46 protein-coding genes (1 of these 46 only partly in view) are annotated in these 57,671 nt (G+C 61.3%); 31 read left to right on the top strand and 15 right to left on the bottom strand.

Annotated features, from left to right (window positions below; genetic code table 11):
* Positions 1-359: 359 nt before the first annotated feature.
* The 4 genes from FJ964_RS24860 to FJ964_RS31090 all read right to left on the bottom strand — a co-directional run bounded on the left by FJ964_RS24860 (position 360) and on the right by FJ964_RS31090 (position 3,880).
* Positions 360-1,253: an alpha/beta hydrolase gene (locus tag FJ964_RS24860; protein ID WP_181172612.1), complete on the bottom strand. Its 894-nt coding sequence runs from the start codon at positions 1,251-1,253 to the stop codon at positions 360-362.
* Between the two features lie 10 nt (positions 1,254-1,263).
* Positions 1,264-1,944 (bottom strand): GntR family transcriptional regulator, encoded by a 681-nt coding sequence (locus tag FJ964_RS24855; protein WP_140552843.1) that lies wholly within the window; start codon positions 1,942-1,944, stop codon positions 1,264-1,266.
* 80 nt (positions 1,945-2,024) lie between these two features.
* Entirely contained in the window at positions 2,025-3,005 is a 981-nt protein-coding gene (locus FJ964_RS24850) for an aldo/keto reductase (protein WP_140552842.1), read from the bottom strand.
* Positions 3,002-3,880 (bottom strand): GntR family transcriptional regulator, encoded by an 879-nt coding sequence (locus tag FJ964_RS31090; protein WP_181172611.1) that lies wholly within the window; start codon positions 3,878-3,880, stop codon positions 3,002-3,004. The genes FJ964_RS24850 and FJ964_RS31090 overlap by 4 nt, the downstream gene beginning before the upstream one ends.
* Here FJ964_RS31090 and FJ964_RS24840 point away from each other — a divergent pair.
* The 15 genes from FJ964_RS24840 (at position 3,864) to FJ964_RS24770 (ending at position 21,161) form a co-directional block, all read left to right on the top strand.
* Positions 3,864-4,652 carry an alpha/beta fold hydrolase gene (locus FJ964_RS24840; protein WP_181172610.1) on the top strand — a complete coding sequence of 263 codons (789 nt, stop codon included), beginning with the start codon at positions 3,864-3,866 and terminating at the stop codon, positions 4,650-4,652. The genes FJ964_RS31090 and FJ964_RS24840 overlap by 17 nt on opposite strands.
* 16 nt (positions 4,653-4,668) lie before the next feature.
* Positions 4,669-5,061 carry a carboxymuconolactone decarboxylase family protein gene (locus tag FJ964_RS24835; protein ID WP_140552840.1) on the top strand — a complete coding sequence of 131 codons (393 nt, stop codon included), beginning with the start codon at positions 4,669-4,671 and terminating at the stop codon, positions 5,059-5,061.
* On the top strand, positions 5,058-5,681 hold the full coding sequence (locus FJ964_RS24830) for an amino acid synthesis family protein (RefSeq protein ID WP_140552839.1): 624 nt from the start codon (positions 5,058-5,060) through the stop codon (positions 5,679-5,681). Before FJ964_RS24835 ends, FJ964_RS24830 begins: the two co-directional genes overlap by 4 nt.
* Before the next feature lie 100 nt (positions 5,682-5,781).
* Positions 5,782-7,293: an ABC transporter substrate-binding protein gene (locus tag FJ964_RS24825; RefSeq protein WP_181172609.1), complete on the top strand. Its 1,512-nt coding sequence runs from the start codon at positions 5,782-5,784 to the stop codon at positions 7,291-7,293.
* A 191-nt stretch (positions 7,294-7,484) separates the two neighbouring features.
* Entirely contained in the window at positions 7,485-8,426 is a 942-nt protein-coding gene (locus FJ964_RS24820) for an ABC transporter permease (RefSeq protein ID WP_140513435.1), read from the top strand.
* Positions 8,427-8,432: 6 nt separating this feature from the next.
* Complete coding sequence (locus FJ964_RS24815; protein ID WP_140552837.1) at positions 8,433-9,239, top strand: ABC transporter permease; 807 nt, start codon at positions 8,433-8,435, stop codon at positions 9,237-9,239.
* A 13-nt stretch (positions 9,240-9,252) separates the two neighbouring features.
* Positions 9,253-11,010, top strand: coding sequence for a hypothetical protein (locus FJ964_RS24810; protein ID WP_140552836.1), 1,758 nt, complete (start codon positions 9,253-9,255; stop codon positions 11,008-11,010).
* A gap of 8 nt (positions 11,011-11,018) precedes the next feature.
* Positions 11,019-11,777, top strand: coding sequence for a hypothetical protein (locus FJ964_RS24805; RefSeq protein ID WP_140552835.1), 759 nt, complete (start codon positions 11,019-11,021; stop codon positions 11,775-11,777).
* Positions 11,774-13,522: an ABC transporter ATP-binding protein gene (locus FJ964_RS24800; protein ID WP_140552834.1), complete on the top strand. Its 1,749-nt coding sequence runs from the start codon at positions 11,774-11,776 to the stop codon at positions 13,520-13,522. The genes FJ964_RS24805 and FJ964_RS24800 overlap by 4 nt, the downstream gene beginning before the upstream one ends.
* Positions 13,523-13,603: 81 nt before the next feature.
* The gene (locus tag FJ964_RS24795; protein ID WP_140552833.1) at positions 13,604-15,103 is read left to right on the top strand and encodes an aldehyde dehydrogenase family protein; all 1,500 of its coding nucleotides are present in this window, start codon (positions 13,604-13,606) and stop codon (positions 15,101-15,103) included.
* An 85-nt stretch (positions 15,104-15,188) separates the two neighbouring features.
* Positions 15,189-17,063, top strand: coding sequence for a helix-turn-helix domain-containing protein (locus tag FJ964_RS24790; protein ID WP_140552832.1), 1,875 nt, complete (start codon positions 15,189-15,191; stop codon positions 17,061-17,063).
* A gap of 112 nt (positions 17,064-17,175) precedes the next feature.
* Positions 17,176-18,189 carry a flavin reductase gene (locus FJ964_RS24785; RefSeq protein ID WP_140552831.1) on the top strand — a complete coding sequence of 338 codons (1,014 nt, stop codon included), beginning with the start codon at positions 17,176-17,178 and terminating at the stop codon, positions 18,187-18,189.
* Positions 18,190-18,193: 4 nt separating this feature from the next.
* On the top strand, positions 18,194-19,705 hold the full coding sequence (locus tag FJ964_RS24780) for an aldehyde dehydrogenase (protein ID WP_140552830.1): 1,512 nt from the start codon (positions 18,194-18,196) through the stop codon (positions 19,703-19,705).
* A 42-nt stretch (positions 19,706-19,747) separates the two neighbouring features.
* The gene (locus FJ964_RS24775; RefSeq protein ID WP_140552829.1) at positions 19,748-20,830 is read left to right on the top strand and encodes an LLM class flavin-dependent oxidoreductase; all 1,083 of its coding nucleotides are present in this window, start codon (positions 19,748-19,750) and stop codon (positions 20,828-20,830) included.
* A gap of 16 nt (positions 20,831-20,846) precedes the next feature.
* Positions 20,847-21,161, top strand: a complete 315-nt coding sequence (locus tag FJ964_RS24770; RefSeq protein WP_140552828.1) for an NIPSNAP family protein — start codon at positions 20,847-20,849, stop codon at positions 21,159-21,161.
* Here the strand turns inward: FJ964_RS24770 and FJ964_RS24765 are convergent.
* On the bottom strand, positions 21,147-21,809 hold the full coding sequence (locus FJ964_RS24765) for a cysteine hydrolase (protein WP_140552827.1): 663 nt from the start codon (positions 21,807-21,809) through the stop codon (positions 21,147-21,149). The genes FJ964_RS24770 and FJ964_RS24765 overlap by 15 nt on opposite strands.
* 221 nt (positions 21,810-22,030) lie before the next feature.
* Here FJ964_RS24765 and FJ964_RS24760 point away from each other — a divergent pair, with 221 nt between their 5' ends.
* From FJ964_RS24760 to proX, 3 genes are read left to right on the top strand one after another with little or no spacing between them, the layout of a single operon-like run.
* Positions 22,031-23,224 carry a glycine betaine/L-proline ABC transporter ATP-binding protein gene (locus FJ964_RS24760; protein WP_140552826.1) on the top strand — a complete coding sequence of 398 codons (1,194 nt, stop codon included), beginning with the start codon at positions 22,031-22,033 and terminating at the stop codon, positions 23,222-23,224.
* 2 nt (positions 23,225-23,226) lie between these two features.
* Complete coding sequence (locus tag FJ964_RS24755; protein ID WP_140498487.1) at positions 23,227-24,165, top strand: proline/glycine betaine ABC transporter permease; 939 nt, start codon at positions 23,227-23,229, stop codon at positions 24,163-24,165.
* Positions 24,166-24,221: 56 nt separating this feature from the next.
* A complete protein-coding gene (proX, locus tag FJ964_RS24750; RefSeq protein ID WP_140552825.1) occupies positions 24,222-25,274 on the top strand; it encodes a glycine betaine/L-proline ABC transporter substrate-binding protein ProX in 1,053 nt (350 codons plus the stop codon).
* 288 nt (positions 25,275-25,562) lie between these two features.
* On the opposite strand, the gene FJ964_RS24745 is transcribed toward proX, so the two are convergent.
* Both FJ964_RS24745 and FJ964_RS24740 read right to left on the bottom strand, forming a co-directional pair.
* Positions 25,563-27,272: an alkaline phosphatase D family protein gene (locus FJ964_RS24745; protein ID WP_140552824.1), complete on the bottom strand. Its 1,710-nt coding sequence runs from the start codon at positions 27,270-27,272 to the stop codon at positions 25,563-25,565.
* Positions 27,269-31,396: a GMC oxidoreductase gene (locus FJ964_RS24740; RefSeq protein WP_224713194.1), complete on the bottom strand. Its 4,128-nt coding sequence runs from the start codon at positions 31,394-31,396 to the stop codon at positions 27,269-27,271. Before FJ964_RS24740 ends, FJ964_RS24745 begins: the two co-directional genes overlap by 4 nt.
* A gap of 422 nt (positions 31,397-31,818) precedes the next feature.
* On the opposite strand from FJ964_RS24740, the gene FJ964_RS24735 reads away from it, so the two are divergent.
* Together FJ964_RS24735 and FJ964_RS24730 are read left to right on the top strand one after the other, a co-directional pair.
* Positions 31,819-35,571 carry an adenylate/guanylate cyclase domain-containing protein gene (locus tag FJ964_RS24735; protein ID WP_181172608.1) on the top strand — a complete coding sequence of 1,251 codons (3,753 nt, stop codon included), beginning with the start codon at positions 31,819-31,821 and terminating at the stop codon, positions 35,569-35,571.
* Positions 35,572-35,617: 46 nt separating this feature from the next.
* A complete protein-coding gene (locus tag FJ964_RS24730; protein ID WP_140552821.1) occupies positions 35,618-36,304 on the top strand; it encodes a Crp/Fnr family transcriptional regulator in 687 nt (228 codons plus the stop codon).
* A 266-nt stretch (positions 36,305-36,570) separates the two neighbouring features.
* On the opposite strand, the gene FJ964_RS24725 is transcribed toward FJ964_RS24730, so the two are convergent.
* Together FJ964_RS24725 and FJ964_RS24720 are read right to left on the bottom strand one after the other, a co-directional pair.
* A complete protein-coding gene (locus FJ964_RS24725) occupies positions 36,571-36,843 on the bottom strand; it encodes a hypothetical protein (protein WP_140552820.1) in 273 nt (90 codons plus the stop codon).
* A 226-nt stretch (positions 36,844-37,069) separates the two neighbouring features.
* On the bottom strand, positions 37,070-37,807 hold the full coding sequence (locus tag FJ964_RS24720; protein ID WP_140552819.1) for a Crp/Fnr family transcriptional regulator: 738 nt from the start codon (positions 37,805-37,807) through the stop codon (positions 37,070-37,072).
* Positions 37,808-38,030: 223 nt separating this feature from the next.
* On the opposite strand from FJ964_RS24720, the gene FJ964_RS24715 reads away from it, so the two are divergent.
* The 5 genes from FJ964_RS24715 to FJ964_RS24690 all read left to right on the top strand — a co-directional run bounded on the left by FJ964_RS24715 (position 38,031) and on the right by FJ964_RS24690 (position 43,889).
* Complete coding sequence (locus FJ964_RS24715; protein ID WP_140552818.1) at positions 38,031-39,383, top strand: substrate-binding protein; 1,353 nt, start codon at positions 38,031-38,033, stop codon at positions 39,381-39,383.
* Positions 39,384-39,568: 185 nt separating this feature from the next.
* Complete coding sequence (locus FJ964_RS24710; RefSeq protein WP_140498479.1) at positions 39,569-40,444, top strand: branched-chain amino acid ABC transporter permease; 876 nt, start codon at positions 39,569-39,571, stop codon at positions 40,442-40,444.
* Positions 40,445-40,456: 12 nt separating this feature from the next.
* Positions 40,457-42,292, top strand: a complete 1,836-nt coding sequence (locus tag FJ964_RS24705) for a branched-chain amino acid ABC transporter ATP-binding protein/permease (RefSeq protein ID WP_140552817.1) — start codon at positions 40,457-40,459, stop codon at positions 42,290-42,292.
* Positions 42,289-42,987 carry an ABC transporter ATP-binding protein gene (locus FJ964_RS24700; protein WP_140552816.1) on the top strand — a complete coding sequence of 233 codons (699 nt, stop codon included), beginning with the start codon at positions 42,289-42,291 and terminating at the stop codon, positions 42,985-42,987. The genes FJ964_RS24705 and FJ964_RS24700 overlap by 4 nt, the downstream gene beginning before the upstream one ends.
* 449 nt (positions 42,988-43,436) lie before the next feature.
* Positions 43,437-43,889, top strand: a complete 453-nt coding sequence (locus FJ964_RS24690) for a VOC family protein (protein WP_140552815.1) — start codon at positions 43,437-43,439, stop codon at positions 43,887-43,889.
* Positions 43,890-44,072: 183 nt separating this feature from the next.
* On the opposite strand, the gene FJ964_RS24685 is transcribed toward FJ964_RS24690, so the two are convergent.
* Entirely contained in the window at positions 44,073-45,329 is a 1,257-nt protein-coding gene (locus FJ964_RS24685) for an ROK family transcriptional regulator (RefSeq protein ID WP_181172607.1), read from the bottom strand.
* Positions 45,330-45,439: 110 nt separating this feature from the next.
* Here FJ964_RS24685 and FJ964_RS24680 point away from each other — a divergent pair, with 110 nt between their 5' ends.
* The 5 genes from FJ964_RS24680 (at position 45,440) to FJ964_RS24660 (ending at position 51,130) form a co-directional block, all read left to right on the top strand.
* Entirely contained in the window at positions 45,440-46,492 is a 1,053-nt protein-coding gene (locus tag FJ964_RS24680) for an N-acetylglucosamine-6-phosphate deacetylase (protein ID WP_140552813.1), read from the top strand.
* Entirely contained in the window at positions 46,489-47,682 is a 1,194-nt protein-coding gene (locus tag FJ964_RS24675) for an extracellular solute-binding protein (protein WP_140552812.1), read from the top strand. The genes FJ964_RS24680 and FJ964_RS24675 overlap by 4 nt, the downstream gene beginning before the upstream one ends.
* A 220-nt stretch (positions 47,683-47,902) precedes the next feature.
* Positions 47,903-49,087, top strand: a complete 1,185-nt coding sequence (locus FJ964_RS24670; RefSeq protein WP_140552811.1) for an extracellular solute-binding protein — start codon at positions 47,903-47,905, stop codon at positions 49,085-49,087.
* 7 nt (positions 49,088-49,094) lie between these two features.
* Positions 49,095-50,117, top strand: coding sequence for a Gfo/Idh/MocA family oxidoreductase (locus tag FJ964_RS24665; RefSeq protein WP_140552810.1), 1,023 nt, complete (start codon positions 49,095-49,097; stop codon positions 50,115-50,117).
* Positions 50,114-51,130 carry a Gfo/Idh/MocA family oxidoreductase gene (locus FJ964_RS24660; protein WP_140552809.1) on the top strand — a complete coding sequence of 339 codons (1,017 nt, stop codon included), beginning with the start codon at positions 50,114-50,116 and terminating at the stop codon, positions 51,128-51,130. The genes FJ964_RS24665 and FJ964_RS24660 overlap by 4 nt, the downstream gene beginning before the upstream one ends.
* Before the next feature lie 88 nt (positions 51,131-51,218).
* On the opposite strand, the gene FJ964_RS24655 is transcribed toward FJ964_RS24660, so the two are convergent.
* From FJ964_RS24655 to uxaC, 5 genes are all read right to left on the bottom strand, one after another.
* Entirely contained in the window at positions 51,219-52,064 is an 846-nt protein-coding gene (locus tag FJ964_RS24655; RefSeq protein WP_140552808.1) for an ABC transporter permease subunit, read from the bottom strand.
* Between the two features lies 1 nt (position 52,065).
* Complete coding sequence (locus FJ964_RS24650) at positions 52,066-52,962, bottom strand: sugar ABC transporter permease (RefSeq protein ID WP_140552807.1); 897 nt, start codon at positions 52,960-52,962, stop codon at positions 52,066-52,068.
* Positions 52,963-52,970: 8 nt separating this feature from the next.
* The gene (locus FJ964_RS24645) at positions 52,971-54,038 is read right to left on the bottom strand and encodes an ABC transporter ATP-binding protein (protein WP_140552806.1); all 1,068 of its coding nucleotides are present in this window, start codon (positions 54,036-54,038) and stop codon (positions 52,971-52,973) included.
* Positions 54,039-54,115: 77 nt separating this feature from the next.
* Positions 54,116-55,294: an extracellular solute-binding protein gene (locus tag FJ964_RS24640; RefSeq protein WP_140552805.1), complete on the bottom strand. Its 1,179-nt coding sequence runs from the start codon at positions 55,292-55,294 to the stop codon at positions 54,116-54,118.
* A 338-nt stretch (positions 55,295-55,632) separates the two neighbouring features.
* The gene (gene uxaC, locus FJ964_RS24635; protein WP_140552804.1) at positions 55,633-57,033 is read right to left on the bottom strand and encodes a glucuronate isomerase; all 1,401 of its coding nucleotides are present in this window, start codon (positions 57,031-57,033) and stop codon (positions 55,633-55,635) included.
* Positions 57,034-57,261: 228 nt separating this feature from the next.
* Between uxaC and FJ964_RS24630 the strand changes: the two genes are divergently transcribed.
* Positions 57,262-57,671, top strand: partial view of a GntR family transcriptional regulator gene (locus FJ964_RS24630; protein WP_140552869.1) — the 5' portion only. 265 nt of this gene lie beyond the right edge of the window; 410 of the gene's 675 nt are visible here — the first part of the coding sequence; it begins with the start codon at positions 57,262-57,264; its stop codon lies off the right edge, out of view.

Raw genomic sequence — 57,671 nt, 5'->3', positions numbered from 1 at the left:
AGAAGACGCGCCTGGGCTTGTCAGCTGGCTTGCTGAACCGAGCATCAAAGCATCGGCCGGCCGCCGGTGACCTCATAGACTGCGCCGGTCGTGTGGCTGGAATCATCCGAGGCCAGAAGCACATAGGTTGCCGCGAGTTCGGCGGGCTGGCCGCCCTGCCAGGACAGGCCAAGCCTGGGCAGATGTGTCTATTTTCTCGGTCCGTGGGGCATATAGCTCGACCTGGTGCCCTACCCCGGGCAAGGCTTTGAGCGCGAGCCGTCGCTCTGGCATCCGGCGTTGCCTGCAGGCGGGGACGGCATGGCGGCCCTCTTGGGACGACTTGCTGTGGGTCATAAGCCGGATGGTTTGGACCGGCGCTAGCTGCCAAGCCAGTCCCGGACAACTCCATTGAATTCGCGTGGGCGATCGATCATGACCATGTGAGCGGCGTTGGCGAAAATGTGCATGTCGGCTTGCGGCGCGCGTTCCAGCAGCTTGATGCCGCGCGCCACCGGCACGGTTTCGTCGCAGCCCGACCAGGCTATGAACAGCTTGGCCTGCATGGTGGGCAAATGCGGAAGGAGATGGTCCTCCTGGATCTGGGTATATTCGGTGTCGTCCTTTTTCCGGGCAGCCTGCCTGAAGCGCTCCAACTGACCGGACTTGCAGGCCAGGCGGTAGTTCTTTTTCAGCAGCTCCACGAACTCCGGCGGATTCTTCGTGCTTAGCCTCGCATTGGTGCGCAGAAAGTCTTCCTCGGTATCGCATCCCTCGAGCACATTGTACGCTGCTGCCGCTGCTGCCTGCCAAGCGTGGTCCTCATTTCCGCCGAGGCGCGGCGAGGTCGCACCGCTGCTCACGACGACCACCTTATCGACCAGACCCGGGTTTTCAACGGCGAGCATTGCCGCGATGAAACCGCCTTCGGAATGACCGACCAGCGCGCAGCGGGTAATGCCGAGCGCTTCGATGAAGGCTGAAACGTGATGCCGCCTTTCGAGGCGGGGAACGTGTTTCCCGTCTACCGGCGCATCCGAGAGACCGAAGCCGACCAGATCGGGCGCCAGCACCCGGAAGTCATGCGCGAGTGCCGGGATGGTGTTGTGCCAGGTGGACCAGGCATCGATTGCCAGTGAGGAGCCGTGCAGAAGGATCACGACCGGTCCGCTGCCAGCTTCGAAATAGCGCGTGCGGATGCCGCCCGCCACGACATAATTCTCCTTCACCGTCGCCGCGGGTGGCGGCGGACGGGCGGCGTCTCGCGCTTTCAAGCGCTGCCGATCAACTGACGGATTGGTTTTCAAGCTGTTCGATCATCCCGAGCGCGAATTGGGCGGCTTTGCGTACATGCTTTTTCGCAAGCCGCTCGGCGTCCGATGCCCTGCGGCTCACCAGGGCGTCGAGCAGGGCTGCCAGTTCCTCCTGGGATGCCTTTCGCCGCTCTGCATCGGAAAGAGAAATCATGCGCAACTGTGAGGCCCGCATATGGATGCTGCGAAGCATCCGTTCCGCCTCGGAATTGTTCGCGCCCGCTATCAAGACGTCGTAGAATCGGGTTTTTGCGGCAATCATTTCGCGCGGCACACCGACGCGATAAGCATCCATCAGCTCGTCATACACGCCCCTGCAATGCGTGATATGATCGTCAGTCGCATTCTCGCAAAACAACCTGCATACAAGTGCCTCCAGCGCCTCGCGAAGATCAAAAATGTCCTTCGCGATCTTGGGGTCGACGACAGAGACGATAAGCCCCCGGTTGGGCAGGTTCGTGACAAGGCCCTCGTTCTCGAGTTCGCGCATCGCTTCCCTGAGCGACGTCCGCGAAACGCCCATGCGCTCGCAAAGCGTGCGCTCCACCAGCCGCTCTCCCGGCGCCAGTTCTCCGACGACGATGGCGTTGCGGATGGTATCGGCCACCTGCGTGTACAGGCGCGGCGGAGCATGGACTCGCAGATCATACACGGCGGATTTGCTCCTTCGAAAAGTGCGCGAACGAGTGCAATTTCACAAGCATATCAGCTTACCGCAAGCATGTGCTTCATTCAGTGGCCTGAGGCGTTCAGCGGCCGTGGCTCGTAGGCCCGGTCGATGCGGTCGATATCGTCGGGGCTAAGCATTATGTCCAATGCCGCGACTGCCTCGTCGACATGGTCTGTCGAGGTCGCTCCGAAGATGGGCGCGGTAATGCCGGGGCGCGCCAATGTCCAGGCGAGAGCCACCTGGGCCGGTGTCTTTCCGATGTGGGCGGCAACGGCAACGACGGCTTCGCGCACGGCGTGGTCGCCGTCGCGGTGGTAATATTTCTGCGTATAGTCGTCGCTTTTCGTGCGCGCCGTCTGCTGGGCGGGATTGCGGCGGTCCGCGGCAAGGAAGCCGCGCGCGATGGGGCTGAACGGTATCAGGGCAACATCATCGTGGCGGCAGTAGGCAAGCAGTTCCCGCTCGCACTCCCGGTGAGCGGGATTGTATTCGCATTGCATCGAGATGAATGCCGGAAGGTCGCGTGCGCTGGCAGCCGCACGGCATTTTGCGAGTGTCCAGCCGGGCATGGTCGTGACGCCGACATAGAGCGCCTTTCCGGCGTGCACGATGTCCGCCATGGCATCGACCAGTTCGTCGAGGTCGGTATCCTTGTCCCAAATATGCGTCTGGAAGAGGTCAACGTGATCGGTTCCAAGGCGGGCCAATGAATCGTCGATTGCCTTGAACAGGTGCTTTCTGGAGTAGCCGCGGCCGTTGCAATGCGCAGCCATCGGGTTTCCCGCCTTGGTGGCGATGACGAAGCTGTCGCGCGGCTGCTGGCGAACGAGTATCTGGCCGAGAATGCGTTCGCTCTCGCCAGCCGAATAGAAGTCGCAGGTATCGAAGAAGTTGATGCCGTGGTCGAGGGCGCGCGCAACGATCGGCGCCGAGGCCTTCTCATCGAGCACCCAGGCCCGCCATCCCGCGGATCCGAATCCCATCGCGCCGAGGCATAGCCGGGATACTTTCAGATTGCTCTTGCCGAGCCTGACATAGTTCATGTGTCGATCCGTTGCTTGCGTGATGAGGATTTGGCGTTCTGCCCAGAGTCCCGCAGCAGCGACAGCGCGAAAGCCGCGGATCTTTCGACATACCCGCGCGTGAGCTTTTCGGCGAGGTCGGCATCGCGCGCGCGCAGCGCGTCGAAAATGCCGTGGAGCAAGGCCATCGTATTCCTGCGCCGTTCAGCCGAGGCGACGCGGGTGGTGACGGTGCGCAGATAGGTGACGCGGCCATGCAGGAGAAAGGTCATTTGCCTTGTGATGTCGTTGCCTGCGCCTTGCATGATGATGTCCCACACCGCGTCGAGCTTCTCGGCATGCTGCCTGGCAAGCTCGGACGTGTCGGTTTCGCCTGCTTCCGAAATACGCCGCGCCAATTCGTCCATTTGTTCCTGGCTGGCCCGTTCGACAAACAGGCGCGCCATGGCCGATTCCAGGATTGCGCGGGCCTCGTAGATCTGCCGGACCTCCCGTTCCGACAAGCGGGTCACGAACATGCCCTTGCCGGCTACCCGAGTGACAAGCCCTTCGGACTCAAGCTGGCTCAGCGCTTCCCGGATGCTTGTGCGGCTTACGCCAGTCTGCTCGGCGAGCTTCCGTTCCACCAGCTTGTCACCCGGCTTGAACACTTCGTTGAACAACGCCTCGCGCAGCGTGACAACGGTCTGCTCGCGCAATGTCGGCGAATCCGCAATCGACCAGTCAGTCCATTCATGCATTGCGGCGTCCTCTCCCGTCATTCCTTTCATGACAGCTACGCGTTCGACTCTTTCATCACAAGTAGCCGATTTAAATACGGTTGACCATATGCCTGTCTGTCGGTATACCAAAAAAATCGAGTTTGAACGAGGACCTGGAATGGCGCCGATGCGCACAAAAGACGATCTCATCGCCTATGAGAGAAGCGGTAAGGGGCATCCTCTCGTGCTGGTGCACGGTGTCGGCGCCAATCTGCAAAGCTGGGACGACGTCAGCAGCGAACTGGAGGGCAGTTTCGACATCATTCGTTCCGACCTGCGCGGGCATGGTCGGTCCGCGCACATAGACTCGGAATATTCCGTCGAGAAGTTTGCCGCCGATATCGTTCGGGTGATGGACGACGCCGGCGTGCGCAAAGCCCATCTGGTCGGCTTTTCATTGGGGGGCTTGATTGCGCAAGAGCTGGCCTGCTCCTATCCGGACCGGTTTGAGCGCGTCGTGCTTCTTTCCGCAGTTGCGGGGCGCACCCCCGCCGAACGTGAGAAGGTTGTGGCGCGCCTGCAGATGATCCGCGACGGCGGTATGGACGCAGTCGTTGGTGCTGCGCACGACCGCTGGTTCACCAAGGAATTCGCCGAGCGCCATCCCGATGTGATCCAGCGGCGAATTGCCGAACTCAAGGCGGTCCACGTGCCGTCTTACCTGGAGGCGTATCGGGTGTTCGGCCTTACCGAACTGGTGGATCGGCTTCCCGAGATCAGGCAGCCAACTCTGGTGATGACGGGCGAATTCGATCAGGGGTCGAATGTCCGGATGGCCGAGACGATGCACCGGCTGATCCCCGATTCGGAATTACGCATTCTGGCCGGCCTGAAGCACAGCGTCCTGGTCGAGGCATCCAAGCTGGTGTCCGACCATGTCCGCGAGTTCCTTTTGCGTCCACGCTGAAATGAAGGGAAGACGAATGAACGAGACGCTATTTGAGCGTGGGCTGGAGCGGCGCAAGGCGACGCTCGGCAGCGAATATGTTGAAAATTCGCTGAGCAATGCAACCGAGTTTTCCAAGGGTTTTCAGTCATTTATCACAGAATATTGCTGGGGAACCGCCTGGGGCGACGACAGGCTGGACGCCAGGACCCGCAGCATGCTGAACATCGTCATGATTGCCGCGCTCAACCGCATGCATGAGTGGGAACTGCATTTTCGCGGCGCCCTTCGCAACGGGGTCACCCGTGACGAGCTGGACGCGTTGATAACCCATCTCACGATCTATTGCGGCGTTCCTGTCGGCGTCGAATGCCATCGCATCGCCAACCGCGTGCTTGCCGAACTCGCAGCCGGCGGAGTGGAAAAATGACTGGCGTCCTGATCCGCAAGATCGTCGATTTCGTCGAGGACACGCTTGTCGAAGGGGGTCGTGTCGCGCCGGTTCCGCTTCGCATGGCCGCCTGCGCGGCGGTAATCCGCAATCCCTGGGCAGGATCGGCATTCGTCGAGGACTTGCAGCCGCACATCATGGAGCACGCCAAGGCTCTCACGGATGCCCTCGTGCCTCGCCTGGTGGCGATCATGGGCGGTCCGGACCGGATAGAGGCGTTTGGAAAGTGCGCTGTGACCGGGACGGACGGCGAAGTCGAACACGCGGCCGGCCTGATCCACACGCTGCATTTCGGCAATGTCTTCCGCATCGCCGCCGGCGGCGATTCCTTTCTCCCGTTCACGAACAAGCGTGCCGGCGCCGGCACTGCGCTCACCGTTCCCTTGACCCACAAGGACGCCGAGAGGAAGGGGAGCCGCGCTCATTTTCTGACCGTGGAATTCACCATTCCCGACGCGCCTGCCCATGACGAGATCGTCATCGCCTTGGGCGCCGCGAGCGGCGGGCGTCCGCACCATCGCATCGGCGATCGGTTCAACGACATGCGGATCATGGGAGTCGATCAGGCCGGCCGGCCGCTGCCAGCCGAGAGCAAATAACGCGCAAGCCTCCGGGTCCTGCCCGGAGGCCAATAACGGCAATGCCGATAATATCGGGAACTGAACCAACGGAGGATTTGTCATGGATAGAAGACAATTTATGGCCGCCATCAGCGGCTTCGCAATCGTGGCCTCTTTGCCGGCGGCAGCGCTGGCTCAAGATACCCAGCCGGTCACCGGCGGCACGCTCAACGTCGGCTTCATCAGCGACGTCCGCACGCTCGACCCGCTTCAGTCGTCGCAATGGACCGAGCGGCAGATCCTTTTCCTGATATTCGATACGCTTCTCGAGACCGAGGCGGACTTCTCCCTGAAGCCTGCCCTGGCGAAAAGCTGGGAGTTTTCGGACGACGGCAAGCGCGTGGTCCTGAAGCTGCAGGAAGGCGTGAAGTTCCATGACGGCACGCCGTTCAACGCCGAGGCCGTGAAATGGAACCTTGATGCGCGTCTCGATCCGAAAGGCAACTCATCGCAGCTCAAGTTGCTGGAAGGCGTCAAGAATGTCGAAGTGCTGGACGAATTCACCGTCGCCATCGACATGAAGGAACCTTATCCGCCCCTGCTGGCGCTGTTTGCCGACCGCGCAGGGCTGATGGCTTCGCCAGCGGCGGCCAAGAAATACGGCAGCGACGTCGGTTCCAATCCTGTCGGGACCGGTCCGTTCGTTTTCGGCGAATGGGTGCGCGGGTCACGCATCGCGCTCAGCAAGAACGACAGCTATTGGCAGAAGGGAATGCCATATCTCGACGGCATCACGTTCCATGACATTCCGACGAACGTCGTCGGCATTCAGCGCATGGCCATCGGTGAACTGGATTTCATAAGCCAGCTTGATCCGCTGGATACGCGCCTTTCCAAGGCCAGCCCGGACATCGAGCTTGTGCCGTCGAAGGGTGGCGTCTGGTATTCCTACCAGTGGCGGTGGGACGCCGAGCCATATAACAAGCCGGAACTGCGCCAGGCCATCGCGCATGGCCTCAACCGCGACCGCATCAACCAGATCATATGGGCCGGGCAAGGCAAGATTTCCGACAGCTTCACGCCAGACGGGCTGTGGTGGACCCCAACCGATCTGGTGCACTACGAATACGATCCGGAAAAGGCGCGCAAGATCGTGGCTGATTCCGGCCTGAAGGGCACCACCATCAAGCTTGCGGCGCCAAGCGGCGATACGCTGCGACGCTTTGCCGAACTTGCCAAGGAAGACCTCGACGCGATCGGCCTCAACATCGAGCTCGAGCCGGTCCCGCAAAGCGACTACTACGCCAAGGCGGTCTCCGGCGAGATACGCTTCACGCCGATGCGCTGGACGCAACGGGCGGATCCCGACGGCCTTATCCACTACCTCTTCTCCAGCAAAGGCACCGCGAACTCCACGGGCTACAAGAATGACCAAGTGGACAAATGGATCGATGAAGCGCGGGTAATTTCCGATCAGGCGCGCCGCAAGGAATTGTACGAAAAGATCCAGCGTCAGATTTCTGCCGATCTGCCTTACATGCCCGTCGGGTTCAGCGTCGAATTCAACGCCATGCGCAACACCGTAAAAGGGTTCGCTCCGATGCCGGATGAAATCCCCAGGTTCCGTTACGTCTGGAAGACGCAGGCCTGATCTTCATGCTTTGCCGCGGCGCGCCGCGCCGCGGCTTCTGGCGCGGGTGGGACCTGGTCCCGCCTGCAACCGGTAGAGGAACTTGATCGCCACTATGACCGCCGCCCATCGGATGTGCACCAACCGCCCGCTTTGCGAGACGGGCGCCCCGGAGACGTTTCTTCAATCCTTCGCGATGAACTGAGGCCGGCATGCTTGCGCTTGTACTTTCCCGCATAGCGATCATGGTTCCGAACGTTATCGTTCTGACGTTTCTGCTGTTCACGTCGGTGACGTCCTTTCTGGGGACGCCGGCGGCGATCATGCTGGGCGAGAACGCATCCCCCCAATCGATCGCCGAACTCAACGCGAAGCTAGGCTTCGACCAGCCCATCCTGTCGCGTTACTGGAACTGGATCAGCGCCGCATTGTCGGGCGACCTGGGCCGGTCTTATTCCACCCAACAGCCTGTCGCGCAAATGATCGCGGATGCCCTTCCTCTAACGCTCGAGCTGGCATCCTGGGCGATCCTCATCGCTTTCCTGGGCGCCACGCTGATCAATTCGGCGACGTTCATGAAAAAGCTGGTGGACCGGCTCACCGCCGCCGTCAGCATCGTCGGCATCACCGTACCGAATTTCTTTCTCGGGCTGCTGCTGATCTACCTGTTTTCGGTTCAGCTCCGCTGGCTGCCGACGACCGGATGGTCGCCGTGGTCACGGGGCGCCGGGCAGCATCTCATCCACATGATCCTGCCTGTCATCACGCTTACGACCTTCTATTTCAGCTCCTTCACGCTCGTCTACAAAGCCGAATACCAGTCGGTGAAAGGCAGCCTCTACATCCAGGCCGCGCGTTCGAAGGGGCTGTCCGAGGCGCGCATTTCCTACCGGCACATTCTGCCCAACAGCATATTGCCCTTGATCACCTATGCCGGTCTTTCGCTTGGACAACTGGTTGGCGGCGCGGTCGTCACCGAAACCGTCTTTTCGATGCCGGGCATGGGCCGGCTTCTGGTGGAAGCGATCTCGTCCCGGGATTTTCCCGTCATGCTGTCGGTTGGAATGGTGATCATCGTCGGCGTGATGATCCTCAACCTTGTGGCGGACGTGACCTACAGCCTCGTCAATCCGCTCGTGCGAACATCGGCTTAGCATCCAATGAGAAAACTTCCATTCCGATTGGTCCTTGGCCTGACGCTTCTGGTGATCATCACTTTGATCGCGGTGTTCGCGCCCTTGATCGCGCCCCTGCACCCGACCGCCACGACGGTGAACGTCCTCGGCCCGCCTTCGGCTGAAAACATCCTTGGCACGGATCAACTTGGCCGGGACGTGCTGTCGCGCGTCATCTACGGAACGAGGGTTTCACTGCAGGTAGGTGCTTCGGCGGCGATCGTGGCTGTGCTGATCGGCGCGCCCATTGGCCTGATCGCCGGATTTTTCCGTGGCTGGATCGATTTCTTCCTCGTCCAGATCATCGACATTTTCATCGCCTTGCCGGGGCTCGTTCTCGCATTGATCATCACCGCGATGCTTGGGCCATCGGTGGTCAACCTGGCGGTGACGCTGGGTGTCGTCACCGCGCCGACGGTCGCCCGGTTGGTTCGCGGTCAGGTCTTCGTCGTCCGGGAAATGGTCTTCGTGGAAGCTGCGCGCGCCACGGGCGCAAGCTCTTTCTGGATCATTCGCCATCATATCATGCCAAACACGATGCGCGTGGTGTGGGCGCAGTTCGCAATCAATGTGGCCTTCGCGATCTTCACCTCCGCAAGCCTCAGCTTCCTGGGGCTGGGCGTTCCTCCGCCGGCTCCGGATTGGGGCGGCATGGTACGCGACGGTTCGATGTTCCTGCCGATCCTGCCGCTGCTCAGCCTGGGGCCGGGCGCTGCCGTCGCCCTTACAGTTTTCACATTTTATCTTGTCGGGTCGAGCATGAACGAGGCCGCGTCCCGCAATGATCGCTGATTGGAACAGGGAAATGACGTCTAACCAGGTCGAGCCGCCGCTGCCGGCATTCATAGAACAACGCCTGCAGGAGTTTGCGGGCCGGGAAGGTGTCCTGAAGGCGCGGCGATGGATGCGGCCGGCGGATGTTCTGATGCGTGTGGAGAACCTTCGCTGCTTCAAGGCTTCGCGCGTCAGTTTTGCCGACATGTTGTTGCGCAGGATCGTTCGCGAACGCTGGCAGATAAGGATGATCTCGGCGGAATGCGGCGATGACGGCGCGGCGAGATTCGTCTACCGGATCGACGCGGAAGGCCATTCCTTCTCCTATATTGCCCGAGCATATCCATGGGACGGAATCGAAAAAGTCGGACGCCGCTCCGATGGCGCGGACCGTGACATGTTCGGCGCGCTCTTCGTCAATCTTGCCAGCCAACAGCGTATCGAGCAGGAATTCGAAACGTTCGACATCAAGGCTGAAGGCCAGATGCGTACGGATTCGGATGTGGTCGGCTGGACCCCGGCCAATCGCAGCAGCCGGCATTTCGACGCCGCTGTCGAAGCCCTGTCCCGCGGCGAACAGCCCGCCCCCGAGCTTGGCATCGCCTATCTCATGCGAAACGGTGGCTTTCAAAGCAGTGGCCGCAACGGCACGGTTTCCTATCCGGGCATTCCCGACGGGCATCCGCTGGCGCACCCGTTCTTTGCGGATATCTTCGCCATCTACCTGGTGCGGCTCGTCTCCATCGATCTCGTCAATGCCGTGGCGCGGCGGCGCAATCCGGACGCAGCGCAGCTCGACATTTCGATCGCGCGCGGGCTTGGAATAGGCAATTCTTCAGGCCAGGGCATGTGCGTTGCCCTCCAGCGCTGGCCGCATTGGGTCGCCACCTGGGTGACTGTGCGCGAGGCGGCGCTTGGCTACGCAAAAAGCCTGCCGGTCGATACGGGAAGCATTTCGGTTGTCCGCGGCTCGATAGAGAGCACCATCCGCATCTACGCGCAGACCGACCCACAGACGCAGGACTATGTGATGGCCAACGAAACCATCATCGAGAACCTGACACGCGTATCGGCAAGCCTGCGCGAAGGACGGTTCCAGTGCTGGGGCGACGTTGCTGCGCACGTCGCAGAAGTCATGGATGGCGAGACCAGTGAGCAGTTCCATAGCGTACTTCTCGACGTGGTACCGGACTTCTGTGACGCCATCGCGCCCTATTTCCAGATCGGCGCAGCCCGCAAACGGCAATTGCAGCCAGCAATGACAGTCGCTGAACTGCGCGAGATCCTGCGCAGAAACTACGTCTGGGCTCTCACCGCCGACCGCACGCTTGCCGAAACCCATCAGCACTTCTGGTACCATTCGATCGATAATGGCGAACAAAGGCGCGGCGAGCGGATCATCGACCCGCACGAGCGTTTCGAATCCTTCATCGATCATATCGGACTGATCCAGAGGCTGGCGGCGGTGCTGGTCAGCCGTGGCGACAAGGAGCGCGCCGGCGACGTCGTTCTCGACCATCCGGACCTGCATTACGCCATTTCGCGCTTGCAATATCTGGATGGCCTGCCCTATGCGGAAATACGCGATCCGCTCGCGCATCGCGATTTCGTCCCCGCCGATCTCATACGGTTTTTCCTTGCGTCGCTGGGCATTCGCGGCTCGACGCCGCTCAGCATCCGCTATGTGCGGGGGACTTTCTTCCAAGACCAGCCGCTGCCTTCGGAATTCCTCGAGCCTGACAGGCCGGGTTCCCGGGTTCGTAAGCATGAGAATGAGGTCGCCCTGTGAGCACGACCATGTTTGTTGCCTATTCCGAACTGACCCGCGTCCTGCCGTGGTCGCTTAGGGCGCTGGGCTACGCGTTCGGAACCGCTGACCGGGGCGCTCATCTCGTTGCAACAGGTGCGGCGCTCGATCCGGCTATTCTGGATGAAATTCGCCAGGCGGGACCGCGGCCCTCCCATGGCTTCCGCTATCGGAAATCGGACGAGCTCACGATGCTGGACGCCGCCGGCGTTTCATTTCTGGAAGCGGGACCTGCCGCGATCGATGCTCTGGCCGCGCATGCAGGCGGCGCCAAATGGGAAATGTGCCGGATATCGGCGGCGACCGAGCTGTTGCTTGTTCCGGCCACGCTGGTCGGTGCGATGGACTACAATCTCTCCTCTATCGGCATCATCGCCAGGGATGGACCCTTCGATTGGCTGTTGGCTGAACCGGACGCACGGGGTGTGCTTTATTCGGGCCGGGGCCGGGATGCCCTCGCGGCGCTCCTCGGTGAGGACACGGCGGTTCTGCAATCGATCGACGCCGCCGTGCTGACGCCGGGCTGCGCGCTTCTCATGGTCAGCACCCGCAGGCCTGAGCTGAAGGCGTCCGGGCACGTTGGCGTTCGGCCTCGGGAAAAGATCGCCGTGGCGCACCAGAAGGGCATTCCCCTGTCGCGGGAGACGCTGGATGCGCTGTACGCGCTCGAAATGCTCACCTGGGCTCCGACTTCGGAGCGCTCTCGCTCGCAGGCGGGCTTCACTGTTGCACCGGCGCCAAGCTCATGACTGAACGGAAATCCGATCCAGTGGTCGAGGTAAAAGGCCTCAACGTCGCTTTCGGCAAGCATCAGGTGGTGCATGATGTCGATCTGGCCATCCATGCTGGCGAGACGCTGGCGCTTGTCGGCGAGTCGGGGTCCGGCAAGAGCGTCACCTCCATGACGATCATGGGACTGCTTTCCGGCAATACCCAAGTGACCGGTTCGGTCATCGTGGATGGCCAGCAAGTGGTGGGGGCGTCGACATCGACATTGCGGCGGGTGCGTGGCGGCATTGCCAGCATGATCTTCCAAGAACCGATGATGAGCCTGAACCCGGTTCTGCAGGTCAGCACCCAGATCAAGGAAATGCTGCGCCAGCATCGACCCTTGAGCGATGCCGAGGCGCGGGAGGAGGGCATCCGGCTTTTCGACCGCGTTCGCATTCCTGACGCGCGGCGGCGGTTCAATGACTATCCTCACATGTTCTCCGGGGGGATGCGGCAGCGGATCATGATCGCCATCGCATTGGCGTGCTCGCCGAAGCTGCTCATCGCCGATGAGCCGACAACAGCGCTCGACGTGACGATCCAGGCGCAAATACTCGATCTCCTGAACGAGGTCCAGCGCGACACCGGCACCGCGATCCTGTTCATCACGCACGACATGGGCGTAGTGGCCAACATCGCCGACCGCGTCATGGTCATGCACAAGGGACGCGTGGTGGAGACGGGAGCAGTAAAGGACGTCTTCGAGCGTCCGCGCGAGGACTATACGAGGATGCTGATCGACGCGGTCCCCCGCCTGGGGCAAGGCGTGGCCCGCTCCTACCGCTCGCCTGCCAATGATGCCGTGCCGAAGCCGGTTTTGAGCGTGCGCAAGCTGGTGACCCGGTTCGACGTGCGTGGCGGAGCAATGCGTCGCAAGGTGGGGCGTCTCCATGCCGTCGAAGGTCTAAGCTTCGACATCATGCCTGGAGAAACGCTGTCGCTGGTTGGCGAGTCCGGCTGCGGCAAGTCGACGACCGGACGCAGCATCCTGTTTCTCAATCCTCCGGATTCCGGCGAGGTGGTCTACGACGGACGGACGGTGCGGCGCGACAACAGGTCCGATCTTTCGGATCTCCGGCGCAATGTGCAGATGATCTTCCAGGATCCTTTCAGTTCCCTGGACCCGAAGCAAAACGTCGGTGCGATCCTGGCGGAGCCCCTGCTATGCCATGGGTTGGCGACCAGGGCCAAGGCCCTGGACAAGGCGAAACATCTTCTGGAGCGTGTCGGCCTCGAACCGTCGATGATCACCCGTCTTCCGCACGAGTTTTCCGGCGGACAGCGTCAGCGAATCTGCATTGCGCGAACCCTGATGCTCGACCCGAAGGTCATCATAGCCGACGAGGCCGTCTCGGCCCTCGACGTTTCGGTAAAGGCGCAGGTGATCGACCTGCTGCTTGAGTTGCAGGAGGACCTGCGGTTGTCCTACCTCTTCATCAGTCACGACATGGCCATTGTCGAACGTGTCAGCCACCGCGTGGCGGTCATGTATCTTGGCGAGATCGTGGAGATCGGGCCCAGCCGCGAGGTGATAGGGAACCCGAAACATCCCTATACCCAGAAGCTGATGGCAGCGGTGCCGAACCCAGAGCCGGCCGCGGACAGGCACCGTTTGATCGGCAAGCCAGTGACGGAATTGCCGTCTCCCGTGCGGCCGCTCGATTTCATTCCGCCGAAGCGGCAGCCTCGCGCGGTCGGACCCGACCACTTGGTGATCGAGTGACAAGCATTAACGAGGGCGCTTCAGATGGACGCCCTTGAACGAATCCGGGCAAGGCGCTTCCCGATACCTATGGAGAATTCGATGAACACACATGCTGAGCAGTTCCGAATTGGAGAGAAGGCGGCGTCCTTTTTGCGCCAGGAGAAAAAGCTCCTTATCGATGGAAAATGGGTGCCGGCTCAGTCCGGGAAGATTTTCGACACATATGATCCGGGCACGGGACGCATAATTGCACAGGTTCCGGAGGGCGACGCCGCCGATATCGACAATGCCGTCAAAGCTGCGCGACGGGCCTTTGAAGAAGGCCCATGGAGCCGCATCACGCCCAGCGAACGTGGACGTCTCATCTGGAAACTGGCGGACCTGCTGGAACAGAACGCCGATGAACTGGCCGAACTGGAGGTTCTCAACAATGGCAAGCCGCTTGCCAATGCTCGGAATTCCGACGTCGCGCTCAGCGTGGATATGTTCCGCTACATGGCGGGCTGGGCGACCAAGATCACAGGGGAAACCATTTCGATCTCCGCGCCGGACAAGTACCATGCCTTCACGGTGCGCGAGCCGGTCGGCGTCGTCGGGCAGATCATTCCGTGGAATGCGCCACTGCTCATGCTGGCCTGGAAAGTAGCTCCGGCGCTGGCCACCGGCTGCACGATCGTGCTCAAGCCGGCGGAGCAGACGCCGCTGACGGCGCTGCGCTTCGGTGAACTGGTCCAGGAGGCCGGCATTCCCGCCGGCGTGGTCAATATCGTAACCGGTTTTGGCCCGACGGCGGGTGCCGCGATCGCCTCGCACCCCCAGATCGACAAGGTTGCCTTTACGGGTTCCAGCGAGGTCGGCCGCATTATCGTCAAGGCTGCCGCGGGCAATTTGAAGAAAGTGTCGCTCGAACTGGGAGGGAAGTCGCCCGTCATCGTCTTTCCCGATGCTGACATGTCGGTTGCCATTCCCGGTGTCACACAGGGCATTTTTGCCAACAGCGGCCAGGTCTGCACCGCGGGATCGCGGCTGTTTGCCCATAAGAAGGTGTTCGACCAGATCGTGGATGGGATCGGCCAGCGGGCGGGGAACATCCGCGTCGGTCATGGCCTCAGCGAAGGCGTCCAGATGGGGCCGGTCATTTCCCCGGTCCAGTGCGACCGCGTGATGGGCTACATCGAGCAGGGCAGGAGCGCCGGTGCAACGGTGGCGTTTGGCGGCACGCGGATAGGCAATGAAGGCAACTTCATTGCGCCGACCGTGCTGACCGACACCCGGCCCGACATGGCTGTGGTGCAGGAAGAGATTTTCGGTCCTGTCCTGTGCGCCATGAGCTTCGATGACGACGACCTGGAACAGATCGCACGGCAGGCGAATGACAGCATTTTCGGGCTTGCCGGCAGCGTCTGGACACGGGACCTGAGCGTCGCCCACAAGATGGTACGGCGAATTCGCGCGGGCCGGATCGGGGTCAACGTACACGGCTCGGTGGACGCGGCAATACCCACCGGCGGCTTCAAGCAATCCGGCTGGGGCAGGGAACGGGGACAGGAAGGGCTGAACCTTTATACGGAGACCAAGTCGGTCATCATGTCGCTTTGAAGGCCTGCCAAACCTTTCGAGAACAGCCGGCAAGGTCGATCCTATCCATGCCGGCCATGCGGCGGCATGGCCGCCGGTAACGAATATGACTGTGGCGCGCCATCGACCAGGAAGGCTATGTAACGATCGAGTACCGGCAAGCAGCGAGGTTCTGTTGAGCGCTTTGGATCGCCCGCTGTCACGCGTCCTGCGCGACGTGACCAGCCTCATCAATTCCAGCGTCGACCTCGAGACAACGCTGCAGCACCTTGTCGATGCGGCATGTCAGCACGATGCCTGGTCGATGGCGGCGGTGATGAGCATCGATCAGGCGGATGGCAATGCTGTGGTCGTGACCCGGCATGATCCGAGCCAGTTGACGAAGTCCTATCGCAACCGCTGGACGCTGGCGACAAGTCCATCCCTCATCGCGTTGACCCGCAATGATCCGGTGATCATTCGCGATGCCCAGGAGAGCATCGAATTTCCCGGCTATCGGGAAGAGGCAATCCAGCGCGGCTATCGCACTGTCGTGGTTTTGCCGCTGGGCTGCCGGGACATGGAAGACCGCGCGATGGTCTTGTCGGTGCAGTCGCGCGACGTTGTCGATCTGTCGGCGGCCGATCTCGCATTCCTGCAGACGATCGTGCATCTGGGCGCCATAGCCGTGGACAAGGCCCACAGGCTAAGGGCGGAACATGCTGCCGCCGCGCAACTCCAAAACGCACTTGCCGCGCATTCCACCCTGATGCACCAGGTCCTGTCGGACGGTTCCGTCGCATCTGCGGCTTCCATGGTCGAAACCTTCCTGCCGAACGCAATCGTCGTGGTGGATCTGACTGCCAACCTGGTCGTTGCCGGGCGCTCGCCGAAGCCGGACCTCATCGACACCGACCGCTGGCGCGAGGAGATGGACGATTGCATGAGCCGCCAGTTTCTCCGTCTTGCTCGCGATATCTCGGACCAGGCCGGGCTTGAAATGCGCAAGCTGTACCTAAACTGCGGCGGGCATCACCTCAACCTGCCGGCGGCGGTGGAGCCGTTGGTCGTGGATGGCAAGACGGTAGGGGCGCTGATCGTGTTTTCGCTCGACGCCAATTTCGGCGACCTCGATCATCTTCTTCTTCAGAGCGCTCGGTTCGCGCTCAGCGTCCAGTTGATGCGCAGCCATTTACGCTTCCAGACGGAATCGCAGACTTCCAGCGAATTGTTCATGGAAATCGTTTCCGGCAACTGGCGCAACGTCGACGATTTGACGGCGCGGGCGCGCCGGCTCGGCATTGACGTAAACGCCACCGCCAGGCTGGTCGCGATCGGCCTCCCGGAAACTGTGCCGGAAAAGGCCAAGACCATACCCGAACTGCACCGCTCCATCATGCGGCTCGCCGGCCAATTGGCGCCGCAGGCGACCGCCGCCGCATTGGGCGAGATCATTCTGTGCCGCATTCCCGACGCACCCCGCGACGCGGACACGGTGGTCAAGACGTTTGTGCGCAAGCTGATCGAGGAAACGCAGTGGCTGATCGGCACCAAGCCGATCATCGTGGCGGGTAAGACCTGTTCGAGCATTCACGACTATCCCCAGGCATGGCTTGAATGCGAGCGCATGATCCGTCTTGCCGTCCGCTTCAACCGTACCGGTTTGCTTGCGCCCCAGGACTTCGGTCCTTTTCCGCTGCTGCTTTCGGCGGCCGACAGCAAGGAAGTGAGGTCGTTCGTGGATATCGCCATTGGCGCGGTCGTGCGTCACGACGAGGCGCATGCAACGGACTATATCAGGACCCTGACCGTCTTTCTGGAGCACGGTTGCCGCAGCCAGGCCTGCGCGGATGCGATGGAATTGCATGTTACAACGCTTCGCTACCGCCTGAACCGTATCCAGGAACTGTTTGGCATCGAGATCGATTCACCCGAACGTCGGTTCGCGCTTGAACTGGCAATACGCCTCAACGAGACCATTGCCCGGGAGCAACCTGTCTGACGCGGTCTCTGCTTCGTGTCCTAGGAGCCTGACTACCGCCTCTCCTGCGTAGAGCAGGAAGACCCTCTCTCACGTCCCTTTATCCTTCCACTCTCCTGGAGAGGCAGGACGCATGACGGACAAGAGGGAAAAAGAGCTGAGCACGATCGATCCAGTGGAACTGCGGCGAACGTTCGGCACCTTCGTCACGGGCATCACGGTGGTGACGACGCGGGACGAAGATGGTTCGCCGCGCGGCATGACTGCGAATTCCTTCACCTCAGTCTCCCTTGAGCCGCCGCTGCTGCTCGTCTGCATAGGAAAGAGCGCCAGCAGCTTTCCCGCGTTCAACACGGCCGAAGGCTTCGCCGTCAACGTTCTGCACGACCGCCAGAAGGAGGTGGCGAGCCTCTTCGCCTCGAAGTCACTCTCCAAGTTCGAGACGATAGCCCATACTACCGTGCATACGGGCTCGCCGGTGCTCACCGACAGCCTCACCTGGTTCGACTGCACGGTGCATGACCGTATCGAGGCGGGAGATCATGTGATCCTGATCGGCCGGGTGCGTGCTTTCGGCACCAGCCCTGCCGCTCCGCTAGGGTTTTGCCGGGGGCGCTATGTCTGCGTGGAAGACCCGATGCCGCCTGGCTGGACGCCTTCCCATCGCATGATCATCGGCTACCTGGTCGAGCATGACGGCCGCATCCTGCTGCGCGACGATGGCGCCGGAGGCTGGGAACTGCCGACGGCAACGCACCGTAAGCCGGGCGACATGCTCAGCTTCGAAGGCGGCGGCGTGGTTGCGCCGCTCACCAACGATGCCTTTCTCTATTCGGTCTTCGATGTGGCCGACCAGCAGCCCGGCTATGTCGTTTACCGTGGCGCGCTCGCGGGCCCACCCGGTGAAATGCCGGATTTGTCGCCGTCGCTGAGGTTCTTTGCCCATGAAGAGCTGCCTTGGGACAGCATTCCGATCAGGCAGATACGCGCAACGCTGCGCCGTTACCTGCATGAGCGCGCGGACTCTCGCTTCGGGATCTACGTCGATTCCAGCGATGGCGGCCGGGTGGCGATGATAGACGGCACCCCGCGTCCGTGGCGGTCGCTTAACGGTTTGGCCGGCGACCGAGAAGCCGCGAAGGGATGAGATGATGGACCTGACGCTGAAGGTGATCGAAGGGTCGCGCCAGGATCTTTTCATTGCCGGGGAGCGCGTCGCGCCGCGGTCCGGCCGCTACATGCCGAGCTACGATCCGACGAACGCGGCGCCCTGGTATGAGGTTGCCGACGCCGGGCCGGACGATGTCGACGCCGCCGTGCAGGCAGCCAAAAGAGCGTTTCACGATCCGGCTTGGCGCAGGCTGACGCAGACGGATCGCGGCAAGCTGCTGCGCCGGTTGGCCGATCTCATCGCGGAACATGCCGATGAACTCGCCGCCATCGAGACGCGTGACAACGGCAAGCTTCTGAAAGAGATGCGTGTGCAACTGCGCGCGGCGCCGGACAGCTATCTCTATTTCGCCGGAATGGCCGACAAGCTGCATGGCGAGACGATACCCGTCAACAAACTCGATATGCTGAACTTCACGCTGCGCGAGCCGATCGGCGTGGTGGGCATGATCTCGCCGTGGAATTCACCGCTGATGCTGTTGACCGGCACGCTCGCACCCTGCCTGGCGATTGGCAACACGGTCGTGGTCAAGCCATCAGAGCATACTTCTGCGTCCACCCTTGCCCTCGCCGAACTGATTGCAAAAGCGGGCTTCCCGGCTGGCGTTTTCAATGTCGTCACCGGCAAGGGCGCCACGGCGGGCGAAGCGCTGACCTTGCATCCCGATGTCGCCAAGATTGCCTTCACGGGCAGTACGGCAACCGGCCGCCGCATCGCCGCCAACGCTGCCAGCCGACTTGTTTCGTGTCAGATGGAACTGGGCGGCAAGTCGCCCCATGTTGTATTCGCCGATACCGACATCGAGCGTGCGGTGAACGGCGTGGTTGCCGGCGTGTTCGCCGCTGCCGGGCAGACCTGTATCGCAGGCTCGCGCTGTTTCGTCGAAAAATCCATCTATGCCGCATTCGTCGAAAAGCTGGCGGATCGTACCAGGCGCGTGCGTATCGGCCATCCGACCGATGAGGACACGGAAATCGGTCCGCTGGCGCTGGCTGCCCAACTCGACAAGGTCGAGCAGTATGTGGACTACGGCGTCGCCGATGGCGCGCGGCTGGTTGCCGGCGGCCACCGGCCGCTGCGGGACGACCTCTGCGGCGGCTGGTATTACGAGCCCACGGTTCTGGCGGATGCGCGCAACGACATGCGCTTCATGCGCGACGAAATTTTCGGCCCGGTCGTGGGCGTCGTGGCGTTCGACAATGAAAGCGAGCTGATTAGGCTTGCCAACGACACCCATTATGGGCTGGCGGCGGGTGTCTGGACCCGCGACATCGACCGGGCGCTGCGCTTTGCGCGCAACGTCGATGCCGGCACGGTCTGGGTCAATACGTACCGCTCGGCTGCTTACATGTCGCCCTCCGGCGGGTTCAAGGAGAGCGGTTACGGCAAGCGTGGGGGTTTCGAAGTCATGCGCGAGTTCTCCCGCTTGAAGAATGTCGTCATCGACTACTCCGGCGCCACGCAGGACCCGTTCGTAATCCGTTTGCGCTGATGCCTCATCTGACGATCCCCTAATATTCGAAAGGTCATTGCCATGAAATTTTCCGTTTCCCTGAACATGGAGAGGTTCAGTCCCGGCAAGGATATGCGCCAGGTGGCGGCTGAGACGCTGGAACTGGTACGTATGGCCGATGCCGGCGGCTTCGAGACCGCCTGGTCGCCCGAGCATCACACGATTGAATTCACGATCGCGCCCGGCCCGTTCCAGTTGCTGGTCTGGTGGGGAGCTCATACCGAACAGATCCGGCTTGGCACCGCCACCATCGTCGCGCCGTACTGGACCCCGATCCGTCTCGCGGGAGAGGCCGCACTTTGCGATCACCTGACGGGAGGACGGCTGGAATTCGGCATCGCCCGCGGCGCCTATCAGTATGAATTCGACCGTATGGCGGGAGGCATCCCGCAACAGGAAGGCGGCGCCTTCATGCAGGAACTGCTACCGGCAGTCCAGAAATTATGGGCAGGCGATTACGCGCACGAGGGGAAGTATTACCGCTTCCCGCTGGCGACCTCGGTGCCGAAGCCCTTGCAGCAGCCGAACCCGCCCATCTGGGTGGCTGCGCGAGACCCCGGCACATTCGATTGGGCGGTTCGCAATGGCCACAACATCCTCTCCACGCCGTTGTCGCGGCCGGTCGCGGAAGTCGGCATTCTCGGCGACAAGTTCAAGAAGGCGGTCCAGGACCATCCCGAAGTGCCGAGGCCGCGGTTCATGATGCTGCGCCGCACTTGCGTGTATGAACGTCCCGAGGACTGGGAACTGCCGGTTCGCTACAGCTATCAATATGGCCGCAGCTTCGAGAACCTGTTCCAGAACATCGGTACGGTGAAGAACGGTTTTCCTGAAGCGGTTTCTTACGACACCGTTGGCAACAGCGGCGACTACGATCCGCGGTCGATCCGCGACAATCTCCTGTTCGGCACGCCGGACGAGGTGGTCGAAAAGCTGATGGTCTATGAAGCGGCGGGCGTAGATCAGTTCTGCCTCGGCCTCGCCTTCGATCTGCCCTTTGAAGTGCAGAAGAAATCACTGACGCTGTTCATCAAGGAAGTGATGCCCGTATTTGCGATGCGCGAGAAGGAAGCGGGTAGGGAAAAGTCGCGGGTGATCGCCTGATGGGAGCTGTCGCGCCATGATTGTCGAGGAACGCATCTACAAGATAAGGGCCGGCCGTCTCGCCAGGTACATGCAGCTTATCAGCGAGGAAGGCCTTGCCATCCAGCAGCCGATCCTGGGCAACCTGATCGGCTATTTCCGCACCGAGATCGGACCTCTCAACCATGTCGTGCATCTATGGGGCTATAGCGATCTGAACGACCGCGCCGAGCGGCGTCAGCGGCTGGCCGAAGATCCCGCGTGGCGGGCGTTTACGATCAAGCTCACCGAGAATATCGAAACGATGGAAAACCGAATCCTGATCCCGACCGATTTTTCACCCCTGCGGTAGGTTCAAGACCTGGCTTCCCGGTTGCCCGACCGCGAAAGAATCCAAGAGCCGGTCCGTGGTCATGACCCAGCCGTAGTTGCGTGCGAAAGCATCGAGCATGGCCTGCCGGCTGGGCGGATGGTTGGAAGAAACAGCATCCTCCACCACAATCGTGGGATAACCGAAATGCACGGCGTGACGGCAGCTATCTTCGACGCACATCTCGGCTACCGTGCCGACGAATACCAGACCATCCACCGCAAGCCGCTTGAGCGTCTTGGCAAGATCCGTGGCATGAAAGGCGCTGAAATAGACTTTATCCAGCACGATGTCGCCATCCTGTGGCGCAAGCTCGTCGATCACCTCCGCGGCATCCCGCATCCCCTCGACATCGCCGTAGGAGCGCATGAAGCCCGGTACGCACGCATGGGTCGGCGCATCGGTCAGCTTGATCCAGGTCAGCTTGCCGGCCAGGGCCTGATACAGGGGGTCGGCAACGTATCGCGTGAATATCACCGGCTTGCCGTTGCCGCGAAACGCCGCAACGATACTGCCGATCGAAGGTATGGTTTCGCGCGCGGATGGAACCTCCATCGGCGCATGCCTGCGCACGAAATCGTTCTGCATGTCCACGACCATGAGGGCAGGGTTTTTAAGCGAAGCCAGCACGCCGTTTCTCCATACAGGCGTCCCGGATTATACTTATCCGGGTAGCGGAGAGCCTATATCATCGAACCCGCGAGCCGTATGCTTTCCTTCATAGCACTGGGCTACGCGGGTATCCTGCCGAACGGGGGAAGACGGCGGGTGCAGTTCTATCTTCACTTATCGGGATCGTGGCTCTGGAATGTGCTGACTATCGTCCGCCAGGCCAGGAGTGGAGGACAGGTGTGACGGATCGCATAACGGTCGAGGGCGTGTACAAGATTTTCGGCAGATCGCCGGAATCGGCTTTGGCCATGCTGAAGTCTGGCGAGACAAAGGAAGCTGTGCTCCAGAAGACCGGGCAGGTCGTCGGCTTGAGCGACGTGTCGCTGTCCGTTCCCGTCGGTTCGATTTACATGATCATGGGCTTGTCCGGCTCTGGTAAGTCGACGCTTGCGCGATGCATCAATCGCCTCATCGAGCCGAATGCAGGGCGCATCCTCATCGATGGCGAGGAGATCACCGGCGCCAGCGAAGCGCGGCTGCGCGAAATCCGCCGGACGCGTATCTCCATGGTGTTCCAGCACTTCGGCCTGTTGCCGAACAGAACTGTGTTGGAGAATGCCGAGTTCGGCCTGAAACTGCGAGGTGTGCCAGCCGCCGCGCGCAGGAAGAAGGTGATGGAAGTGCTGGAGGTCGTCGGGCTGGCTTCGTGGGCAAATCATCTTCCCGGTACGCTGAGCGGCGGCATGCGTCAGCGCGTCGGATTGGCCCGCGCACTCGCCACGGATGCCGATGTCCTGATCATGGACGAGGCTTTCAGCGCGCTGGACCCACTCATCCGCAGCGAAATGCAGGACGAACTGCTGCGCCTGCACAGGACTTTCCACAAGACCATCCTGTTTATCACGCATGATTTTCAGGAGGCGCTGAAGCTCGGAAGTCGGGTCGCCATCATGGCTGATGGAATGGTGATGCGCGAAGGCGTTCCGCAGGACATCGTGACCAAGCCCGGCAATGACTACGTCGCTGCCTTCACCCGCGACGTCAACCGGGCCCATCTGTTCGATGCCAGTTCCGTGATGGTGGAAAGCAGCCCGCTTCGGCTAGACGGACGTGCGTCCGGCGGCCGCGATGCCAAGGGCGAACCGGTGTTCATCGTCGACGATTCGATGCAGGTCGTGGGTGTCGTCGGACCACGCCAGTTGCCACGCCTCGCCGATGGTTCGACGATCCAATCATTGATGAGCAAGGACTATGAGACGGTATGCGGCACGGAAAAGCTGTCGGTGGTGGCCAGCCTGTGCCATCGAGACCGGCCGATAGCCGTTGTTGACGAGGGCGGCCGGTATTTGGGGCGTGTCGATCCACTCCAGATCTTATCCCGCATTGGCGCTCCGGCGGCGGCTTCCTCGCAATCCCCGGGAGCGGAGGCCTGATCATGCTGGATGTCGATAATCTCTATGTCATCCCGCTGGACCAGTGGATCCAGGTCGGCGTCCGCTGGCTGGCAATGCATTTCCGGCCGCTGTTCCAGACCATCAAGTGGCCCGTCGAGACCCTTCTGACCGCGATCGACCATGGACTCCATGCCATTCCGTTTCCGATCCTGATCGGGATATTTGCCCTCATCGCATGGCGCTCCGCATCGCGTGGCGTGGCCATATTCACGCTGCTTTCGCTGACCCTGATTGCCTTCATGGGCCTGTGGGCGGAAGCGATCACCACCCTGTCGCTCATCGCCACGGCAATCGTGGTGTGCGTCATCCTTGGCATTCCAATCGGAATCCTGTGCGCCCGCCACGACCGCGCCTGGACCATTGTGCGGCCGGTGCTCGATGTCATGCAGACGACGCCCAGCTTCGTCTATCTGGTTCCGGTGGTCATGCTGTTCGGCGTCGGAACAGTGCCTGGGGCAGTCGCGGTCATCGTGGCGGCGATATCGCCGCTGATCCGCTTCACCAATCTCGGGATTCGGCTTGTCGACAAGGAGATGGTCGAGGCGGGGCGGGCTTTCGGTGCCACCGATCGCCAACTTCTCTGGGAAGTCCAACTTCCATTAGCCTTGCCAACCATTCTGGGCGGCCTCAACCAGACGGTACTGATGGCCATGGTCATGTCGGTGATCGTATCCATGATCGGGGCCGAAGGGCTCGGACTTGTGGTCCTGCAGGGGCTGGGACGTCTCGATGTCGGCATGGCTGCCGTCGGCGGCATCGCCATCGTCCTGCTAGCCATGATCCTCGATCGCATCACACAGGGCCTGGCCAACCAGGACAAGGCCGGACCGACCCGGGGCATCCGCGCCGCGCTGGCTCAGCTGCTGCGTCCCAGAAATGAGGAAGCGGGGAGTTTCGAAACGAACCACCAGCAGGTGTGAACACCGTCTCGATCAGGCGGAACGACGCAACAAATATCACAACAAGGGGAGAATACATGTCGGTGAATTATCGATACCGCAAGGGACTGAGACTGGCCTGCGCCATGGCTGTTGCAGCAACCATGATGGGTGGGCAGAGTCTTGCGCAGGATAAGCCTGGCGAAGGCAAGACCATTCGTTTCACGTCCTCCGACAGCCTGGGCGCCAACTATATTCAGGACCAGGTCCTGATAGCGGGCCTCGAGAAACTCGGTTACGACGTAAAGTTGTCGACCATGAACATGTCGGCGATCCTGCAGGCCATTTCGCAGGACGACCTCGACATGACCGGCGACATCAACTGGCCGCAGGCCGAGCCCGCCATCGCACAGATCTCGGATACGGTCGAACTGATCAATGAAGGCACGATCGCGGGCGGCGGCATCAACGGCTACATGATCGACAAGAAGACGGCCGAAGCCAACAACATCACCAATGTCTCGCAACTGAAGGACCCGAAGATCGCGGCCTTGTTCGACACCGACGGTGACGGAAAAGCCAATCTGGTGAATTGCGATCCGGCTTGGAAGTGCGGCGACGTCGTCGATTTCCAGGTCAAGGAGTTCGGCTTGAGCGATACGGTGCGCTCCATCCGCGCCAAATACGAGCCGCTGATCGGTGAGGTCTTTGCTCGGGCCGACCGCGGAGAGCCGATCCTTCTTTACACCTGGAGTCCATCCTGGATCGTCTATCGGCTGAAGCCCGGCAAGGACGTGGTGTGGCTGCCGATCCCGTATGACGCTCTTCCCGAGGGCGTATCGAAACCGAAGACGCACGAGGTCAAGGATGTGGTCGGCTGTGCGGGGGGCCAGAACCCATGCCGCATGGCGGTTGGCCCATGGAACTGGCGCACGCTCGCCAACAAGAAGTTCCTGGCTGACAATCCGGCGGCCAAGAAATTCATCGAACAGGCGAAATGGTCGCTGGACATCTGGAGCCAGTGGGAAGGCGATCTGGGGGCCGGCAACAAGACCGACGCCGAGATCAAGAAGATCGCCAACAACTGGATTGCCGCAAATCAGTCGGAGTTCGATGGCTGGGTAAAGAATGCGGCTGCCGCCGGAAAATAATCCGGGCAGACCTCTATCGCGGCTTGTTATCACAATGGTGGCGGACCCTGTCCGCCACCATTGTCGATTGAGGAGACCGATTGCCGGCCAAGCGTTTTCGCTTCATGGGGCGACCTTCCTTGTGCGGAGCGGCTACACCAGGCCCATGCAAAGGGCAGGCGAATCGTTTCGACATGCGGCCTCAGAGACGATTATCTCGCGATAAATAACTGCCGCCGCGCCTGGTCGAGCGCGGGCCGCTTGGCATAGCGAGAAAAGCTGAGTGAAGCTGTATTTCACGCGCAGCTATTACTCCAAGTCGCGCGTGAAGGTTCCATTCTCCTTGAGCCCCCTGCTGTCGTGGAACTTGACATCTAGACGCCAATGCGACCGGCGGCGGCATGTCGTTACAAGCGCGAAACCGTCGCCAGGGGCGAAACTTGTCTGCACCTCGCAACAATACGGCCCGTTCTTAGGATCGGGATCGCGAAAGTAAAAAGTCTCATTGGCCTGGAAATTGTCGGCAGTTCCGTTCGCAAACGGATAAGGCGCGTACAGCGCCGAACTGTGGATACAATGCAGGATGCTCTGCTTGCCGGTTTTGCTGTTTGTTACACGGGCGGTGACCAGGCTGCTCACGTGCTCGTCACCTGACAGGAATACCAGTCGCTTTATTTCCTTGTCGCACACGAACCTGAGCAGCGCGTGCATGGAGAACGGGTATCCATCCCACGCGTCCGAACGCAGGGCACAGGTGGGGTGCTCGGCCACCTCCCGCCGCCGCGGCAGCACTGCCGAGGATGTGAGAACAAATTTGGGCACTTCGGCGTGTTCAGGCTTGATAAGCCATTCACGAAGCTTCGCGAATTGGGTTGGACCCATAATCCGCGCTTTGCACCAGTTCGAAACCGTCCGTCCTTCACGTTCGGTCCGCGTGTCGCAAAGGAAGAATGGCGTCCCGTTGTGAGTTAAATCGTCTCGCCAGATGTGTGCCGGCAGGCGCTTTTCCAGTACCCCGGCCTTGACACGTTCATACCTGAAGTAAGCTAGCTTCCCAGGCTTTATGACGGGATCGTCCTTGCGCATCGCCGGGTCGGGGTCTTTTGCCCAATTGTCGCGCAACTCGTGGTCATCGAGCATCATTTCAACCGCCATGTCCAAGCGCTGCATCACCGCCTTCACACCGCGGCTCTGGCCTCGGCGTTCGTAGGGTATTCGGAATCGGTCATCGGTCGCCTTGGGGTCGAAAAGCCCTGCCGTAGCGTCGACATATACTTGGTCGCCGGCCAGCAGCAGCAACGTGGGAGCGCCGGGTTTGCCCAGTAGATCGCCGAGCGCGAGCAGAGACGCATCCGCGGGCCCTCGTGTTGCATGCTGACCGTCGGGCATGTGATCGAGGAAATCACTGGGGTATTGGCAACTTGCGAGAGCGAATGAAAGGTTCGATACCGTCCGGACTGGGCTCTTATGGCGGTAGCTTCTGTGTGATCTTCCAGGCCTGCCGAGGATCAGGCCACCTCGCAAATCATCCAATGTGTCAGCCTCGAGCGCATACCGAATAGCCTCGGCGGCCCTCTCCACCGCGTACTCGGCATGCGAACCTTTGTCGGGGATTTCAGATGCTGATTCCGTCGCGTCGGGCAGTTTCGGTAACCGAGCCAAGCCGCCAATACCCTGCGCCTGAACGTACAGCAGCAAGACGAGTACCTGCTGCGCTTCAGGCCACTTGTGGAGCGGAACTTCAAATACGTAGGGAGATGCGGGTTGCTCGATATAGTACGGAAGGAGACAATCATGGAGGCTGTCGCTTCTCTGTCCTTTCTCGTCGCCAGGGCTCGTAGCCGGCGGATCGATCATGTGCAGGCGGTCGCCCTTTGCGCAAACGGGAACAATAAGGGCTGCATGAGGCACGCCCCGCCCTCCGCTATCGGCCGCTTGCACCAGGATCTTGCCCGCTTCGATCCCTACGCGCACCCCGAAGACGGGCGCCCTGGCTTCAAAGGGGAGAGAACGCGTCATGGCTTGTCCTCCAGGGAGCCCGGCATATCCGGCATTCCAAGGTATTTCGCTATAACACCGCAGATCGACGAGGCGTCTTTGCCGATCAGGCAATCCTGATGACCGTGGCCGGCAATGCACCAGGTCAGGTAGGACGGTTGGCCGAGCCCCAGGAACTGGCCGCTTTTGTCAATAAGATGCCTGATTTCTTCCTCCGATTGCACCGCCTCGACCGCATGCAGAGATGAGTTCAAGTGCGGCACGCCGGCCCCTTTGAGCATATTTCGCATCAGTGTCAGCGTTGAGGGGTCGACCAAACCGTTTTCGGCTCCATGGATCGACATCATCGGGAACTTCAGTCGATCCCTCACCCGGTCCGGCAGCACATAGCGATTTATGCCGGCGCGATCGGTCACGGTGTTGAAGCCAGCAAAATGTATGACCTGCGAGACTGTCTCGACGCTGAGCGGGCCGAAGAAATCGTCGATGTGGTCGAGTACGAGGTCAGAGAGATTGTTGAGCGAGAAGGTGCGTGCATAGAGCGCGTCCATCCGATGTCTTGTGCCGACCCAAGGCGTTGCTTTGCCTGGGGGCCAGAGGGGATTCTCGCGCCGATACTCGTCGGGCGGCAGCCGCATTGCCGAGAGCGCTCTGTCGAGCAATTGACCGGCGAGCGAGATATCGCCATGCGGACTAAACACATAGTCATCAAGCTGAAGAAAATAACGCACATATCGCATCACGTATGCGGCGAGCACATTTGCCGAACTCAACAGCATTACCGGGCCGACTTGTGAAAAAACCACGCGCCCGATCTTATTGTGCAAAGTCCTTCGATCGTGCTCGCCAAGCACTGCCATGCTGAACATTGCCGCGCCCATACAATGGCAGACGACATCGAGCCTTTCCTGCCCTGTCGCAGCCAGCACGTGTTGGATGGCGATCGGAATGTCATTCTCCGCCATCTCCTCAAAAGACCAACCGCCCGTGGCGGTAGTCAGGCCTGAACTCGATCGCATATCGAGCACCCAGACATCGCGCCCAGCATCACACAGCGATTGAGCGAGGTTGCCGGGTACGGCGGCATGAGCAAATGTGGTGCCGCTCGCACTGTAGCCATGAACAAGCAAGACCGGGCGTTTCGGGACGCCGTTCTCGATCGCCTTTGCGGACCTGCCGTCATAGCGGGCCAGGCGAATGCGGATCGGGGGACTTCGCTTGCCGTCCAAAGTCAACCAGTCGATCTGAGGCGCCGGTAAGCCCGGCACTGCCCCGGGCAGCCGTTGCGGTTCATGCGTCGATGGCGGGTCGGGGCGGCGAAAACTCAGTGCATGTATCTGAAGCACGACGCGAAAGCCGTAGAGGATGAAAGAGGCCAGATCTGCCAGTGCTGCGACACGGTCTTGCTGGTCTACTATTCGCAGCAATGGCACTCCCTGTCGCGCCAGGTATCGCTTATTCAGTTCCAGCGAGGGCAGCTTTTTGCCAACGATGGCCTTGCGCATCTGCGGGAACGCCTCGACCGACATTTCCATCAACTGCGTCCAAGGGCTGGCGCCACATGCATATGTGAGCCGCTTCACCCCTCTGATTTTCTTCTGTGCGAACAAAGAGCTATCGAACCTCACGCCCGTGCCGAGATCTTCCGGCTCGACAACCTTGTCGATGTGCAAATCGTATTCGATCAGGCGCACCCCGCCTGCACGCGAGCACAGGTGCAGAATATCGAGCAGTCTGAGATGGGACGGCTCTCCGCTAGGTGGCGTGAGACGCAACCATTCCTGGCCCTGGCGGACCAAGCGGTAAGCAAAGTCGCGCATCCCGCGGTTGAGCGCCCACGCAAGGACAGCGCGCAGCATTCGAGGCACGGGACGCGATTCTTCCAGATCGAACAGGTGGAGCGATCCCGAGATCTCAGCCTCGAGCGCAACATCGCTTTCATAGGCCTGATCTGCAATGGGGTCGAACTCCTTTCCTGCACGCAGAATGCGCAGCCGACCATGGGCAATCGGCAAACAGCGTCCACGGGGCGTTTGCAGCGCGTAGAGATCGGTGAGCGCCACCGGCTTGGTGGTCAGGGTCAGTTCGACGGTATGCGGTTTCACACCTCTGCCGCGCACCGCCAGGGGGACCTTGCCGCGCACCTGTTCGGTCAGTTCGATGCTGGTAGGCGTAGGTGTAGCATTCGTCCGCGGCGTGGAATAAATCGGCCGCGTTTCGCCACGAGAGTTCCCAGGCAAGGGCGCATTGGTCAAACGACCGCCACTGAGTTGCCATTCCCCCTTGAGCTCGGTGATCGCTCGCAATGCCAGAACGGCTATGGTCAAGGCGGGATTGATGCCCAGAGACGTGGGCACGACCGAGCCATCGAGCACGATCAACCCTGCGTGAGTGCGTCTGCGGCCGATCGCGGCGGCATCGAACACGCGGCCGCAATGATCGGTCACGCCTTGGCGAACGTCGTCACCCATGGCGCAGCCCCCGAGGGGATGAACTGTAAGCAGCGGCCCGCGTTGGCGACCGAACACGGCTTCGAGCCTGTCGGACAAAGGTCGCCACAGCAGGTTGTTCACCAGCCGTCCCCCCAATCCCGACTCTCGAAGCAATCTGCCAAGGCGCGCATGATGGTTCTCCAGCCGGGGGTCCAGTCGCAACTCCGGCCAGCGCACCGTGAGCATCCCGTCGGCGCGCATTTCGTCAGCATCGTCTTGCATCTCATCGACGCTGTTTTGCCTCGAGGCCCCTGGAGCCAGTGCTCCCTCCGCGTCGTCGCGGCCGATCATGGCCAGCACCAGGGAGTTGGTGATGGCGGCAGGATTGACGGCTGCGTCGTCTGCCCGTGAAGGATTTGGTTCATGCTTCGCCCAGTCGCCATCTGCGACGCGATTGAGCACATCGAATGTGGTGGCGCTTTCCTCAAACAGGCGGCGCAGCGGTCCCGGTACGGCAAGATCTTGGATCACCAGGTCAGTAGCCGCGTTCCCGTCGCGCAGATCGATCATTGCGGTTATCGTCGGGCCGACCGCGCGACCGCAATCCTCGCTTTTGATGTTTGGGGCCGGATCCTCGGTTTCGTCAGCGACGCCATTCACCCTTGCCGCCAAATCGTGAGCAACCACGAGCATGTCACCATTGGCGGAGAACTTGCGTCCCAGCTGATCGGAGAACTTTACCCCGCGATTTTGCGAGCGCATCAAAATTTCCGTCGAGCCGAATGTGCCTGCTGCAAGGATCACGCGCCTCGCCAGCAGCGCGAACGGCTCCCGCTGGTTATCGCGTAGATGGCCATCCGTGTGATTGACGTCCAACCGCCATCCTTCGTACGAGGGCAAAACGCGCAAGACGGTGGCGCCAGTGACGATTCGTACTCCGCTTTGTCGAGCCAGCCGCAACAAGTTCAGGTCAAGGGATTCTTTGGCATTGTAGTTGCAACCAGTGGCGCAGTCGCCGCAACGGCGACATTCGCTCATCGCGACCCCGGCGTGGTTGGTGTGGCAATCGGAAGCGACGGTTATGTGAGCGGGTCGTGCTTTGCCACCAGCCAAATTTCTAATTGCTTCGGACTTGGCCAAGAAAGGCTTGGTGGTGGTACGTATCGGCTTGGCTCCCAACCAATCGCGCAGCCGTTCAGCCGTCTCTGCGAGCTTCGTATCTCTACGGATTTTGGTGGGCCAGCGTGCTTCCCGGAAAATCTCCGGCAGCGGCATCTCCATCACGCCGGCGTTGATTAATGAGCCTCCACCCAAGCCACACGCGACGAGAGCTACCGCGTCATCGCTGCAGCGCAAGTCGTAAAGACCATCGAACACGCCGCGTTGGCGTTTCGCAAAGGGGGTGGCAAAGCGGACGTGGCCGCCCAGATCGGCCAATCGCGAAGGGAACATTCCAGCCAGGTACTCCTTGCCGCGTTCGAGCATGCAGATTTTTAAAGATTGGCCTTGCACATCCTTGCAGCTACTCAGTTCGGCGGCAGCCACCGAGCCACCATAGCCGCTGCCAACGATGACAATATCAAAGTCATATCCGCCCTTGACGCGTGTCCTTGGCGTATCAGCGATCTGCGGAAAATCGTGGACCAACGCCTCAAGTCCGCGCGAGAGCCAAGTCGTCGCACGTGGCGGCTCCGGCGCTGCCTTGATGTGCACAGGCAATGCGTCCTCCCTAATTTAGGTATCAATCATATACGAAATTTGGTGTAACGTCAGGAAGTCACGCAATCTATCGGGGACGATATTCATTCCCTTTAAGAAGTGCGCGGTCGGCGGTGCCTTTCTCTGCCTGAAACTATGGGCACGGCTGCGGGAAGGAACCCATGAGGGGTACTTGCGAGCTACTTGAGAGTTTTCTGCCGCTGGAATTACTCGGTAGAATTCACGCACTTCGAGCGGACGGCCCAGTAGCCGTCGAATTCCCGGCTGCAGTGGTGTTTGTCGATGTGTCCAGATACACGGCCTTGGTCGAGCAACTAACACGACGGGGACAAGAAGGACTTGAAAGAATCCCGAGCCTGCTTAGTCACTCCTACGCACGATGCGTAGAGCAAGTATACAATCGTGGAGGCGAGATTTTGTACCTCGCCGGCGACGAACTGCTGGCTTACTGGTCGGCGGATGTCCGCGGACTTGAAAGCGCGGTGCGAGCGGCGACAGCCTGTGCCAAGGCAATCTGCGGCGGCCGGAATGAGCGTTTGGAGAACGGAACAGCTGAAATCGCACCCGCGCTGCATGTTGGAGTAGGGGCGGGGCCCCTCTGGGCGGCGGCTTTGGGCGGTCAGCCGGTCTGGACCCTCTTTGCAGGTGGAGATGCCATCATGCAGGCCGCTCAGTCCCAATCGGCTGCGCGCCGATGGGAATATGTACTTTCCGACAAAGCCAACTTGGCCCTTGCGCAGCCGTCTCAATCGCGGCGCAGTCGGCCTACACTGGCTTCTCCGCCTCCGGGCTGGCTGGCAAGGTTCCTGCCTATGCAACTCAGGGACCTGCTGTCCGAAGCCGACTTGCGGTCAGTTGCTGCGGACAGCGCCATTGCCATCCGTTCCGAAGAAGATCGTCCAACGACCGCCCGCTTAGACGCCCTGGCGGAGATTAGACCGATCACCGCCCTTTTCGCGCGAATTGCCGGACTTGACCACCGCCAACCTCAGGCGCTTGCGCGCTATCAATTGCTATGCGCGACCCTCCAGGAGGATCTGCGTTCGCGGGATGGGCCGGCCGGCGAGTTGCTCTTTGACGACAAAGGCCTGATTTTCTTTGCGACGTTCGGAGCGCGAGGCAGTTTCCACCGCGACGACCCTTGCCGTGCCGTCGATGCTGCTCGCGCGATCCGTCTGACGGCCCAACGCTTGGGCCTCTCCGCGTCGATGGGGGTGGCTACCGGCGATGCGCTTTTTAGTGTTGTCGGAAGCGCACGTCGGCGCCAGCTCATGGTGATCGGCGCGCCCGTGAATCGGGCGGCGCGGCTTATGACGGCGGCATCGGCAAACGTTCTCTGCGATGCACCGACAGAGCGAGCCAGCCGGGCGGCGTTTTGGTTCGAAGAACACGGCACCTTGCAACTGGACGGACTTGGGGACATGGCAACGGTATTTTGTCCCATGGATCCGCGCGCTCCGGTTCAACCTCTTAGTCCGCTGATTGGCCGGCGGAGCGAACTGGAGTTCCTGAAACGTACGTTCGAGGAGACCCGCCGTGGAGGCAGGCGGTTGCTCGTTGTCTTGGGTGAATCGGGCATTGGAAAAACCGCTTTGATCAGAGCTTTCACGGATGAACTGCGCTCAACTGCAACCGAGGTTTTGACAGCGCGCGCCGAACGTGACGATCGCCGGACATCGCTCCTGCCATGGCGGCGGGTGCTTGTGTCTCTTCTCGGCCTACCGTCCGACAGCGATGGATTTGCGGTGCTTGAGGTCGTCACGCAACGGGTTCAGGGCAATTCGTCGCTCGTTGGGCGACTGCCCTTGCTAGGTGATGTTTTGAGCATCGAAATTCCCCAAAATGACGGGACGCGACATCTGGAGGGACCTCATCGCGCTGATGCCACCATGCGCCTTTTGGGTGATCTCATGGATAACTTGGCACCGCGGCCGTTGGCATTGGTCCTGGAGGACAGTCAGTGGCTGGATTCGGCATCGTGGCGCCTCGTCGAGTGGGTTCTCTCATCTCTGTCCTCGTTGCTTCTGGTCCTGTGCGTACGCTCGGACGAAGTTCCGGAGGAGTTAAAAAACCTACGAAGGCGAGCCGAGGCCCCACGAAGGAATACATCCGGAACGGAACCTGACGATCCCGCGCGCCTGTGTCGTATCCTGGATCTTGAGGAACTCAGCGAGGCGTCGATTTGCGAACTGGTCGCCCGCACGCTCGGGGATGTGCCCCCACATGGCGAACTGGCGCGACGGGTCTCGACCTTGGCCGGTGGCAATCCGTTTTTCGCCGAGGAGATAGCGCTGACATTAAAGAGCCAGGGGCTCATCGCCATACGCGATGGTTTGTGGTGTCCGATCCGCCCGCTCGAGAGCCTCCGATATTTCGAAGGTGTCGATCGGGTCATTCGGGAGCGCGTTGATCGATTGGAGACCTCAGTCCAGCACGTTCTCAGGGCTGCGGCCGTGATCGGGCGTTCATTTACCGGCGAGGCCCTGGCGACGTTGCTCGAGGGCGAGTTGGATCACGACGGTGTGGGTGCAGCTGTCGAGTCGCTCGTGGCGGCGCATCTCGTGCGTCAGGGCACTGGATCAGGCAACTACGAGTTCCGTCATGATCAAATCCGAGACGTCGTTTATGGTTCAATTCCCAGTGAAGTGCGACAGCGACTTCATGCAGCTCTGGCCGCCTGGATCGAGTCGAGCCAGTCGGCCGCCATGGGCGCGGATGTCGCGGCCCTCGTTCAGCATTTTGAGGCCGCCGGAAACAATTTCAAGGCAGTTGAATATGCCAATTTGGCAGCAATCAAGGCGCTGCAGGTCGGTGCATTTCGAGAGGTCGAGGCGTTTCTGGAAATCTGCTTGAGATACGAGTCGAAGCAACCTTGGAGTGCTGAGCAAAGACTTCAGTCGGTGCGTTGGCGCAGGCAGCTCGGCGAGGCTCATTACAGTCGCGGCGACCTCCATGCTCAGGGCATTTCGGTGAGGCGCGCCCTCACCTTGGCGGGCACGCCGGTTCCACGTTCCTCGGCAGCTCTTTTGATGCGACTGCTTGGGGGTGGAATGCTGCTCGCGTTCCAACAGGTGTTCCCTCCTTCGCTATGGTCAACTCAGGGAGGTGTGCTGGACTCCTGGGAGCGAGAAATAGCTCGCTGCCTTAACCAGGCGGCGGTCGTGGACTATTTCGAGCTTCGCTTTTCGCGAGCGTTTTCCCACACCGTCGCGGCTGTCGCCCATGCGGAGCGCACGGGGCTCACCATGGAGATGGTGGTCGCGTCCGCCCAACTGGCATGCGGGCTGGGAATTCTGGGGCGCCGGCGCGCTTGCAACTACTTCATGGCAAGGGCAGAACGGGTGGTGACTGCGCTCGCAGATCCAGCGGTCCATGCCCACCTGTGTAATCTCGATGCGCTCTGGCGTATCGGGCGTTGTGACTGGCTGATGGTAGATCGTCGTCTGGATCAGTCCCAAGAGCTATGTCTAAAGGCGGGCGATCAACTAAGTTGGTGCAACGCCCAGGCCATGCGCTTCTGGTCAATGTACTACCGGGGTGAATTGGGTGCGCTGGAGTACACCGCCCAAGCGCTGCTCTCCCGTGCGCAGAACAGCGGAAACCTCCAGCAAGAGATTTGGGCGCTCCGATGCAAGTCGTTGTGCGTGCTCCACACGGATAGCCCCCGTGAAGCGGTCGACATCCTTCGGCTGACCACGTCCGCTATGGCCGGGTCCGCCGATCTCGCCGACTTGGTCTCCGCCAAAGGGTCGCTCGCGCTCGCGCTTGCACGGGTCGGGCTCCATGCTGAGAGCCTTCGGGCTGTGGTCGAGACGCTACGCCTACTGCGCGAGATGCGTCGGCCGACTGTGCACAGCACACTGCCCGGCATTGCCGGCGTGTGCGAAGTGCTTCTGCGCGGCAGGGAGGCGGGCCTCTCGCGCGAGTACGACCAGTGGCGCCACTGGGAGCGCCAAGCGCTGCATGAGCTCAAGCGCTACCGCCGGGCGTTTCCTGTCGGCACCGCTCAGTATGGGCTGTGGGTCGGCGTGGCTCATTGGCTGGACGGGCGCGGTGACCGCGCCGTCTCTACTTGGCGGCAAGCACTCGCGGCTGCACGGCGCCTCTCGTTACGCAGGGATCAGTCGATCATTGCGGCCGAGCTGAGGCGTCGGCAAGACAAGACCTAAGATAGTCTCTGCGTTGGAGTTATCCGATCGGCAACTTGGGGGCGACATGGCTTTTGGCGGCGCGAACGAAAGAAATGATCTGCCGCGCCTTGCGCGGATCGATCCGCGCCTGTTCGATCTTCTTTTCGGCGGCTGCAAGGTTGAACGCCACGCGGCGGGCCAGATTCTCTTCGTCCAGGAAGATCCATCCGATCGTATTTACGGGGTGATGAGCGGGACGGTGGAGATCTCGATGTATTCGCCGGGAGGCCGGAAGCTGGTGGCCAATATCGAGCTTTCGCACAGCTTGGTCGGAGAGATCGGCGCGCTCGACGGGCGCCCGCGCACCGCAACCGCCACTTGTCTGACCGTTTGCGATCTGGCCTCGCTCGGTCGGACGCAGCTCTTCGATCGCATTGAAAAAAACCCACCTCTGGCACGCGCCATGATTGAGCTTTTGTGCGCACGGCTGCGTTGGGTCAGCGGCGAACTTGGCGATCAGGCTTTCTTCGGCATTGAGGCCAGGCTGGCAAAACGACTGGTCTTTTTGGCCGGCGTTATGGCGGATGGCTCAGGTTGGATACCGATCTCCCAGTCCGAGCTGGGGGAGTTCCTGGGTGCCACGCGCGAGTCCGTCAACAAGACGCTTAACGATTGGCGCAACCGTTCGATCATCGCAATCAAGCGTGGCGGCCTGCGCATAACGAACACCGGTGCGCTGCGTCACATCGCCGAGTCACAGGACGATGACTGATGTCGCCGTTCGCAATCGGCGCGCGCGCATCGGAGCCGCGATCAGATTGCGCAACGAAGACCGAATCGGCGTGAAGGTATAGTCCTCCACCTGTCGTGGTGACGAACTGGGGGCCTCCGTTCAGCATCCTGACACCGTCCCAGGCGGATTGGACGTGCCACGGCTGTCGCGCGACCTATGGTCGGGCTTTTCTTAGTAGTCCGTCGGTCAGTCGGTACCCGCTCAAGGAGGCAGAGCGGTGGCTAGCGCCACCGCTCTTATCTGGATCAATTCCGGCAGTCCGGGCTGACGGGATCGTACTGGTGTGGGCTGACCCCCATGCACTTGGAGCTCGCAGCACCACCAGGCAATCCGATCGATCCGGTCGGGAAGCCATACACCGGTTCTTCTGAAGCCAATGAATGTTGACCCTTCAAGTCACCCGGGGCCTCGAAGTCACCATTGTCGGCTCGCAGACTGTGGACGAACGTCGAGTCGATCGCGAACGAAGGCGCCGTGAGGATGAAAAATGCAGACGCAGCTGTAATGATCTTATACATGTTGCTCTCCCTTTGGTTGATGACATCACAAAAATTCGTGATGAGAACGAAATTGGCTTAGCTTTCAAAACCAACTTCCTCTTCGGACTTGATCTTCGTTGTTTTCTTTATGATCTATCCGAAAGAGAGACTAAATTGCCTGCTCTGTCATCTCTTGTACGCCGCGGGTGAGATTTGTATGTGAAGGAATTCACGCAGGGTGCTAATATGATCGACGGGACGCTTTTCATTCCCGCTGCTTCAGCACCGGGATCGGAACAAGGGACATCGGCTGGTACTGAGCCAGTCTTCGAAGGCCCGCAAGATCGGTCAAATCGATGAAGCGCGCGTTGCTGGTGATAAGCTGTTCGGCGCGCAATTGCTGAATGACGCGATTGAGATGGGGCACGCTCAACCCGAGCGCGTCCGCCATGATTTCCTGTGAAAACGGCAAATCGAAACTTGCTTCGTCGGCGCGTTCGACCTCCAGGAGACGCGCGTGAATCTCCAGCAAAAGGTGCGCCAGCCTTTCAATCGGAGTGCGCCGGCCCAGATTGACGATGTGCTCCGCATAAGTCGCGGCCTCTTGGGCGGCGAGCCAACTTAACACCAGACCGAATTGGGGCTGCTCGTAGCAGAGGCGAACGTAAGCATCGAACGAGCAGACGGCGTAGGTCAGTTCGCTCACGGCAACGACCGCGCAAGTGGATCGATCGAAAAAGCTGACCGGGAAGCCAATGACATCACCGGGCAGGATGAGCTTCAGGATTTGCCGCCTGCCGCTGCGCAGCAACCTGTAGCGGATCGCGTAGCCGTCTTTAACAAAGCACAGGTTTCGGAACTCGGAGCCGTGAACGACGAGTTCCTCCCGTTTCCGAATGGTAAGATCGCGCTCGAAGATTGCCTCAAGACGTTTGATGTCTAGCGAATCCAGCTTCATTGCACGCGTCAGTCGGGTCACGATCGGGTGGCCGGTCAGCGGCATGCCAAGCTCCAAATGTTCATGACCTTCAATGAAACTTTCCTATGCTTATTAATCCAGATCAATGAACAGAATCATCAAACGAAAGTTGTATTGACTGCCAGGCCTACGCCACTGCGAATGCCCATGCAAATAGGCCATTTTCAGCGTTTCGCTGAAAAAAACCGGTTTCCGGGAACAACAAATGAGAGCCTTCCGACGGCTCCACGCTAAGGAGGAACAGCTGATGCCGCTCGACGATCAAAATACTTCCAATATATCCCGCCGTACCATGCTGCACGTGGGCGCAGGACTTCTCGGTAGTGCGGTTCTGCCCTTATCCAGCTTCGCGGCTTTTGCGGCCGACGACAAGCCCGCGATAGGCACCTGGCCGGCCGGGTCGGCGGGCGACACCGTCTACATCGGAGCCGCGGTGCCCCTTACCGGTGCCTATGCCGTGCAAGGTGCTGACGAACTTAAGGGCTGGCAGCTGGCGGTCGACCACATCAACAACGGCCATGAATTGATGAAGGCGTTGGCGCCGAAGGTCGACAAGGGGTTGCTCGGCAAGAAGGTCGAGCTGTTGTCCGCCGACAGCGCGGCCAAGCCGAACCAGGCCGTCGAGCTCGAGCAGAATTTCATCCACCAAAACAACATCATCCTGATGACCGGCTCGACTTCATCGGCGGTCGCGGTTGCGCTCAACAAATTCGCGCAGCGCGAGAAGATCCTCTACGTCGCGGGGATCTCCGGCTCAAACGACACAACCGGCAAGGACTGCGTCCGTTACGGCTTCCGCCAGAACTTCTACGGCCAGACCGCGGCCAACGCGATCGGCCCGATCCTTCTGAAGACCTACGGAAAGGGAAAGAAGGCGGCATTCATGACGCCGGACTACACTTACGGTCACACCGTCACCAAGTCGGTGAACGACTACCTGACCTCTCAGGGCGGATGGGAGATGGTGACGGACCAGGTCTCGCCGTTGGGCACCCAGGATTTCAGCCAATATCTGACCAACATCGCCAATTCGGGTGCCGAATTCATTGTCAACGTCAACTGGGGCCGCGACGCGGTGCTGTCGATCCAGCAGGCCAAGCAGTTCGGCCTGACTCCGAACATGAAGATGGTCATCCCCTACCAGATCCCCTTCCTTGCCAAGGAAGTGGGCCCCGAACTGACAGCCGGGGTTTTTGCCGCTACCGATTTCTGGTGGACCCTGCAGGACAAGTATCCGCTCGCCAAGCAGTTCGTCGACGCGTTCCAGCAAAAGTTCGGCTACCGGCCGGAATGGGGCGCCGAAAACGCCTATGTCAGCTTCGCTCATTGGGCGCGCATGGTGTCGCAGGCCGGTAGCTTCTATCCGCCGGACGTCATCAAGCAATACGAGAAGGGTGAGACCATCCCTTCACTCGTCGGCGACGTTCACTACCGGCCGGAAGACCATCAGTGCGTGCGACCGGTCGTACTCGTCCAGGGTAAGGACCCCAAGGACATGAAGAGCGACGACGACTACTGGAACGTGGTCGAGGTGGTCGATGGCGCGCCGCTGATGCAGAAGCCCGACGAGTTCGGCTGCAACCTGGGCAGCTACACCTGATACCCGGCAGCGCCTTCTCCGCCCGACACGGGCGGAGAAGGCGCTCGCACCGGGACTGGCTCTGGCTGGGCGCAGACGGTTCATCGTCCCGCGGTCGGTGGGATGTCGATTGTTCGCGACTTTTCTGCCAAACCCTTGCTGGCGCGAGGGCAGGGCATATTTTTCATGATTAAGGTGGGCGCAGAGTGATCAACTGGGCAAATTTCATCTCGCAGTGCTTCAATGGGCTCGTGCTCGGCGCGCTTCTGGCGCTGATCTCCTCCGGGCTGACCATCATCTACGGGACGCTCGGCGTCCTGAACCTTGCCCACGGCGCGATGTTCATGCTCGGAGGCTATGCCGGCTGGCTCGCCTACACCTACACAGGTTCGTTCCTCGCCGCGGTGGCGGCCGGATCGCTGTTCGTGATGATCGTCGGGGTGTTGATCGAGCGGCTGATCATTCGCCATTTCTACACGCGGCCGCTCGAGGACCAGCTTCTCGTCACGTTCGGGCTCGGCATCGTCTTCGTCGAGACGGTCCGCTTCTTCTTCGGCAGCCTCTCGCGCACGGTGCCGCCGCCCGCCTCGCTGGTCGGCATCACCCATCTGGGCTTCATGGTCTATCCCACCTACCGATTGGCGTTGCTCGGCATCGTCGCCCTGGCGCTGCTGATGCTCTATGTCGTGCTCTATCGCACCCGCATCGGGATGATCGTGCGAGCAGGCATCGAGGATTCGGTAATGGTCGATTCGCTTGGAATCGACGTCTACAAGATCTTCATGCTCGTCTTCGGCATCGGAGCCATGGCGGCCGGCTTCGCCGGCATTGTCAACGCACCCGTGGTGTCGATCGCGCCCGATGTCGGGGAAGCCATACTGGTCCAGACCTTCGTGGTCGTTGTGATCGGCGGCGTCGGTTCCTTTCCCGGCGCCATCCTCGGCGGCCTCATCGCCGGCGAAATCATTAGCATCACGTCGATGTTCAATCCCGGTTATTCCTATGTCATGCTGTTCGTGGCGATGACGCTGGTGCTGGTGCTTCGCCCGCACGGGCTGCTCGGCACGGCCGGGCGCGAGTAGACGCGGTCGGCCATGAACATCAAACATCCCTTCCTTGTCGAGCTTCTGACGGCGCTGGCGCTCGTCCTGGCGCCCTTCGTGCTGCCCCATCTCGGCTTCTCGCCCAGCACGATCAATCGCATCCTCATATGGGGCCTGTTCGGGATCGGCTTCGACATCCTGTTCGGCTACACGGGATTGCTGTCCTTCGGCCAGTCGGCCTTCTACGGCACTGGCGGCATGTTCGCCGCCTACCTGCTGACTGAAGCCGGCTTCCCCTATGTCATGGCTGCCATTGTCATGGGCGCCGTCGTGTCGGGTGTCGTCGGCTATGTGATCGGGCTGATCGCCCTGCGACGCACCGGCATCTATTTCGCCATGATCACGGTGGCGATCGCCGAAGTCTTCTTCTTTGTCGAGTTCAATCCGCTCTCGGCATTCACGGGCGGCGAGAACGGCTTGCCCGGCGTGCCTACCCCCGTCGTCAACCTCGGCTTCACGGTGCTCGAGTTCAACACCGACTGGACGATGTATACTTTCCTGGCGTTCTGGTATTTCGTCGGCATTGTCGTCGCACTTCGCATCGTACGCTCGCCGGTTGGCGCGATCCTTTCGGCGATCCGCGACAATCCGCTCCGCGCCGCGGCGCTCGGCCATGACGTCCACGGCTACAAGCTCACGGCCTTCGTGGTTGCGGCGATCTATGCCGGCTTTGCCGGCGGCCTGTTGGGCGTCATGCAGGGCTTCATGCCGCCGGACGCTTTCATGTTCGACACGTCCGGCCAGGTCGTCATGCAGACGGCGATCGGCGGTGCCGGCACACTGTTCGGACCGCTGGTGGGCGCGACGGTGTGGCTCTACCTGAGCGACTTTTTCCAGAACACATTGCATCTCGGCGCGACATGGAAGCTGGTGCTCGGCGTCGTTTTCGTGCTGCTGGTCTGCTTCCTGCGGCGCGGCATCGTCGGTGCGATCGTCGACCTCTATGGGCTGGCCGGCGGCCGCAAGAGCATCGAAGCGGCAGAGACCGCGACAGAGAGCACGCCGCACATCGTGACCGCGATCGAGCCGATGCCGGCGCGCCGGCATGGCACTGCGCCAGCATCCGGACCGATCCTGCAGGTGCAGGGCCTAACCAAACGCTATGGCGGCATCACGGCCAATAGCGACATCGACTTCAGCGTCGATCACGGGGAGATACGGGGCATCATCGGGCCCAACGGCGCGGGCAAGACCACGTTCTTCAAGATGCTCACCTGCGAGATCGCGCCGACCTCCGGCCGCATCATGCTGGCGGGCCGCGACATTACCGGCATGGGCGTGTCCGAGGTGTGCCAGCTCGGGCTCACCAAGAGCTACCAGATCAACCAGCTGTTCGACCGCTTGACGGTGCGGCGGAACCTGATGATTGCCGCGCTGGGCGAGGCGCGTGGAAAGTTCCGGCTTGATCTGTTCAAGAGTATCCACCGCGTTCCCGGTCTCCACGAGCAGGTCGAGCGAACGGCGGCGCTGGTGAACCTTACGGCGCGGCTCGATCGGCCTGTTTCGTCACTGGCTTATGGCGAGAAGCGGCGGCTGGAGATCGGTCTTGCGCTGGCGACGTCGCCGAGCCTGCTCCTCCTCGATGAACCCCTTGCGGGCATGAGCCCGCGCGAGCGCGTCGAAACCGTGGCGCTGCTCAAGTCAATCGCGCGTGGACGCACGATGATCATCATCGACCACGACATGGATTCGCTCTTCGAGCTGGTCGAGAAAGTGACCGTCCTGCAGGAGGGCAGGGTGCTGGTCGAAGGCATGCCCGGTGCGATCAAGACCAATGCAAAGGTTCAGGAAGCCTACCTCGGCGGGGTACATGGAGAGGTGGCATGAGCCTGCTCGAAGTCAAAGCGTTGAACAGCTATTATGGCGACAGTCACATCCTGTTCGACGTCGCATTGAGGGTCGGGAAGAACGAGGTCGTGGCGCTGCTCGGGCGCAACGGCGCGGGCAAGTCGACGACGCTGAAGAGCCTGATGGGCGTGGTGACGCCACGGGCCGGCTCGGTTAAACTCGACGGGGTTGAGCTGGTAGGCAGGAAGGCGCACAGCATCGCTCGGGAAGGCATGCAGCTCGTGCACGAGAATCGGCGCATCTTCGGCAGCCTGAGTGTCGAGGAAAACATCATTCTGGCCGGATTGACCGCCGACGACCGCTGGCCGCTGGAACGCATCTACACGATGTTCCCACGGCTGAAGGAACGGCGCACCAGCCGTGGCACGGATCTCTCGGGTGGCGAACAGCAGATGCTGGCCATAGCCCGTGCATTGGTGCGCAACCCGAAGATCCTTTTGCTTGATGAACCCTTCGAAGGACTTGCTCCAGTCATTGTGCACGATCTGGTGCGCGCCTGCCGCGAACTGGCCGAGGCAGGTCAGACAATCGTGCTGGTGGAACAGAACATCGCCGCGACGCTGGCGCTCGCGAACCGCGTTTATATCATCAACAACGGCCATATCGCTCATGAGGGCCCGGCCGCCGAGCTCAAGACACAGCCAGGGCTGCTGCAGCAGCATCTTGGCGTCTAGAGGCATTGGCGAGCAGTCGCGGACGGCGTTCGACTTCCGACCGCCTTCGGCCATCCCGCTCTATCTCGGCATCCGTGGTTCATGCCGGCGATTATCCCGGGCTCTCGCTTGAAGGATCGTATCGCCTAACGCGCCAGCCGCTGATCGCCGGAAGTATCAGGACAGTCTCCGGGTTGAAGTCGGCCTGGATTATTGCCGACCTGCCGTGTTGGAAAAGAGAGGCGCCGTTCGATTTTCGAGGAATTTCAAGTCGAGCCGGCGCCGGCTTCGGCGGCAATCGAGCAGATGATCGCGTGGAACCCGGAACGGATCGTGTCGACGCACGGTTGATGGTCTCCGGCGGTGCGGTGGCCGAACTGAGGCGGACCTTCCGCCGGGTCTTATAAGAGCGTTTCGCCGGCTTGTGCACCGCAAGCGAGCGCTCTGATATTTGGCGCGAGGAGATCGAGATGACTGAACGACCGGAGAGATATCGAAACGCGATTGTCCCTCACATCTATGTCGACGGGGCGTCGGATGGGATCGCATTCTACGAGCGGGCATTCGGAGCGATGGAACTGTTCCGAATTGCCCACCCAGACGGCAAAATCATGCACGCCGAGATTTTGATCTGCGGAGCCGCGATCATGATCGGGGATCCGGACGAGAGACTATACGGCGAGCCGCGGACACTTGGTCGCTGCACGGCTGGCCTTCACATCTTCACTGATGACAACGCGACCTTGCTGCGGCGCGCGGTCAAGGCTGGCGCGGAAGAGATTCAGCCACCCACGGATATGTTCTATGGCGCCAGTTCCGCCACCGTGCGCGATCCCTTCGGCCACGTCTGGGTGCTCCTGTCGTGGAAGGAGGACCTCGATCCGGCGGAGATGGAACGTCGCGGGAATGCCCTCCTGGCCTAAAGAAGAAAACGTCGAAGACATGGCCAAATGCGGCATGTTCGCTGTGCGACTCGTTATTGACAACCGGCTCGAACACCTCCGCTAGACAGCGAGCTTCGCCCGTCGCAACATTCTCCTCAGGACGTGAGAAGTGCGGGGCATCGAGATTGTTCCCGGACCTCTGAACCCGCCGCGTGAATCCATTCAGATGCTTCGCGTCAGGGCATCGGCCCCTTGCCGCTTTCCATTCCGCCGGCTCCGCGCCGCGCCATTCGGTTTCCCCTGCGGTGTGCCGAGCAGCACGCGAACGGCGATTTCATGAAGTGGTTGCACGGCGCCCTTGACGACGTAGTCGAGGCTGGAACGATCGGAGATCAGGGTCGGCAGGCGCAAGGTGCCGACCAGTCCTTCCGCCTCGAAGCGGGAGTGTAGAAGTTGGTAGAGTCCAGCATTGCAGGTAAACGGGCCGGTGATGAACACCTTCTCGGGAAAAAGCAGCCTGCAGGCGTTACCCAGCGCGCGCGCCATAAGATCGACGGCGACCCGGATTTCGGGAATATCCGTCAGCTCCATCGTCTCGATTTGGCTGGAGAGGAGTTCCTCCTCCCCCGAAGCCCACGGATATATCTCCCGTATGACCGGCAACAGGGCTGAGAGCGAAGCTGCTGTTTCGAGACAGCCCCGGTTGCCGCATCCGCAGGGGCGATCCTTGAGCACGTTGAAACGCCAATGGCCGATTTCGCCGAAGGGGCCGCCCTGGCGCATCGGCGCATCGTCGCTGCCGCGATAGGCCAGGCCGATACCCCAGCCCCAATGAAGAATGAACGCGCTTTCCAGCCTTTCCATGTCCGGCGCGGCGTATCGGGCGCTCAGTTCGACATCCAGTTGGCGAAACAGGAACACGCGCGGTGTGAGGCCGCCGAGCGCCTTGCCGACGTCGAAATCGCGAACGTTCGGCCATCGCGAGGTCAATATCCACGTCCGGGTCTTCACGTCCACGATGCCCGAAACGGCAACCGACGTTCCGACATGATGCATGCCAGACGGGCAGCTGCCGATGAGACCGGCGACAAGGTCGCGCATCGTCGCGGTCATGCGGGCCGAATCGGCGTCGGACGGAACATGGGCGGTTTGCCGGGCGAGGACACTTCCGCGGAAATCGACAAGGACGCCAACCAGTTCCTGGCTGGAAACAAGAAGGACGGTCGCCCCCGCGCAGCCGGGGTTCAAAACGATTTGCGCCGGTGGGCGGCCACGGCCGCTCACCTGGCCGACGCTCTGCTCGATAATGCCCCTGCCGACGAGGTTGGCGATGGCGCGCGAGGTCGCCATCGAGGTCATGTCCAATTCGGCGGCAAGCGTGGCGCGGGATTTGCCGCCGCCTTCGTGCAGGCTGGCGATGACGCGTGCGCAGTCGCGTTGGCGGGCGTCCTCGAAATCCGCGGTGTGGAGTGTCAGCATGCCGGGATTCTTTTCCTTCTTATTTTTGGATATCATTATTCAAAAATGGCTTGCAAGCGGTATCGGGCCGTGTAGTCTCCGCATAGGGAACCTGGGCGATCGGTCGCATCATGATTACTTCCGGTCTGGTCGACATGCAGGTCAATGGCTTCGCCGGCGTCGACTTTAACTCGGGGACCCTGACGGCGGCGGAATTCGACGAAGCGCTGGAGGCCCTTCTGGCGTGCGGCGTGACGGCGTGCCTGCCGACGATCATCACGGCAAGGCCTGACGAATTGTCGGCGCGGTTCAGCGCTCTCGACAAGGCTGTTTCCGAAAGCCGCCTCGGTCCCCTCATGTGCCCCGGCTATCATCTGGAAGGTCCGTTCCTCAATCCCGCCCCGGGTTATTCCGGATGCCATCCCGCCTCGGCGATGACCGCTGCGGATCCTGCTCTCATTGAGCGCCTGCAGTCGCTGCTCAAGCGCCCGATCCTTTTGACGACGCTGGCACCCGAAGTGGAAGGCGGCATTGCTTTCATAGGGGCCATGAACCGGCGCAACATCCTTGTTTCGATCGGCCACTCGGCTTGCGGCTTTGAGCTCGTGGCGCAGGCCGCGGCGGCTGGCGCTGTCCTTTCCACCCATCTCGGCAACGGGCTGCCGCAAACCTTGCCGAAACTGGACAATACCCTGTTTGCTCAACTGGCCGAAGACCGTCTCGCCGCGACATTCATCGCCGACGGGATTCACGTTCCTCCAGGCGCGTTGAAGTCGCTGATCCGGGCAAAAGGGCTGGACCGGTCGATCCTGGTTACCGATGCCGTTTCGGCGGCCGGTGCGCCGCACGGCTCTTACGAATTTGCCGGAATGCGGGTCGAGAGCCGCGCCGATGGCTCGGTCCGCGTTCCTGGCGGCATCGGGCTCGCCGGGTCGGCGCTGCGGCTGGACGACGCCGTTCGCAATCTGGTGCGCTGGGGCATCGCAGGTTTCGCACAGGCTGTCGATATGGCCTCGGCAAATGTGATGGCGCTGCTGCAGCCGGTGCTGGACGCGCATGGCCTTCGCGTGCCCGCCAGCGAGATCGAGTGGGCGCCCGACATGACCATCATCCGTGCGCGCGTCGGAGAGGAAGAACGCGGATACAATCGGCAAACGACAAAATGGGAAGGAAGACAGCCATGACTGGTCGTGAACTCAAGGTGAATCGCCGCGCCATCCTTGGCGGCATTGGCGGTACGTTCCTCGCCGGCACGACGGGCGCCTGGGCGCAGTCACCCAAATTGCCCGCATCGCCGGTCGTCATTTCGGTGATGGACGTGGGCGGCGCGCTGGCGCTTTCGCAGCCGGCCTTCGAAAACTACGCCAAGAAATATCCCGAGCGCACCGAACGCATCGTCTTCACCAAGGCGCCGGTGACCGAGCTTGCCGGAAAGCTGCGCGCGCAGCAAGAAGCCAACCGCGTCGATATCGACATGGTGCTGACCGGCTCCGACGGTCTGGCGGCAGGCCTGGCCAACGGCACATGGATCAAGATTCTGCCGAACTTCAACGACAAGTTCCCCAAAATCGAGGACAATTACGAACCGGCCGCACTGGCCCTGCACAAGAAGCAGGGCGCGGGATATGGCGTTGTCGTCAATTACTATCCTTCCGGCCCGCTGATCGAATACGCGCCTGAGCGGGTGAAGGAGGTTCCCGGCTCGGTCGAGGAGCTGCTAGCCTGGGCCAAGGCCAATCCGGGCCGCTTCATGTATGCGCGGCCCACCAATTCCGGCCCTGGCCGCACATTCATGATGGGTCTCCCCTACCTGCTCGGCGACAAGGATCCGCAGGATCCCGTCGGCGGCTGGGAGAAGACGTGGGGTTATCTGGCAGAGATCGGCCAATATATCGACTATTATCCCGCGGGCACCGGCGTCACCATGAAGGAATTCGGGGAAGGCAGCCGCGACATCATCATTTCGACCACGGGATGGGATATCAATCCACGTGCCCTCGGCATCGTGCCGGAATCGGCAAGGATCGGCACGCTCAAGGGCTTCCATTGGGTTTCGGACGCCTTTTTCATGTGCGTTCCGAAAGGCATCTCCGACGACAAACTCGCCGTGGTGCTCGACCTGATGGCATTTCTGCTCACTCCCGAAGCGCAGGCCTATTCCTATGATGAGGGCTATCTCTATCCCGGCCCGGCGGTGAAGAACGTGCCTGTCTCCATGGCGCCGCAGCACAGCCAGGACATCGTCAAACGCTTCGGCAGGGACGAGTATGCCGGCCTCATCGCCAATAATCCGATCGAACTGCCGCTGCCGCCGGAAAAGATGATCGCCGCCTTCCGAAAGTGGGACGAATTGGTCGGCGCAAAGAAATCCTGACGCTTCGCCCAGAGGCCGGCCGCGTCGAGGGGGGGCGCTAGGATAGTACAGCATGCCAGGCACCGGCCTGACGCAGCCCCCTGCGACGGGACCCTCAGCGCAGCGGGGCGTCATTTGTGTTGCATTCGATACTAATAGACTAATATATCATTCGCTTGGGAGAGCCGGGATGAAAGTGCGGAGACACCGCTCTTTCAAGAGATAAATGAGGAGGACGACGATGTTCACGATTTCACGCCGCCAGGCGCTTGGCGGATTGGCTGGTTTTGCAACGCTGCCCTTTGGCCGGTCATTCGCCGACGAGCTTGCCCTGCCCACTTCGCCGGTGGCGCTCAACATCATCGATGTCGCGGGCAATCTGCAGCTTACCCAGATGGCAATCGAGAAATTCGGCAAGGAAAATCCGGGGCTCGTCTCCAAGATCACGTTCTCGCGCGCGCCGTCCCCCGAACTGCCGGCCAAGCTCGCCGCGCAGCAGGCGGCCAACCGGGTCGACATCGACCTGGTGCTGACGGGTCCGGGTGCCATGTCGGACGGCATCACCCAGGGCCTGTGGATCGACGTGTGGACGAAATATCCCACTGTGCTGCCCAAGGCTGAGGCCGTCTATCTCGACAGCGCCTTGATGATGCAGAAGAACTTCGGCCAGAACGAAGGTGTCGTCGTCGTCTATTCGCCGTCGGGCCCACTCTTCGAATGTGCGCCGGACAGGGTCAAGACCATCCCCAGGAGCACCGAGGAACTGCTTGCGTGGGTGAAGGCAAATCCCGGCAAATTCTGCTATGCGCGACCGGTCAATTCGGGACCGGGCTGGACCTTCCTGATGGCCATGCCCTACATCCTCGGCGACAAGAATCCTTCCGACCCCATCAATGGATGGGAGAAGACCTGGGCCTATCTGAAGGCGCTGGATGAAGGCATCGACTATTATCCCTCCGGCACCACCGTGACGATGAAGGAGCTGGCCGAGGGCACCCGCGACATGATCGTTTCCACGTTCGGCTGGGACATCAACCCGCGCGTTTTGGGCATCGTGCCGAAGGATATCGAGACGTTTGCGCTCGAAGGCACGCATTGGGTGCCCGATACGCAGTTCATGTGCATTCCCAAGGGCGTCGCCGAGGAAAAGATCGCGGTTCTGGTCAAGCTCATGGCCTTCATGCTCGAGCCCGCGCAGCAGGCCTATACCTACGACAAGGGCTATTTCTATCCCGGTCCGGCGGTCAAGGGCGTACCGCTCAGCGCCGCGCCGCAGGAAAGCCAGGACGCCATCGCAGAGTTCGGCCGCCCACAATATGAAGAGCTGATCAGGAAGTTCCCGGTCGAAGCGCCGTTAAAGCCGGAAGCATTGGTCGCCGCCTTCGGGAAATGGGACCGCGAGGTCGGCGCCAACAAGATGAAGTAGCGAACCAATGCGATTTGCCGTGATTGGCATCGATCATCGTCACGTCTATGACCTGATCGGTGGGCTTCTGGATGCCGGCGCCGAGTGCGCCGGCTACGATTCCGCGACGACCGATCCCAAGGTTGCCGCCGGCATCGCCGAGCGTTTTCCACGGATCGCGCCGGTCGAAAAACGGCGGCTGATCGAGGATCCCGCCATCGACCTCGTCGTTACCGCGGCTGTCCCCTCCGACCGGGCCGCCATTGCCGTCGAGGCCATGCGGCACGGCAAGGACGTGCTTGCGGACAAGCCCGGCCTGACCACGTTCGAGCAGCTTGCCGCCTTGCGGCAGACCGTGCGCGAGACGGGACGCATCTTTTCGATCTGCTTTTCGGAGCGCCTCCTGACCCGAGCCTCGACGCTGGCGACGCAACTGGCGATGGACGGCGCCATCGGCGAAGTCATCCATGTGACGGGCTTGGGGCCGCACCGGCTCAACCGTGCGCTACGCCCGGCGTGGTTTTTCGATCCCGTGAATTACGGCGGCATCCTGGTCGATATCGCCTCGCACCAAATTGATCAGTTCCTGTTCTATACTGGCTGCGCCGACGCGCATGTCGTTTCAAGTGCGGTCGGTCATTTTGGCGCTCCTGACATTCCGGCATTCCAGGATTTCGGCGACATCCTCCTGCGGGGAGACAAAGCAAGCGGCTATATCCGCGTCGACTGGTTCACCGCCGACGGGCTGCCGACCTGGGGGGATGGACGACTGATACTGCTCGGCACCAAGGGCACGATCGAGCTTAGGAAATATGTCGACATAGCCGGCAAACCCGGAACGGACCACGTATTTCTCGTCGATGGCCAGGGCACGCGCCATTTCGATGCGTCGGGCGAAAAGATATCCTATTTCGAACGCCTGCTTGCCGATGTGCGCGACCGTACCGAAACGGCGATGACGCAGGAGCATGTCTTCACGGTCTGCCGGCTGGCACTCGAGGCGCAGGCGGCGGCGGTCGTCGTGACGGCGCAGCAAAGGAACGCGCGATGAACAGGCTACGTGTCGCCATGATCGGCTTGGGTCCGGCGGCGTTGCCGCATGCGAAGAGCCTCGTCGATCTTGCCGACAGGATCGAGGTGAAATGGGCGGCCAGCCGCAGCCAGGCGACGGCAGAGGCCTTTGCCGACCAGTTTTCCTTTCCCGTGACGACCGACATTGCGGCCGCGATTGCCGATCCCGAGGTTCAGGCGGTGCTGGTGCTGACGCCGGCCAACGCGCATCTGGCGGTGGCCGAGTTGGCCCTTGCCGCCGGCAAGCACGTGCTCGTCGAAAAGCCGCTCGAAACGACGCTGGCGCGCGCCGAGAAGCTGGTGATGCTGGCCCGGGGGGCCGGCCTGCGCCTCGGCGTCGTCCTGCAGCACCGTTTCCGGCCGGCCAGCCTGCGGCTGCGCCAAGTGCTGGCCTCCGGCGCCATCGGCACGGTCGAGGCGGCCAGCCTTCGGGTTCCGTGGTGGCGGCCCCAGGCCTATTACGACACCGGAGGCCGCGGCAGCTTCGCGCGGGACGGGGGCGGCGTGCTGTTGTCGCAGGCGATCCACGCCATCGACCTTTTCCGCTCCCTGCTGGGAGAGGTCGAGGTGGTGGCTTCGCAGGTGCGGACGACCGGCCTGCACCAGATGGAGGCTGAGGATTACGTCACCGCCCTGATGCGGCTCGCCAACGGCTCACCGGCCTCGCTGCTCGCCACTACGGCTGCCTATCCGGGCTCGCCTGAAACCATGGAGCTTGTCGGCTCGCTCGGCACGGCCACGCTGACCGGAGGAGCGCTGAGCGTCAACTGGCTCGACGGACGCGAAGAGCGCGTTGAGGCGGAGGGGAAGACAGGCAGCGGCGCAGCCATCATGGACTTCCCCCATGACGCGCACCGTGCGCTGATTGACGATTTCGCCGATGCGATTTCGCAAGGCCGAGATCCGGCCGTGACGGGTGAGGAGGCGCTCCAGACACAGCGCCTGATCGCAGCCCTCATCCGTGCGGATCCGGCCAGCAACCAACCGGTATAAGAGCGCTTTCTTCGAATCTCGAACGCTCCAGGATTCCGACAGAGAGTGGCTTTCCGCCGCCATCATGCGGCGGAAAGAAAAGCCTGTTTCAGGCGGAGGCGGGCTGCTGCTTTGCCCGCGCGACAATCTGCGTCGGATTGACGAAGCGCAGTGCGATCAGCAGCCAGACCAGCGTCGTTATCATATATACCACCGCCATCGCATCGATCGACTGCACCGCGCGAACGCCCGAGGCGAAAACCGAATAGTACAGCGCCACGACGAGCGTCTGGCTGGTCGGCCCGGCTGTCAGGAAGGTCAGTTCGAACATGCCGATGGTACGCACCAGCACCAGCAGCAGCGCCGCCAAGATGCCCGGCACCAGCATCGGCAGCAGAACATGGAGAAAGAGCTGGAACGTGTTGGCGCCGAAGACGCGCGCGGCCGCCTCGATCTTGGGATCGATCTGTTCGATGAAGGGGATCATCACCAGGATGACGAAAGGAACCGTCGGCACGAGATTGGCCAGCACCACGCCCCAGAACGTGCCGCCGACCCCCGACTGGTAGAGCACGGTGGCCAGCGGAATGCCGAAGGTGATCGGCGGCACCAGAAGCGGCAGCAGGAACAGAAGCATGATCAGCCTTTTGCCGGGAAAATCGCGCCGCGCCAGCGCATAGGCCGCCGTCACGCCGAGCAGGCCTGAAAGCGCGACCACGGTGAAGGCGATCTGGAAAGTTACGATCAGAATATCGTGGAGCTGGAATTCCGCCCAGGCGGCGAAATACCAGCGGGTGGTGAAGCCGGCGGGAATCCATGTGCCCAGCCAGCGCGTGCCGAAGGACGACAGGATGACCGTGGCAATCATCGCCGCGAGGTTGAGCACGAAGAAACCCACCACCACCCAGATGGCGGTGATCCAGAGCTTGGCGCCGATGCTTGTGTCGCGGATCATGTCAGCCCTTTCCGCCTGCGGTGCTGCCGCGATAGAACAGGTTGCGCAGCATCAGGATGGCGACGACGATGACCAACTGCACACCGGCCATGATCATCGCGATTGCCGAGGCCATCGAGTAGTCATACTGCTCGAAGGCGGCCTGGTAGGCCGCAATCGAGATGACGCGGGTCGGCCCGGCCGGCGCGCCTAGCAGAACCGCCGACGGAAAGACGGCGAAGGCCTGTACGAACGAAAGCAGGAAGGCGATGGCCAGGCCGGGGATCAGCAGCGGCAGGAACACATAGCGGAACCGCTGCCAGGAGCGCGCGCCGTGGGTCGCCGCTGCCTGTTCCAGTGCCGGATCGATGCCTGTCACATAGGAAAGCGTCAAAAGGAACGTGAACGGGAAACCGGTGATGATCAGCGACGCGAAAACACCCCAGTAATTGTTGGTGAGTTTCACGGGACTGCTGATGACGCCGAACAACATCAGCGTGCGGCTGAACCAGCCCTGCGGTCCCAGATAGTTGAGCAGGCCTTCCGCCACCAGCACCGTGCCGAGCGTTACCGGCAGCACGAGGATGGTGGTCAGCATACGCTGGTGCGTCATCAGGCGAACGCGAAAGGCGATGGGCAGCGCCAGCGCCAGGCTGATGACGGTGACCGGCACCGCCAGCCACAACGTTGTGGCAATGGTATTGTAGAGGAACGGATCGGAGAAGAAACGCTCGTAGTTGGCGAGGAGTCCCCCTTCCTTCGGCTTGAAGGACAGGAGCAGGCCGTAGACGAAGGGATAGACGAAGATCGCCAGCGTAAACAAGGCGGCCGGAAGCACCAGAAGGGTAACGCCGTCGATCCCGTGCAAGGCCAACCGCTGGCGCAGGGAAGGAGGGGGCGTATGATCGAGCGTCGACATCGCCGTCCTCAGGCCGCGTAGATCAGGGCGTGGGCAGAATCGATCGCGAGCGAAACCGTGTTCCCGACCGACGCGGCCTGGCTGGCATGGAAGATCAGCTCGAGGCCGCCCTCGGTGCGTGCCGTGCCGACGAATTCCCGGCCGCGGTACTCGATGGTTTCGACATTCGCATCGAGCGTCCCGATGCCCTTGTCGCTCACGGTGACATCGTCCGGCCTGGCGGCGATCACGGCTTGCGCGCCAACCGCGAGATCGTCGCGAAGTCTGCCCGAAAGGCTGACGCCGCCGACTTCGACCGTGGCAACGTCGCCGTCGCGCCGGGTGACCTTGCCGGTTAGCCGGTTGCGGTAGCCCATGAATTCGGCGACGTCGAGATGATCCGGGCTCTCATAGAGGTCCCGCGGAGCGCCGACCTGCCGGATTTGGCCGTCGCGCAGCACAACTATGCGGTCGGCAAGCGACAAGGCCTCGTCCTGGTCATGGGTCACATAAAGGGTGGTGGCCCCGAGCTGGTTGTGGATGCGCCGGATTTCGGCACGCATCTCGATGCGCAATTTTGCGTCGAGGTTGGAGAGCGGCTCGTCCATCAGCACCAACGGCGGCTCGATGACGATGGCGCGGGCGATGGCCACCCGCTGCTGCTGGCCGCCCGACAGCTGACCGGGCAGCTTGTGGCCCTGCGTTTCCAGCCGCACCAGCCCCAGCGCCTCGTCGACGCGCTGCGTGATCTCGGCCTTGGGCGTGCCGCGCATCTTCAGGCCGAAGCCGATATTGGCTTTGACGGTCATGTGCGGGAACAGCGCATAGTTCTGGAACACCATGCCGAAGCCGCGGTCTTCCGGCTTGAGCTGGTCGATGCGCTTGTCGTCCAGATAGATGCTACCGCCCGTGGTGGAAAGCAGACCGGCGATGCAGTTCAGTGCGGTCGACTTGCCGCAGCCCGAAGGTCCGAGCAGGGCGATGAATTCCCCCTTGCGCACGGTCAGCGAAACGTCACTCAGCGCGCTCATACTGCCGAATTTTCGGCTCATATGATCGAGGCGGAGTTCGTCGAATTTCGACGAGGCGAGCAGCATCCGTTCGTAGCCCCATTGTTCTAGGCGAACCGGGCGGCATGCCCGGTTCATATTATGCGCTGAAAATCAAAGGTTTGTCATTTCGCGGCGGCGGCGACCTGTTCGTCCCAGATTCGGAATGCCGTGACCATCGAAGCGGGCTCCAGCGGCAGTTCGATCGGGTTGTTGGCGATCAGGTCGGCATATTCGGTGCGGCCGAATTCGGCGATCGCATCCTGGCTTTCCTGCGGCGCCATGTCGAGGGTGACATTCTTGACCGCCGGGCCCGGATAGAAATAGCCCTCGTCATAGGTATAGGCCTGCTGCTTAGGCGTCAGCAGGAATGCCATCAGGTCCTTGAGCACGGCCAGTTTTTCGTCGCTGACCCCTTTCGGCACGCACATGTAATGGGCGTCGGCGACCCAATGGAAGCCTTTCAGCGCCCCAACCTTGGCTTCTTTCGGTACGACGCCGAGAACGCGCGGATTGATGTCCCAGCCCGTCGTCGACACCGTCATGTCACGCGTGCCTTCGCCGAGTTCCTTCATCAGTGCCCCGGTGCCGGTCGGATAATATTCGATGTATTTATGCAATTCCTTGAGATAGGCCCAGGTCTTGTCCCAGCCCTTGACCGGATCCTTCGGGTCGCTGTCGCCGAGCAGATAGGGGAGGCCCATCAGGAAGGTACGGCCGGGGCCGGAATTGGCCGGGCGCGCATAGAGGAACCGGTTCGGGTTCTCCTTGGCCCAGGCCAGAAGCTCCTCCGCCGTGGTCGGCACTGTCTTGACCTTGTCGGGCATGTATTCGAGCAGCGGCCCGGACGGGTAGTAGGTGACGACGACGCCGTGGTCCTTGGCCAGTGTCTGCATACGCGCTGCCGGCTCCTGATAGATATCGGCCAGCTTAGGCAAGGCACCGGAATCGTCGGGAAGCAGCTTGACCCACAGGTCCATCTCGAGGCCCGCCGACAGCGCATCCGTTCCGGTAAGCACGAGGTCGATATCGACGCGGTTCGCCGCCTGCTGCGCCTTGATCTTGCCTGGAAGCTCCGGGGCGGGCGCCTTGGTGAAGACGATGTTCGAGATCAGTTCCGGCTTGGCCGTCTTGTAATTCTCGATCGCCTTCTGGGTCAGCGCCAGGTTGCCGGCGACATCGACGATATTGATGGTGACGGGCGCGGTCGGCAGCTTGGCGGTCTGGGCAAACGCGCGCGCGACCGGAAGCGCCGCCATGCCGGCTAATCCGCCGACCGCCTGTCGCCGAGTGATCTTGACCATCTTCATCTCCTCCGGTGGGATCCTGTCTTGTCCGGGCAGGATTTCAATTTTGATATATTAATCTACCAGTCCTCAAAAACAACCGCTTTCTGCTCCGTGCATGAACCGCTGCGCCCATCGTGGCACGGTGGCTGCGGCGCCGCCGTTCAAAAGATCGATCAATGCGGTTCCACAGCCTTGCGAAATGGGGGTTTGGCCGGGAGATCGTTGCCGAAGACCTGCTTCAGCCACAGGAAGACGGCGGCCAGTTCGGCAGCCGAGCTGAGCTCTGCGGTCCGTGCGCCCGATCCCGGCCGGCAAGTCACCCACGGTCCGATTGGAAAGCCGCTGCACCATGGTCAGAACCTATAGGCTTTCTTGGCCAGGCGGTAGGCGAGATCGTGCGCCACTTCCTGCGCCTCGTCCTCGTCGAGCCGGTGGTCAGCCACCAATTCCGCGAGAAAATTGCAGTCGACGCGACGAGCCATGTCGTGCCGCGCGGGGATCGAACAGAAGGCACGGGTGTCGTCGTTGAAGCCCACCGTGTTATAGAAGCCGGCTGTCTCCGTGGTAAGCTTGCGAAACCGGTACATGCCTTCGGGGCTGTCGAAAAACCACCAGGGGGGGCCGAGGCGCAGCGCCGGATAATGCCCGGCAAGCGGCGCGAGCTCGCGCCCGTAGGCCGTCTCGTCCAGTGTGAACATGATCAATGTCAGGCGCGTGTCGTTGCCGAACGCGTCGAGGAGCGGCTTGAGGTCGTGCACATAATCGGTGCTGGTGGGAATGTCCGCGCCCTTGTCGAAACCGAACTCGGTGAAAATCCGCGGGTTGTGGTTGCGGAAAGAGCCGGGATGGATTTGCATGACCAGGCCGTCCTCGACGCTCATGCGCGCCATTTCGGTCAGCATTTGCGCGCGGAACAGGTCGGCATCCTCGGGCGAGACATCGGCCTTCAGCACTCGGTCGAACAGGGCCGCCGCTTCCGCCTTAGACAGGTCGGCGGTGCGGGCATTCGGATGGCCGTGGTCGGTCGACGTCGCGCCGCGCTGCTTGAAATAGGCACGGCGGATTCGGTGCGCCTCAAGATAGCCGGGATAGCTGGCCGGCGTTCCGGCCAACGCCAGGAACCGCTCCACCTCGGCATGGAAACCCTTGCGCGAAGGGTCGACGACGGCGTCTGGCCGGTAGGCCGGCACAACCTGGCCGTCCCATCCGGAAGCCTTGATCGCATCATGCGCGGCAAGCGCATCGGTGGCGGCGTCCGTCGTTGAGATGGCTTCGATGTTGAAACGCTTGTAGAGCGCGCGCGGACGCATCTCCGGCCGCTCGAGCTGTTCGGCGATGCGATCATAAAGAAGGTCGGCATTCTTCGCGCCGAGCCGCTCTTCGATTCCGAAGACCGTTGCCAGCGAATGCTCGAACCACAGCCGCGTCGGCGTGCCGCGGAAAAGGGCGTAGTTCTCGGCGAAGCGGCGCCAGATCTTGCGGGGATCGGTTTCGATCGGGCCCCCATCCAGCCGCGGGACGCCGAAATCTTCCATGCGCATTCCCTGGGAATAGAACATGCGCAAAATATAGTGGTCGGGCTTGACGAACAGCGTGGCCGGATCCGGGAACGGCAGGTCGTACGCATACCAATCCGGCTCGGTATGGCCGTGCGGGGAGATGATCGGCAAGGCACGCACGCCTTCATAGAGGCGCCTGGCGATGGAGCGGACGGTAGGGTCAGGCGAAAAAAGCCTGTCGGGATGGAGCGGCATTGCAAAATCCTTGCGGTCGAGCCGCGAAGCGGCGTTCGGAAGGGAGGGACAATTGAATGCGCGCGATCATAATTTGGAATGAAGCGGCGTTCCGATATTGGCGAACAGTAAGGAATAATATATTAATATGTCAACTGATTGAAGATCGGGAATTGAGAAATGACATCAGCAAAGGCGCATGCGGGCCTTGCGGGCTCCGACCGCGACGCCGTCCCCGTTCGAACGAAGATGCGTCGGCCGGGCATCGTGCGTACGACCGCGGCGTCCGCAGTATACCGCGAACTGCACGAGGCGATCGTATCCATGCAGCTTAAGCCCGGCAACGCCTTGAATGAAAAGGTTCTGACCGAGCGTTTCGGTGTCAGCCGCACGCCGGTTCGCGAGGCGTTGATTCGCCTGGTCGAAGACGGGCTGGTCAATATCTATCCCCAGTCGGGAACCTTCGTCGCGCCGATACCGATCTCGCTCATTCCCGAAGCCGTCGTCATCCGTAAGGCGCTGGAAGGCGCGACGGTCGAAAGGGCCGCGCAATGCGCAAACGGCGACGATGTGGGAAAGCTCGACGACATATTGGCGCGGCAGCGGTTCCTTGCCGAACGACAGGACATGAACGGCTTTCACGAGGCCGACGAGGCCTT

This window comes from Mesorhizobium sp. B2-3-2, assembly GCF_006442295.1.
Classification (GTDB): Bacteria; Pseudomonadota; Alphaproteobacteria; order Rhizobiales; family Rhizobiaceae; genus Mesorhizobium.
Note: the sequence above shows the minus strand (reverse complement) of the source record. Positions and strands in the feature narration are given on the sequence as shown.

Coding starts and splice junctions, on each gene's coding strand:
- FJ964_RS24850 (WP_140552842.1), bottom strand. CDS start 3,005: ATGAACTATGTCAGGCTCGGCAAGAGCAATCTGAAAGTATCCCGGCTA.
- FJ964_RS24840 (WP_181172610.1), top strand. CDS start 3,864: ATGGCGCCGATGCGCACAAAAGACGATCTCATCGCCTATGAGAGAAGC.
- FJ964_RS24835 (WP_140552840.1), top strand. CDS start 4,669: ATGAACGAGACGCTATTTGAGCGTGGGCTGGAGCGGCGCAAGGCGACG.
- FJ964_RS24830 (WP_140552839.1), top strand. CDS start 5,058: ATGACTGGCGTCCTGATCCGCAAGATCGTCGATTTCGTCGAGGACACG.
- FJ964_RS24825 (WP_181172609.1), top strand. CDS start 5,782: ATGGCCGCCATCAGCGGCTTCGCAATCGTGGCCTCTTTGCCGGCGGCA.
- FJ964_RS24820 (WP_140513435.1), top strand. CDS start 7,485: ATGCTTGCGCTTGTACTTTCCCGCATAGCGATCATGGTTCCGAACGTT.
- FJ964_RS24815 (WP_140552837.1), top strand. CDS start 8,433: ATGAGAAAACTTCCATTCCGATTGGTCCTTGGCCTGACGCTTCTGGTG.
- FJ964_RS24810 (WP_140552836.1), top strand. CDS start 9,253: ATGACGTCTAACCAGGTCGAGCCGCCGCTGCCGGCATTCATAGAACAA.
- FJ964_RS24805 (WP_140552835.1), top strand. CDS start 11,019: ATGTTTGTTGCCTATTCCGAACTGACCCGCGTCCTGCCGTGGTCGCTT.
- FJ964_RS24800 (WP_140552834.1), top strand. CDS start 11,774: ATGACTGAACGGAAATCCGATCCAGTGGTCGAGGTAAAAGGCCTCAAC.
- FJ964_RS24795 (WP_140552833.1), top strand. CDS start 13,604: ATGAACACACATGCTGAGCAGTTCCGAATTGGAGAGAAGGCGGCGTCC.
- FJ964_RS24790 (WP_140552832.1), top strand. CDS start 15,189: ATGACTGTGGCGCGCCATCGACCAGGAAGGCTATGTAACGATCGAGTA.
- FJ964_RS24785 (WP_140552831.1), top strand. CDS start 17,176: ATGACGGACAAGAGGGAAAAAGAGCTGAGCACGATCGATCCAGTGGAA.
- FJ964_RS24780 (WP_140552830.1), top strand. CDS start 18,194: ATGGACCTGACGCTGAAGGTGATCGAAGGGTCGCGCCAGGATCTTTTC.
- FJ964_RS24775 (WP_140552829.1), top strand. CDS start 19,748: ATGAAATTTTCCGTTTCCCTGAACATGGAGAGGTTCAGTCCCGGCAAG.
- FJ964_RS24770 (WP_140552828.1), top strand. CDS start 20,847: ATGATTGTCGAGGAACGCATCTACAAGATAAGGGCCGGCCGTCTCGCC.
- FJ964_RS24755 (WP_140498487.1), top strand. CDS start 23,227: ATGCTGGATGTCGATAATCTCTATGTCATCCCGCTGGACCAGTGGATC.
- proX (WP_140552825.1), top strand. CDS start 24,222: ATGTCGGTGAATTATCGATACCGCAAGGGACTGAGACTGGCCTGCGCC.
- FJ964_RS24745 (WP_140552824.1), bottom strand. CDS start 27,272: ATGACGCGTTCTCTCCCCTTTGAAGCCAGGGCGCCCGTCTTCGGGGTG.
- FJ964_RS24730 (WP_140552821.1), top strand. CDS start 35,618: ATGGCTTTTGGCGGCGCGAACGAAAGAAATGATCTGCCGCGCCTTGCG.
- FJ964_RS24725 (WP_140552820.1), bottom strand. CDS start 36,843: ATGTATAAGATCATTACAGCTGCGTCTGCATTTTTCATCCTCACGGCG.
- FJ964_RS24720 (WP_140552819.1), bottom strand. CDS start 37,807: ATGCCGCTGACCGGCCACCCGATCGTGACCCGACTGACGCGTGCAATG.
- FJ964_RS24715 (WP_140552818.1), top strand. CDS start 38,031: ATGCCGCTCGACGATCAAAATACTTCCAATATATCCCGCCGTACCATG.
- FJ964_RS24705 (WP_140552817.1), top strand. CDS start 40,457: ATGAACATCAAACATCCCTTCCTTGTCGAGCTTCTGACGGCGCTGGCG.
- FJ964_RS24700 (WP_140552816.1), top strand. CDS start 42,289: ATGAGCCTGCTCGAAGTCAAAGCGTTGAACAGCTATTATGGCGACAGT.
- FJ964_RS24690 (WP_140552815.1), top strand. CDS start 43,437: ATGACTGAACGACCGGAGAGATATCGAAACGCGATTGTCCCTCACATC.
- FJ964_RS24685 (WP_181172607.1), bottom strand. CDS start 45,329: ATGCTGACACTCCACACCGCGGATTTCGAGGACGCCCGCCAACGCGAC.
- FJ964_RS24680 (WP_140552813.1), top strand. CDS start 45,440: ATGATTACTTCCGGTCTGGTCGACATGCAGGTCAATGGCTTCGCCGGC.
- FJ964_RS24675 (WP_140552812.1), top strand. CDS start 46,489: ATGACTGGTCGTGAACTCAAGGTGAATCGCCGCGCCATCCTTGGCGGC.
- FJ964_RS24670 (WP_140552811.1), top strand. CDS start 47,903: ATGTTCACGATTTCACGCCGCCAGGCGCTTGGCGGATTGGCTGGTTTT.
- FJ964_RS24665 (WP_140552810.1), top strand. CDS start 49,095: ATGCGATTTGCCGTGATTGGCATCGATCATCGTCACGTCTATGACCTG.
- FJ964_RS24660 (WP_140552809.1), top strand. CDS start 50,114: ATGAACAGGCTACGTGTCGCCATGATCGGCTTGGGTCCGGCGGCGTTG.
- FJ964_RS24655 (WP_140552808.1), bottom strand. CDS start 52,064: ATGATCCGCGACACAAGCATCGGCGCCAAGCTCTGGATCACCGCCATC.
- FJ964_RS24650 (WP_140552807.1), bottom strand. CDS start 52,962: ATGTCGACGCTCGATCATACGCCCCCTCCTTCCCTGCGCCAGCGGTTG.
- FJ964_RS24645 (WP_140552806.1), bottom strand. CDS start 54,038: ATGCTGCTCGCCTCGTCGAAATTCGACGAACTCCGCCTCGATCATATG.
- FJ964_RS24640 (WP_140552805.1), bottom strand. CDS start 55,294: ATGGTCAAGATCACTCGGCGACAGGCGGTCGGCGGATTAGCCGGCATG.
- uxaC (WP_140552804.1), bottom strand. CDS start 57,033: ATGCCGCTCCATCCCGACAGGCTTTTTTCGCCTGACCCTACCGTCCGC.